Source organism: Paraburkholderia dilworthii (genome assembly GCF_000472525.1).
GTDB lineage: Bacteria > Pseudomonadota > Gammaproteobacteria > Burkholderiales > Burkholderiaceae > Paraburkholderia > Paraburkholderia dilworthii.
Window position 1 is genome coordinate 1 of record NZ_AWZT01000024.1, and the last position, 55,875, is coordinate 55,875.

Sequence of the window (55,875 nt, forward strand, 5' to 3'; positions counted from 1 at the left end):
CTTTTTTCGGCCCGCTGCGGCCCCAAGCTAGGGCAAGCGTCTTGGCCCTAGGGTGGTGTTGACCAGGTCGCACCTGGCATTTTTACTTCTTCCGCAGCCTTGTCGTCGTGGCCGAAAGTTACCCGGCGCTGGACGCAGGGCGGGGCAGAAAAAGCGCTGATTGCTCCTTAAGGTTTATCAATTTTGCATCTAGTAAAGCTCACGTTCTGCGAGTTTGCCGAGCAAATGGATTGATTGGCTGGACCTTCTCCCCGTCTTTTACTCGCTCGAGAAGCTGCACCTTGCCCCAATCAGCCGATATTGCTTCCAGCTCGCGGACGACGTTTGACTCCAACGGTTGCAGACCAGCGTCACCCTGAAAGTTCGATTTGAATGCGTGGAGGAGACGATTCTGAAGGAGGCGGGTTACGCCCTCGATTCGCCCTCGCGTGTCTGAGTCGGTGAACATCACCGACTGCGGTGAAAACGGGTCGTAGTAAATCAGGTTGGGATACTCGGTGTTCACCGCGACCTTTGGCGCGTCACTGATGAGCAGCGAGCCTAGCAGTTGTACTGAACCCTTCATGCCTTTCGGAGTTTTGAATACCCATACGCGGTTGGGTAGCCGCTCTCCTCACGCAGAGTCTGCGACGAATCGATGCACGTTCGAGTCTGCCACCTCCTAGGCGTACTGCACCTTTTGCGAAAAGTGCAGTACTGCGAAAGCCGTTTCCAAAAGGCGTAGCGCAAGTGAAGTGCATCGAGGATGACCGACGTTACCGGTGATTGAGCGCTACGGCCTTCGAGGCGATAAACGTTTCCTGAGCGCGTCAAGCCCCGTCGCAATTCCCGGTCGAATGTCTTGATAGCAGAACTGACACGCCCTCGTCCGTGAGTCGTCCGGCAACCAACGAAGTGGCAGGTGCCCGCGCTTGTCCGCAAGATTCGCCAATCAATCAACTCGACGTCAGTTCCCATTTACATTACCTCGCACGAGGCTTAACTCCGTTCGTCGATGCTGGCCTGCGATGGGCAGCACGGTTGCCATCAATACGTTTTTCTAAGCGCTGCTCGATCTCGTGAAGTTGCCTTGACGATGAAGCGGGTATCAGTTCGGCGTCGATGCCATCCTTTCAATTACCGGCGGAACTTCAATGTTTTCGATTACGGCCTTCATCTGTGGTCGCTCAAGGAGCGCGGCGCGAACGTCATGCATGAAGTCTTTCGCGAGCAGTCGAATCAACGGCTGAATCTCATTTGCTCGAGGATGTGCAGCGCGCAGTTGTGCTTGCAATGCTTCGAGCTCCGTTGCCGGACACGGAACCACAATGTCGATACGTCGCGACGCGTAGGACCGGCGGAACGCGCTACAAGCTGGCCGCACAACGGCGCCCACCACTCCAAGTGAGTCGAGGGTGGCCAATGCTACGTGCGCATACTCCGCCCAACGTGCCAACGCAATTGACGCCTTCAATGGGATATCGCGAACCACATCCACTCGCTGCTCGAGACGGTCAGCCGTGGCGTAGTAATCGAATTCCACCGGCTCTTTCATCTCCGTGGGATACCCTTTCGGGCAATCCAACGTATGAACATTACAAGCAAGTCTGTGGACCCATGTCCTCGCCTCGTCGGAGAGTTGCCCCTCGATTTCAACCACGCCACTAGAAAGGCTTTCGAACGCGGCGAGTTCGTCGTAAATCACCCGACGCACGCATGCCCGATGAACGGAGCTTTTTGCCATCGAGTGCGGAATTACCGCGCGGATGCCCGCAGGAGACGTTCCTATCATTGTCACTTCCGTGTGCAACCAATGGACTGGGCCACTCTCGGTTTGGTTCTTTGGGGGAATAAGATACAATCGCGGGCTTGGAGGTGTGGCCGAGCGGTTTAAGGCACCGGTCTTGAAAACCGGCGAAGGAGCAATCCTTCCGTGAGTTCGAATCTCACCGCCTCCGCCAATACCTCAATGAACACGGGCCTCTCGGCCCGTTTTCGTTTCTACCCGCCAAAGAACCGCCAAACCTCCACGCTGCAGAGATTGCAAACCTGCATATGCTGCGCACCTCGCATCTGGGCGGTAAAAAATCACACATGACTAACGTGTCGATCGCACGAATCCGGTGCTTGCGCCGCATAACCGATTCGTTGATAACAAAACACAATGCACGGTCGCACCGCCAGTTTGTACCCACCCTGGACGCCAAAGCGAACATCCAGTCATTACCGGGAAATTCACGTCACGCCCGGCATTGCCGATAGACGCACTTGCCAGGCTACGTCGTAAGCTTGTCGGCGTCGCGTTCCAAAATCCTTCGACATCCATCCTGTCTCGCGCCTGCGCAACGGGTCTCACTGCTTTCCGATCGACTGACGCCGAACTGTCCCCTCTCAAGCAATGGGAGGAATATCGAGTCGCCGTTAGTAGAGCAGATTTGACTGTGTGTTCGCTGGTTTGGCCAAGCGAGCCTCAGTAAGCGGCATTACTTCCAGTTGTTGTGCCCCTGCGTCGTCCCCTTCGCGCCGACTCAACCGGCGACCCGTGAAGCGACGACCTATCGCTATGCCGCCGCGCTCTATTACTGCAAAGGTAACCACTGAAATCAGGACGGTGCATGAAAACATCAGACCGGCTGTGAGCCAAAAATGGCCATCACTCGACAGTGCGAAGGTGAGAATGCCGATTCGGGTCATCAAAATCGTAAGGACCGCACTGTGCAGTAGGTAGACGCTGTAGCTGATGTTTCCAAGACGTTTTACGCCGCGACTTTTCAACAAGCCAAACAGCGAAGCGCCAGAGGCAATCAAGAAAAATGAAGCACCGAGAAACAACGTTCCGCTGGGCGAATACGGCGTATCGGTAAGCACTATGGCACCTACCAGCGAAACCACGGCGAAGCTTGACTTGAGGAACCCATCACCTCGCATGGCCGGGAACGCACGCAGGATAGAAGCGGTCAACATTCCGCACAAAAACTGCGCGAGAAACGACCTGTACGGCTCCGCAATGAACCCATTGAGCGTTTGCAAAAGAAACAATGCGGACGCCGTAATAGCGGCTGCCTGTTTGTTCCTGGCGAAAACAGCTAGTAGAGGGAGGGAAATGTAAAACAGCCATTCATATCGCAAGCTCCAGGTTGGCCCGACTGCTGCCGTGGCGCCCTCAAGGCCGAACAGTGGCTGTGGCTTTCCAAACAAGCCAAAAGAAAACCACTGCGCTAGCTCTCCACAGAGCTGGGTTATAGAAAGCGGTGAGTTGGGAACGACCCTTGACCAGGCAATGCAGAAATAGGCGACGATTAAGACGAGGTACAGCGGATAGATCCTGAAGGCTCGGTTCACATACAACTCGAGCCAATCAATCGATTCACCCTTGAGAAGAAGTCGCTTCCAGAACAGGTACCCGGTGATCATAAAAAACATGGAAACACCTGATGGACCAATGTACATGTAGAAGTGGTCGGTAAGCGGTGCGCCATGCTTTGCGCCGTACCCGTGCATCAAGAAGTGATGAAACAGTACAGCGACTGAAAGAAATCCACGCAGGCCGTCAATGCTTTCCAAGCGGTGCGCATGAACAGTAGGAGCGGAATCAAGGAAGGCAAATAACTTCCGGGGAGAAAGCGCTACAACGCATACGACGATCATTGCCACCATTGGCCAGATCGAAAGCATCGTAATCGGGATTGCCAGTTGTGCCATGATTTTTTTCTGCGCTACTCGCCGCGCTCGCTCTGGAAGCGCTGCCGACGATAAGCGGAATTTTTTGTTTTACGCCCGCAGATACGCCGCGGTCGGGTCATTTGGTAAGGAACCTTACCGGAAAATACCCGCGATAATAACTCAAGCCGTTGGACGCCCTGCGATTGGATGCTGGCGGTTAATGGCTGTCCACCACCGTTTGACCAGAGTGGTCATCTTCCCCGCGCAAATAGGAACTGCCGCCCTCAAACCACAGCGACGGGTGCCTTCGTTCCATGCCATCTGACGACTAGAATTCGCCCGACGTAGCAGAGCGTTCCCGCGACGCCCACCACAACGCCCATGCCCTTCGGCGAGCCGTCCTGCCACAATCCGACCGCGAGACTCGACAACGCGCCCAGCGCCAGTTGCACCGCGCCGAACACGGCAGCGGCCGCGCCCGCATTCATCGGATAGCGATGCATCAGATCGGTCGTGCAATTGGCGGACAGCAGACCCACCACGCCGACCACAAAGAACAAGCCGGCTACGATCGACCACAGCCCGCCCCAACCGGTCAACGAGACAAGGCACACGAATAGCGACGCAACGCAGCTCACGGTCGCCGCGAACGAAATGATCGGCAAGGACCCAAGCCGGCCGACAAGCCGCGTATTCATGAAGTTGCCAAGCATGATGCCGACGATGTTCAGCGCGAACAGAAAACCGTAATTCTGCGCCGACACATGGAAGTACTCGATGTAGACGAACGGCGTCGCGGTGATGTACGCGAACATCGACGCGAATGCCATGCCGCCGCACAGCATATGTCCCCAGGCCACTGGATCGCGCAACAATCTCCCGTATGCAGCGAAAGATTTGAGCAGCGCCGAGTGCGCACGCTTTTCGCGCGGCCAGGTTTCCGGCACCTTGAGAAACGCGGTTATCGCGCACACAGTGCCGAACAGCGTCAACGCAATAAAGACGACGCGCCAGCCGCCAAGCAGCAGCAACTGTCCGCCGATCAGCGGCGCGAGCAATGGCCCAATCGACGTGACGATGGCAAGCATCGACAGCACGCGTGCAGCGTCGGTCGGACCGTAGGCGTCGCGCGCAATGGCGCGAGCGAGCACGGATGCCGCGCCTGCCCCCAGCGCCTGCACGAAGCGGAACGTGACGAGCGCGCCGATCGTAAGCGACAGCGCGCAGACAATGCTCGCGAGCGCATACATGATGATGCCGCCCAGCAACACGGGCCGGCGGCCATAGGTATCCGACAGCGGTCCATAGAGCAGCATGCCGATCGAGAAGCCGAACATGAAACTGGTAAGCGTGGTTTGAGCGGCGCCGGTTCCGATCGCAAACGCCTGCGCGATGGTGGGCAAGCTCGGCAGGTACATGTCGATCGAAATCGGCCCGCATGCGGCAAGCGCACCGAGCAACAGAATCAGCCGACCATCTGGCCGGCGTCCGGTGACATGAGACATGGGAATCCAGGTGAAGCGCGCGCTCTCGGGGAAGCGGCGCGCGGTGATACGAAAAACAGCAGTTGACCGCATCGATTGTACGCGACGCTTAAAGCATCCGCCCCGTCGAGCGAGCAGGAACGGTCGCATGAGACCGGACCAGGCTTCGGCAAGCGCGTCGCTGATCGGTTAAGCTGCCGCGTGAACCGTTCGGACCATTCGGCGTCGCTGAAAAACGCGGATGGCGCGCCTTCCTCACATCTTCCGTGCAACGCTGCGATGACTGCCTTCCTGCTGATCTGGAGCCCCAAGAAATGGCCGTGGCCCGAGTTGCCCGACGTCGCAAAACGCGTTGCGACGGGCGTCGCGGTAGCCGACGTTTGGGGCTGCGGATTCGCACGCAGTATTCTGCCCGGCGACCGCGTGTTTTTGCATCGCGTCGCCAGTGAGCCGAAAGGCATCTTCGGCTCAGGCTATGTGACGCGCGCGCCCTATGAGGTCCCGGATCCAGCGACAAAGCGCGGCTACCGCCTATGCATCGACTTCGTGTACGACTGGCTCGCCGATGCACATGAGAGCGTGGTGATCCCCCGCGACACGTTGCGCGTGCATCCATTTTCGGTGCAGACCTGGGACGCGCAGAGTTCAGGCACCGTGATCAAACCGATTGCGGAAGGTGCGCTCGAAAAGCGCTGGGCTGAACTCACGGGCAAACGCAAGCCACCCAAGCTGGACGCGCCGGCAGGCCCGACGCGCTCTACCAAAGCGACGGCGCATGCAAACGCAACGTCCGCCAGCACAGCGCCTGGCAAGACGTCTGTAAAGAAGTCTGTGAGGAAGCGCCCGCCCGAGCACTGATAGAGCGCTCGAATGCCACGCCCATCCGCAAAACCTCTTCACACCGACTCCGGTACAATTTCCCCACTATCCCAGCGCCGCGCGAACCGCCCGTAGACGAGGCGCGCCGCTGCGCAACCCAATTTCAGTCATAGCCATGTCCAACAATCAAACCCTCTTCGACCGCGCGCAGCGCACCATTCCCGGCGGCGTGAATTCGCCGGTCCGCGCATTCCGCTCGGTCGGCGGCACGCCGCGCTTCATCGAACGTGCGCAAGGCGCTTATTTCTGGGACGCCGACGGTCAGCGCTACATCGACTACATCGGCTCCTGGGGACCGATGATCCTCGGCCATGTACATCCGGAGGTGCTCGAAGCAGTGCAACGCGTGCTGGCCAACGGCTTCTCGTTCGGCGCGCCCACCGAATCGGAAATCGAAATCGCCGAGGAAATCTGTAAGCTCGTGCCGTCGATCGAACAGGTGCGGATGGTGTCGAGCGGCACGGAAGCGACCATGAGCGCGCTGCGCCTTGCACGCGGCTTTACGAACCGCAGCCGCATCGTCAAGTTTGAAGGCTGCTATCACGGCCATGCAGACAGCCTGCTCGTCAAAGCCGGCTCGGGCTTGCTGACATTCGGCAATCCGACCTCGGCGGGCGTGCCGGTCGACATCGCGAAGCACACCACGGTTCTGGAATACAACAACGTCGCCGCGCTCGAGGAGGCGTTCAAGGCCTTCGGCAACGAAATCGCCTCGGTGATCGTCGAGCCGGTTGCGGGCAACATGAATCTCGCGCGCGCCACGCCCGACTTCTTGCAAGCGCTGCGGCGCCTATGCACCGAATATGGTTCCGTGCTGATCTTCGACGAAGTGATGTGCGGCTTTCGCGTCGCGCTGGGCGGTGCGCAAGAGGTCTACGGCATCGCGCCGGATCTGACGTGTCTTGGCAAAGTGATCGGCGGCGGCATGCCGGCAGCGGCCTTCGGCGGACGGCGCGACATCATGGCTCACCTCGCGCCGCTTGGCGGCGTCTACCAGGCGGGAACGTTGTCGGGCAACCCGATTGCGGTGGCCGCGGGCCTGAAGACGCTGCAACTCATTCAGACGCCGGGCTTCTACGACACGCTCGCCGCGCGCACGAAACGCCTCGCGCAAGGACTCGCCCAGGTCGCTCTCGAAGCGAATGTGCCGTTCTCGGCCGACTCGCTCGGCGGCATGTTCGGCCTGTACTTCACCGGATCGGTTCCGACGAGCTTCGCCGAAGTCACGAAGAGCGACGTGCCGCGCTTTAACGCGTTCTTCCACAAGATGCTCGACGCAGGCGTCTATTTCGCGCCGTCGGCGTATGAGGCCGGCTTCGTTTCGATTGCTCACGACGACGCCATCGTCGACGCCACGATCGAAGCGGCGCGCGGTGCGTTCGCGTCGCTCGCCGCCTGAGCGCGCACACCTGGAACAGCCGTCGCCCTGCCACCGCACTTAACCAGACACCGATGTTTTCGCAAACCGACTTCGTCCATATGGAACGCGCGCTTGCGTTGGCCAAGCGCGGCATGTACACGACCGACCCGAATCCGCGCGTGGGTTGCGTGCTCGTCAAAAACGGCGAAGTGATCGGTGAAGGTTTTACGCAACCGGCCGGCCAGGACCATGCGGAAATCCGCGCGATGAAAGACGCGCGCTCGCGCGGTCACGATCTGCGCGGCGCCACCGCTTACGTGACGCTCGAACCGTGCAGCCACTTCGGCCGCACGCCGCCGTGCGCTAACGCGCTGATCGAAGCACAGGTCGCGCGCGTGGTCGCCGCGATGGAAGACCCGAACCCGCAAGTGTCCGGACGCGGCCTCGCGGTGCTGCGCGACGCCGGCATCGAAGTGCGCTGCGGGCTGCTCGCGAACGAGGCGCATGAACTGAACATCGGCTTCGTGTCGCGCATGACACGCGGCCGGCCCTGGGTGCGCATGAAAGTGGCAGCCTCGCTGGATGGTCGCACCGGCTTGCCCTCCGGCATCAGCCAGTGGATTACCGGCGAGGCGGCGCGTGCGGACGGTCATGCGTGGCGTGCGCGTGCATCGGCGATTCTGACCGGCATCGGCACCGTCAAGGAAGACGATCCGCGCATGACGGTGCGCGCCGTCGACACACCGCGCCAGCCGCAACGCGTGTTGATCGACAGTCAGCTGGATGTCTCGCCGCGCGCGCAAATTCTGGCCGGTGCACCCACACTGATCTTTTGCGGCAATCTCGATCAACGACATAGCGACCGCGCGCAGGCACTGCGCGAGCGCGGCGCTGAGATCGTGCAACTGGCCAACGCGGCCGGCAAGGTGGATCTTCCCGCGATGCTGAAGGTGCTTGGCGAGCGCCAGGTGAACGAACTTCATGTGGAGGCCGGCTACAAGCTGAACGGCTCACTGCTGCGCGAAGGCTGCGTGGACGAACTGCTCGTTTATCTCGCGCCGAGCCTGCTCGGCATCGACTCGATGAGCATGTTTAACCTGACCGCGCCCGAAACACTGGAGGGACGCGTCAAGCTCGCTTTCCATAACGTCGAGCGGATCGGCGAAGATCTGCGGATTCTCGCCCGCCTGGTGCCGGCGGGCGTAACCGCAGCCGGGACCGACGTCACCGCCCAACCCGTTTAGTTTTGATCAAGGACTAGTACGATGTTCACAGGAATCGTCGCGGCAGTGGGCCGCATCGAGTCAGTCAAGCTTCTGGGCACGAACGGCGACGCGGGCGTGCGCCTGACCGTGGAAGCCGGCGGCCTCGATCTCGCCGACGTGCAGCTCGGCGACAGCATCACCGTTCAAGGCGCTTGCATGACCGTGGTCGCGAAAACCGACCATTCTTTCGAAGTCGACGTGTCGCGCGAAAGCCTGAACTGCACGGCGGGCCTCGGCGAAGTGGGCGAAGTCAATCTGGAAAAGGCGCTGCGCGCGCACGACCGGCTGGGCGGCCATATCGTCTCCGGTCATGTGGACGGCTTAGGCCAAATCACCCATTTCGCACCGGTCGGCGAATCGCACGAACTGCGCGTGCTGGCGCCGCGCGAGATCGGCCGCTATCTGGCGTACAAGGGCTCTATCACTGTCAACGGCGTGAGTCTGACCGTCAACTCGGTTAAAGATCGCGACGACGGCTGCGAGTTCTCAATCAACCTGATTCCGCACACGGTGGAAGTGACTGCGCTCAAGCATCTGCGCGAAGGCACGCCGGTAAATCTGGAAATCGATCTGATTGCGCGCTACGTTGAGCGCATGCTCAACGCGCCGAAGTAGCCAGCCACAACGCCAGCAAAACGCCAGCAATAGACTCGACAAAAACGCCTGCGACGGCCACGACATCAACCGGCGCCGGTCGGCCACGCATACGCTCACAGCGGCGCCTTGCCCCTTGCGGCCAGTTCATGCGTCTATCGTTTTGCCGAGCATAGCAACGACGGATGGCGCATCGCCAGTCGGCCAAACGGCATATGCCATCCGGCGGAGGCGACTTGGGACCGCGCGTGGCGTAAAATACGCGCTTTCCCGAAAAACTCGCCAACATGACGCTCGCCTCTACTCCAGAGATCATCGCCGAACTCAAAGCCGGCCGGATGGTGATCCTCGTCGACGAAGAAGATCGCGAAAACGAGGGCGACCTTGTGCTCGCCGCCGAATTCGTCACGCCGGAAGCGATCAATTTCATGGCACGCTACGGCCGCGGCCTGATCTGTCTGACGCTCACGCAGGAACGCTGCAAGCTGCTCAACCTGCCGCTCATGACTTACCGCAACGGCACGCAGTACGGAACCGCGTTCACAGTCAGCATCGAGGCCGCAGAGGGCGTGACCACCGGCATTTCGGCCGCCGACCGAGCCCGGACGATCGCCGCAGCGGTAGCCCCGGACGCAAAGGCTGAGCACATCGTGCAGCCGGGCCACGTATTTCCGATCATGGCGCAGCCGGGCGGCGTCCTGGTGCGCGCCGGTCACACGGAGGCAGGCTGCGACTTCACTGCGCTGGCAGGCCTCACGCCGGCCGCGGTGATCTGCGAAGTCATCAACGACGACGGCACTATGGCACGCCTGCCTGACTTGATGGAGTTCGCAAAAGAGCATCATCTGAAGGTCGGCACGATTGCGGATCTGATCCACTATCGCAGCCGCACGGAATCGATTGTCGAGCGCATTTGCGAGCGCACCATGCAAACGGCGCACGGCGCTTTTCGCGCGGTCATGTATCTGGACCAGCCGAGCGGCCAGCCGCACATTGCGCTCGTGCGCGGCACACCGAACCCGGACGAAGACACGCCCGTGCGCGTGCATGAGCCGCTTTCGGTGCTGGACCTGCTCGAAGTGGGCGAATCCACTCATTCGTGGACGCTCGACGCAGCCATGAAAGACATCGCCTCACGCGAACTGGGCGTGATCGTGCTGCTCAATTGCGGCGACTCGAAAGAGCATCTGATCGACGTATTCAAGGCCTTCGATTCGAAGGAAAAAGCAGACGCGCTCAAACGGCGGCCCGTCGACTTCAAGACGTATGGCATCGGCGCGCAGATTCTGCGCGAACTAGGCGTCGGCAAAATGCAGGTGCTGTCGAACCCGCGCAAGCTGGGCAGCATGTCGGGTTACGGTCTCGAAGTCACCGGCTTCGTACCCATGCCGGGCAGCACAGCGCAGGCTCCGCAACAAGGCTGATCCGATCATTCACGCGCCTCGCGCTCACTCAAAACACTACGGAATTCACATGGAAATCGGACAATACCAACCGAACCTCGACGGCGACGGACTGCGCATCGGCATCGTGCAGGCGCGTTTTAACGAGCCCGTCTGCAATGGTCTCGCGGACTCGTGCATCGAAGAACTCGAACGCCTCGGCGTGACGGGCGAAGACGTGCTGCTCGTCACCGTGCCCGGCGCGCTGGAAATCCCGCTGGCGCTGCAAAAGCTCGCAGAAAGCGCGCAGTTCGACGCGCTGATCGCGCTCGGCGCGGTCATTCGCGGCGAAACATACCACTTCGAACTGGTCTCGAACGAAAGCGGTGCCGGCATCACGCGCATCGGCCTCGACTTCGGCATCCCCGTTGCGAACGCCGTGCTCACCACCGAGAACGACGAGCAAGCGGTGGCTCGCATGACCGAAAAGGGCCGTGACGCGGCGCGTGTGGCTGTCGAAATGGCGAACCTCGCGGTCGCGCTCGAACAGCTCGGCGGCGACGACGAAGAAGACGAAGAAGAGGAAGAGGCATGAGAAGCGCACGCCGACGCTCCCGCGAACTGGCCACGCAGGGGCTTTATCAGTGGCTGCTGTCGGGTTCGCCCGGCGGTGAGATCGACGCGCAACTGCGCGGCGCGCAGGGCTTCGACAAAGCGGACCATGAGCATCTCGACGCTATCCTGCACGGCGTGATCCGCGATTCGGAGGCTCTGTCCGCCGATATCGCGCCGTGTCTGGACCGTCCGATCGACCAGCTTTCGCCGGTCGAACGCGCGGTGCTGCTCGTCGCGGCCTTTGAGCTGAAGAATCACGTCGATATACCTTATCGCGTGGTGATCAACGAGGCCGTGGAACTCGCGAAGACGTTTGGCGGCGCCGACGGCTACAAGTACGTAAACGGCGTACTCGACAAGTTGGCGGCAAAACTGCGCGTCGCGGAAACTGAAGCGGCTCGCAAGCGCTAGGCGCGAGCACGCGGCCGGCTCGCGCAACGCTGCCGCAGCATCGTCGCAGTACAGCAGCAACACTGGACGCACGGAACGCATCGTTTGTAAGGACGCCGCCGCGCACATGAACGAACGCGCAAGGCGCCGTCCCGCTTCTGCTTTGAACTGGATTTGACCGTATGAACTCAGTGACCGAACCTCTTATGCGGCTCGCCGCGCGCGTCGACTCCATCCAGCCTTTTTACGTGATGGAGTTGGCGAAAGAGGCTGCGCTCCTCGAGCGCGATGGGCGCGACATCATTCACATGGGGATCGGCGAGCCCGACTTCACCGCGCCCGAACCGGTCATCGAGGCAGCAGCGAACGCGCTGCGTCGCGGCGTCACGCAATACACCAGCGCGCTCGGGCTGCACGCACTGCGGGAGGCGATTTCCGCGCACTACGCAGAGGTCCACGGCGTCAATGTTGATCCCGCGCGGATCGTCGTGACTGCGGGCGCGTCGGCGGCGTTGCTGCTGGCGTGCGCGGCATTGGTGGATCGCGACGACGAAGTGCTGATGCCCGACCCGTGCTATCCGTGCAACCGCCATTTCGTGATTGCGGCCGAAGGCAAGCCCGTGATGGTGCCAAGCGGCCCTGCCGAGCAATTCCAGTTGACTGCCGCCGACGTCGAGCGGCTCTGGAACGAGCGCACGCGTGGCGTGCTGCTCGCATCGCCGTCCAACCCGACGGGTACGTCGATTGAGCCGGCGGAACTCGAACGCATTGTCAAAGCGGTGCGCTTGCGTGGCGGCTTTACGATCGTCGACGAAATTTATCAAGGCTTGAGCTATGGCGCGAAGCCCGTATCGGCGCTGTCGTACGGCGAGGACGTGATCACGGTCAACAGCTTCTCGAAGTATTTCAACATGACGGGCTGGCGCCTCGGCTGGCTGGTCGTGCCGCCCGGCATGGTAAGTGCGTTCGAGAAACTGGCGCAGAACCTCTTCATCTGCGCGTCGGCCCTTGCACAGCACGCGGCGCTCGCGTGCTTCGAACCGCAGACCATCGCCACGTACGAGGCGCGCCGTCTCGAGTTCAAACGCCGCCGCGACTTTATCGCGCCGGCGCTCGAATCGTTGGGGTTCACCGTGCCGGTCATGCCGGACGGCGCGTTCTACGTCTACGCCGACTGCCGGAGCGTCGCTCATCCCGCCGCTGGCGACAGTTCTGCCCTCACGAAAGCGATGCTGCACGAAGCGGGCGTCGTCCTCGTACCGGGCATGGATTTCGGCACGCACGCGCCGAAGCAATATATCCGGCTGTCGTATGCAACGGCGTATCCGAAGCTGGAGGAAGCGGTGGAACGCCTGGGGCGGCTTTTCGGCCGAGGGTAGTAGTAAAGGGCACCACAAGCAAAGGGCACCAAGCAAGCGCCTGGTGAGCGACTTGTGCGCTGGGAAGGCCTTGCCCGCAAGCCACACGGAGATTCTCGCCGCTAAGCCGCTGCAACCGCGCAGTCACTCACGCAACTCCCAGAAACGAAAAAAGGACACCCGCGAAGGTGTCCTTTTTTGTGCCGTTCGCTCGCGCGTCAGGCCGTCAATATTTCGCTATATGAGCGACTCAGGCGCCCAGTTCCGCGGCCGACGCCACATGCCTAGGAGCATTCGCGCTCGCATCGTCCTGCTCCGAAACCGGCGTCTTGCCCGGTGCAGCAGCGCTCAACGGATGGCTCCCTTCCAGCGTGACCTGCACTCGCTTGCCGTTGCTGTTGTTAGCAGCAGCCGACGTGGAAGAGGACGACGCGTTATTCGATGCTGTGATAACCGGAGCCTGCGGTGCATTGATCGGCACCTTACGGCCGCGCGCCACGTCGCGCAGACGCGCGCGCTCGGCCATCACCTTGGCGCCGTAGCCGCCGTCATCTTGCGACGTCGAGCCCACGTAGAGCCGCAAGCCACCCGGCAGCGAACCGCCGCGCGCGATGCAATCCTTCAGAACCAGCGCACCGACCTTGATGTTCGCAAGCGGTTCGAGCGCCGCGCTTTCGCCGCCGAAATACTGGAACTTGTCCGAATGGACCTTCGACATGACCTGCATCAGGCCCTGGGCGCCCACGCCGCTCTCGGCGTACGGGTTGAAGCCGGATTCGATCGCCATCACCGACAGCAGCAGCAGCGGATCGAGACCAACTTCGCGGCCGGTGTCGAAAGCAGCCTTTACGAGCTCACTGACGGGCTCCTGAGCGACGCGGTAGCGGCGGGCCAGGTACGACGCAACGAGAGCCTGTTCGCGCGACGATACGAGCACGCGATCGTCGCGTGCGTCGGCGGACACCCGTTGCGCCGGAATCAGCCGCGCCAACGCGGAAACGCTTTGCATGGTGCGCGGATCGAGACCGTTGAGCGCCGCGATGCCCATGCCGGCCGAGCCGGACCCGTCGAACGCGCCGTCGTAGCTGGTATTGGTGACGCCCACGCTCGCGCTATTGCCGCCGCTTGCTGCATCAGCGCTATTCGGGTTCGAGTTCGCTGACAGCGTTTCGTCCGACGACGTGCGCCCCGGCGGCCCGAAAGCGGGCAGCGGGTTGCCTTGCAGCAGGCGCGCCGGGCCGGCTTGAACGGCGGCGGAAAGAACCGGCATCAGCTTGGCCGCAAGGGTGCCGCGCCACGTTGGCATCAGCCACAGCGCGATTGCCAGCACGACGGCAATGCCGCCCACAATGCTGAACAGGTGATGACTCAATTGCGTTCCGCGACGCACTGCACCGCGCACAACCTGCGCGATACGTTCGTCGGGACGCCACGATAACCAGGCGTTCATTCAGATCTCCCATGTTGCATGATCCGCGAACTCCGCCCGAGGAACAGGCGGTAACACACGTTCGCAGAGTCAAGACATCGCGCGCTCTGTCTGGTTAGGGCAGCAGCGACGTCGGGAAAACGGCAAATACCGTTTGTGGGGAGCCTTCCTGAAAAGCGGTCCGCGGCATGCCGAAAACATGCGGGCGGTGGCTCCCACGCGAAAAACCAGCGTCAGTTGGCGCTGGCGAGGACATCGATAAGACCGACGAATACCGTGCAGGGCTTCGGTAAGCGGTGACGCGTTGCGTCTAATGGGACCGGGGGCAGTGGTAAAAGGTTCACGCCCTGCAACCAACGTGGACGGATTCTAGGGCACGGTTTTATAGATCGTCAACACTATAAACAGGAAAATGTATAACTAATTGTAATAAGGAGCGCGATTGAGAGCCGTCAAAAGGCCGCGCCGAGCGCTTTTTCGGCATTTTGGCGATACCAATTCGTCCTAAGCCGTTCGGCCGATCTACGTGCGCTGGCCAACGCAGGTAAAATCGACAATCGTTCTGGCGCCCCTGCCGTCGCGCCGTCCCTCCCTCGCCGCTCGCGGCACTGAACTGCATCAGATGAAATACAAAGACTTGCGCGACTTCATCGGCCGTCTCGAGACGATTGGAGAACTGCGCCGTGTCCCGCAAAAGGTCTCGCCAATCCTGGAAATGACCGAACTGTGCGACCGCGTATTGCGGGCCGGCGGTCCCGCGTTGCTGTTTGAAAACCAGGAGCGGCATGCGTTCCCGGTGCTCGGCAACCTGTTTGGCACACCGCGCCGCGTGGCGCTCGGCATGGGTATCGACGCCCAGGCCGGGGAAAGCGATGGCGCCGCGCTCGATTCTCTGCGCGACGTCGGCCGGTTGTTGTCGGCGTTGAAGGAACCGGAGCCGCCAAAAGGGCTGAAAGACGCGGGCAAACTGTTCTCGCTGGCAAAGGCCGTGTGGGACATGGCGCCACGAGCCGTGAGCGCGCCGCCCTGCCAGGAAATCGTGTGGGAAGGCAATGACGTCGACCTCGAAAAGCTGCCTATCCAGACCTGCTGGCCGGGCGACGCCGGCCCGCTGATCACGTGGGGCCTGACCGTCACGAGAGGGCCGAACAAGAGCCGACAAAACCTCGGCATCTATCGCCAGCAATTGATCGGACGCAACAAGCTGATCATGCGCTGGCTCGCGCATCGGGGCGGCGCGCTCGATTTCCGCGAGTTCGCGCTGAAGAATCCGGGTCAGCCGTATCCGGTGGCGGTCGTGCTCGGCGCGGACCCGGCAACCATCCTCGGCGCGGTGACGCCGGTGCCCGACACGCTCTCCGAATACCAGTTCGCCGGCTTGCTGCGCGGCGGGCGGACGGAGTTGGCCAAATGCATTACGCCGGGCGTCGACGGTTTGCAGGTGCCCGCGCGCGCCGAAATCGTGCTCGAAGGCTTCATCTATCCACAGCAAGGCACGCCCTCGCCTGCTCCGGCGGGCGCGCCGCCGCGGCCCGCCAAGGGCGCCTCGGCCGCCTATGAGCATGCGCTCGAAGGCCCTTATGGCGACCATACCGGCTACTACAACGAACAGGAGTGGTTCCCCGTGTTCACGGTCGAGCGCATCACCATGCGCCGCGACGCGATCTACCACTCTACGTACACCGGGAAGCCGCCCGACGAACCGGCCGTGCTCGGAGTTGCGCTCAACGAAGTGTTCGTGCCGCTGCTGCAGAAGCAGTTCACCGAGATCACCGACTTCTATCTGCCGCCCGAAGGCTGCAGCTACCGCATGGCCATCGTGCAGATGAAGAAGAGCTACCCAGGCCACGCGAAACGCGTGATGTTCGGCGTCTGGAGCTTCCTGCGGCAGTTCATGTATACGAAGTTCATCGTTGTCGTCGACGAAGACGTCAATATCCGCGACTGGAAAGAAGTGATCTGGGCGATTACCACGCGCGTCGACCCGACGCGCGATACGGTGCTCGTCGATCGTACGCCGATCGACTACCTGGACTTCGCGTCGCCGGTCGCGGGACTCGGTTCGAAAATGGGACTCGACGCGACCAACAAGTGGCCGGGCGAAACCGATCGCGAATGGGGCCGGCCGATCGAGATGGACGCCGCGGTCAAGCAGCGAATCGACAGTGTGTGGAACGAACTGGGCCTGTGAGCGCGCCGAGCGCATGACCCAATAACAAACAGATGGAGCAGTCGCGCGGATGCATGCCTTTTCGATGATGTCGGACGGGTTTTTCCTGTCTTTGTCGTTGTGCCTGGACATCGGCCTCGTAAACGTCGCGATGATTTCGCTGGCACTGTCGCACGGATTCAAACCGGGCTTCTGGCTCGGCCTTGGCTCATGCGTCGGCGATCTGATTTATGCGGCGCTGGCGCTCGCCGGCATGGCTGCGCTGTTGCAGTTCGAGTCGGTGCGCTGGGTGGTGTGGATCGGCGGCGCGGCCATCCTGCTGTTTCTTACCTGGAAAATGGCGCGTGAAGCGATGTTCCCCGCGTCGGCGCCGTCCGTCGCCGGCGAGGCGGACGCCAGTTCGCCGCATCTTTCGGCGTGGCGCGGCTTCCTGCGCGGAGTGTTGCTCGCGGTATCGTCGCCGTCGGCGATTCTCTGGTTCGCTGCGGTGGGCGGCGCGTTGATCGCCAAGGCCGGCGCGACGAGCCCCACGACCGCGCCAGTATTTCTCGGCGGTTTCTTTCTTGGCGGCTTGTGCTGGACCGTGTTTATCTGCGGCCTCGGCAGTCACGGCCGCAAGCGCGCAGGCACTGGCTTGCTGCGCGCGTGTCACGTGCTGTCCGCGCTGCTGTTCGCCTACTTCTCATACAGCGTGATCGTGAACGGTTATCGCGATCTGATTCTGCAAACCGCGCAGCGCTCGCCGATTATGCAAACGGCGAGCTAACAAAAAACGGCCCGCACCATGACCGGCGCGGGCCGTCTCCGAACACGTCTAGCCGGTTTCGCACCGGAAAGCGATCACGCCAGGTACTGCGCGAGTTTGTGCAGATCGACGTTGCCGCCGCTCACCACCACGCCCACGCGCTTGCCCTTCACGGGGATGACGCCGTTCAGCACGGCCGCCGCCGCGAGGCAACCGGTCGGTTCGACGACGATCTTCATGCGCTGCGCGAAAAAGCGCATGGTCTCGATCAACTGCTCGTCGGTGACGGTTTCGATCCGCGCAACCAGCTTGCGGATGATCGCAAACGTGTAGTCGCCCAGATGTGTCGAGGCCGCGCCATCGGCGATGGTGCGCGGCGCGTCGATATGCACGATCTCGCCGCGCGCAAGAGACTGCTGGCCGTCATTGCCCGCTTGCGGCTCAATGCCGATGACGGCGCACTCAGGACTCAACGCCGCCGCCGACAACGCGCTGCCGCCAATCAGCCCGCCGCCGCCGAGGCACACAAACAGCATGTCGAGCGGCCCCGTTTCGTCGATCAGTTCCTTCACCGCCGTGCCCTGCCCTGCGATCACATGCGGATGATCGTACGGCGGAATCAGCGTCATGCCGCGCTCTTCGGCGAGCCTTCGGCCGATTTCTTCGCGGTTTTCCTTGTAGCGGTCGTAGGTAATGACTTCGCCGCCGTAGCCCTTGGTGGCGGCGACTTTGGCCGCCGGTGCGTCGTGCGGCATGATGATCGTCGCGCGGATGCCGGCGAGGCGCGCCGACAGCGCGATGGCCTGCGCATGGTTGCCGGACGAGTAGGTCAGCACGCCGGCCTTGCGCTGCTCGGCGTCGAAATGCGAGACCGCGTTATAGGCGCCGCGAAACTTGAAGGCGCCCATCCGCTGAAAGTTCTCGCATTTGAAGAACACAGACGCACCGGTGCGCTCGTTGAACGTGCTCGAGGTCAATACAGAGGTGCGGTGAGCGACACCGTCGAGGCGCGCGGCGGCGTCGAGTACGTCGTCGAAAGTGGGAGCGGCGAGTGGCTGCATCGGCTGCATCGGCGTAGTTCTCCAGAGCGGTGGCAAGACTGCCATTCTCCCAGCTTCGCCAACGCTTTGGAACGTCGGCACGGCCTCACGACGCAGCAAAAAGAAAACGGCGTAACGCGGCGATCAAGCCGGCGTTACGCCGTTCACACTGCGAATCTGTGCAGGAACTACCGCAGCTACCTGCTGAGGGTCAGCGCCGATAGTACCCGTGGCCATAGCCATAGCCACCGCGGTAGTAGCCGTGGCGATAATACGGACGGCCATACCCATAATAGCCACCGACGACAACCGGCGGCGGCGCGTAGACCACAGGCGGCGCGTATACGACGGGCGGCGGCGGCGGATAGTACACCGGCGGCGGCGCGGCATAGACCGGGTAAGCCGGCGCGACCGGTACCCCGATACCGATACCGACAGAAACATGCGCCTGCGCGGCGGAGGCAAGCCCCACGCCGAGTGCGGCGGCAACGACAAACGGAACGATCTTTTTCACTTTTGTTCTCCTGGCGCGGCCCACGAAGGTCGCCGACTTCGCATGCGTTGCATGCTACGAGATCAATCTATCTAAAAAGTCCGCGCAACGCTGTTCGCATTTGTTGCAAATTGCAAAAGGCGAAAAGGATTTGCGCAGGTGGCCCGCTGACAGCGTTGCCGTCGGAGCGCGAACCTCTTGCAGAATCAGGCGATTGCGCCAGTTCGCCGCGCGTAACGCAATGCAATAGGGCCTCTGCGAGTTCAAGGAACGCAGCGTCGGTAATCTTTAATTACAAATTAGCTTCAATGCTGACAGCGCAAAGCAACAGCCCAAATAAAAATGCCCGGCGCGCAGGCCGGGCATTTTCTCATCCGAAAGACAGCGTCGATCAGCCGACTTTCACATATGCAAATTCGCGCGAAACGTTGGGCGGCACGTACGCGGCGCTGATCCGCACGCGCGGGCTCAAACGCTTCTTCTGATCCCACCAGCGACGCCGCTGCGCGTGCGTCAGAAACCGCAAGTGCTTCCGGTAAGAAAAAATGTTCATCGTAACCTCCCCGAATTCGATAGCGAAATTGCGAAGCGAGTACTCATAAAACAGCCACGGCTGAACGGCCATGCGGAAATTGTGAGCACTTTTTAAGCCTGCGGGGCGAGCGCGGCCCCATGACCGACCGCAAGCGTCATATCGCCTGCAAACTCATCTGACGACTGTCGCGTGAGTTGCGCCATGCGCCGGCCGATGCGCGATACTGCTGCTTTCCTGTCCAAGCCCCGTCCGGAGCACGTTGACATGCCCCCGTCTTCCACTCTGCCGCGCCTAGGCTTTATCGGCGCAGGCCGGCTCGCGCGATGCCTCGCGCTCGGTTTCTCCCGCGCCGGCTACCCGGTGACGGCAGTGGCGAGCCGCACGCCGGCTTCCGCCAGCCGGCTCGCCAGTCAAATTCCCGAATGCGTCGCGCTCGACGATCCTCAGAAAATCGTCGACAGCGCCGACGTTGTCTTTTTAGCCGTTCCAGACGACAGCATCGGTACGTCAGCGCACACACTGCGCTTCGGCACCGACGCAGCCCACGGCAAGGCGCTCGTGCATTGCAGCGGCGCGTCGCCGGTCGAAATGCTTGTGCCCGCGCGCGACCAGGGCGCGTCGATCGGGGGCTTTCACCCGCTGTACCTATTCAGCGGCGAGCTCGTCGACCTGGAACGTATCGCCGGCTGCTCCGTGACGATCGAGGCCGACGGCGCCTTGAAGGACACGCTGACCGCGCTGGCCGTCGCGCTGCGCTGCCATCCGTTGTCGATCCCACCGGGCAGCCGGATGCTGTACCACGGCGCCGCGCACTATGCAGCGAGCTTCGCGCTATGCAGCCTTGCCGAATGCGTCGCACTGTGGCGCACGCTCGGTTTCGCCGAGGACGAAGCGCTGCGCGCGCTTTTGCCGATGCTCGCCGGCACCATCGAAACTGCGCGCGAGAAAGGCCTGCCTAACGCGCTCGCCGGGCCGGTATCGCGGGGCGACACCGGGGTCGTGCAGAAGCAGTTGGCGCTGTTCGAGAGCCTCGGCGGCGATCACGCTGCGCTCTACGGCTTGCTGTCGCGGCGCGCCGTCGCGCTGGCGCAACGCCGCGCCGCGCCGCCTGAGGCAATCGCCGGCATCGCCGACGCAGTGGAGCAATCGTTGAGCCGCTCACTGAATCAGGCGGCAGCAGGTGCAAGCGTCAAGTAAGCCGTGATAATGTGACGTCCGGCGCCGCGCGCAATCCGCCGGCGCCTCGCTTCGGGACCAACAGACGAGAACGCACAATGATCAAGGTCAGCATCCTCTATCCGTACCGGGAAAACGGCCACTTCGACGTGGGCTATTACTGCGCCACGCACATGCCGCTCGCGGCGCAGCTGTTCGGCTCGTCGCTGAAGGGCTGGTCCGTCGACGTGGGCATCAATGCGGGCCCGCCGGGCACGCCGCCGCCGTACGTGGCGGCAGGTCACTTCCTGTTCGATAGCACGGATGACTTCTATAAGGTCTTCAAGCCGGCATCCGAGCGACTGCTCGCCGACATTCCGAACTACACCGACGGCGGCAACGGCGCCATCCTCATCAGCGAAATCAAGGTTTCCGTGTGATTACCGGCAGTTGACGCCGATCGGGGCGGCGCTGCCGGGCTGCGACTGCTTGCATCACGCCGCCCGCATCAGGCAACTCGCAATGCATACGGCCGCATCAGCGGCGGGTGCAACATAAAGAAACCGCCGGTGCGCCAGACCAGAAGCGCCGGCGCCCAAGCCGTTCAGCGGCTGCCATCAGAAGCATAAGGACACACGATGTTTGGCGATATCGCCCGTTTTCTGCTCAATACCGTCTTCACGTTGTTCGGCGCGGCGTTGCTGCTGCGCGCCTGGCTGCAAGTCGTGCGCATGCCGCCGTACAACCCGGTCACGAACGCCGTGCTGCAAGCGACGAACTGGATCGTGCTGCCGTTGCGGCGCATTCTGCCGAGCACGCGCAACGTCGACTGGGCAAGTCTGGTCGCGGCACTGATCGCCGCAATCGTCTACGTCGTGCTGATGGTGGTGCTGACTGGCGCTGATCCGCTCACGCTGGTGCCGACGCTGTTGATCGTCGCCGTGCTCACCCTGATCAAGTGGGCGCTGAATCTGATTATCTGGATGACGATCCTGATGGCGCTGCTGTCGTGGCTCAATCCACGCTCGCCGGCCATGCCGATTCTGTACCAGTTGACCGCACCGTTTTTGAATCCGCTGCGGCGTGTGGTGCCGCACCTGGGCGGCATCGACCTTTCGCCGATTCTTCTGTTTGTGATCGTGCAAGTGCTGCTGATGGTGGTCACGCGCGCCGCCGTTCAGCTCACTTACTTCGTGATCTGATTCTGTCGGTAACGCCGCACGATGCGGCCGCGCTTGACGCGGCGTAAGGAAAGGCGGCGGCGCAATTTGCGCTCGCTGCCCTTTCGCGAGTAAAATAGCGCGCTCTGCGGGCGTCGTATAATGGTAATACCCTAGCTTCCCAAGCTAGAGCCGTGGGTTCGATTCCCATCGCCCGCTCCAGACAACTTTCCGCTTATCTTTCCAGCGATCACCTGACGAACAGCCAGGCGATCGCCTAGACACCTCGCAGAATGCATCTGCCCTCACCGCACTGCGATTGAATAACGCGCGGCAAGCATTGCCAAAGACATCAAATCCACTGATTGGCTTTCCACGCCAACCGCGCGGACGCGGCATTGTGATAACGGCCAAGAATATATCGAATACCGCCGCGGCATTCTTCCACTGCACGGCCGAATGACTTGACGTCACCCGGATTCAATTCATATTGCGACGGCAGCAATTGAAAGAGCCCACGCGCACCGGACTTCGGATTGCGCAGATTCACCGCACCGCCCGACTCCTGCGCCATCAGCCATAGCAGATCGTTGAATTGAGTCAGGGGAACACCTTCAATCGACATTGCTTCGCGAAGCGCATTCGTGGAGGTAGCCGGAACATGGGTCGGCTCAATTGCGCTCCAGCCGGTCTTCGCTGCTTTTGCTTCGCGGTGCGTGTGTGCGTGCTTACTCATAACGGATATTCGCGTGAATTAATCGTTGGAAAGGAATCAGGCCAGGTGAACGATTAAAACATATAAACGCAATCATCGTTATTGAAATGTAATGTTGCCACGCGTGCGGATGCGGTGAAGCGCGCCCTGTCTGGACGCACCCTTTCGCGTTGTGCTACCTTACGCGCACTTGCAACGCCCGCTCCACTTTACTGCTGAGCCTTCCAGCAGAAATCAAGCATGAGCCGCCTCGACGAAGGCGGCTTTTTTATAGCGGCGGCTGGCGCGCGCAGCAACCAATCGCAAAGCGCCGGCACTATGCGAGCCGACGCGCGCAACGCGGTCCGCGCCGCGTCGTTACGTGCAAGCGCCAGGATGCGCCGCGCGAGCCGCGAAGCCTTCACCCATGTAGCAGCATCGACCATGATCCACGATCCAAACGACGTCGGCTTGCCCGACGAACTTCCGACGCCCTCCGGCGAAACAGACGCTCTCCCCGCCGGCGACGCCGCGCCGCATGAGGAAGGCTTGCACCGGCGCCGCATCCGCAGCTTCGTCACGCGTGCCGGCCGTGTGTCTACCGGCCAACGCCGCGCGATGGACGAACTCGGTCCGCGCTTTGTCGTGCCGTTCGCGCCGCAACAGCCGGACTGGAACAGCGTCTTCGGCCGTGAAGCGCCACGCGTGCTCGAGATCGGCTTCGGCATGGGCGCGACCACCGCCGAGATCGCCTCGCATCGTCCCGGTGACGACTTTCTAGGTGTCGAGGTGCACGAGCCGGGCGTCGGCGCATTGCTGAAGCTGATGGGCGAGCACGGGCTGACCAACATTCGCATCATTCAGCACGATGCCGTCGAAGTGCTCGAACAGATGATCGCGCCGGACAGTCTCGACGGTGTGCACATTTTCTTTCCGGACCCGTGGCACAAGGCACGTCATCACAAGCGCCGCCTGATTCAGCCGAAATTCGTCGCGCTGCTCGCATCGCGCCTGAAGCCCGGCGCCTATCTGCATTGCGCGACCGACTGGCAGAACTACGCCGAGCAGATGCTCGAAGTGCTGAGCGCGGAGCCGGCGTTGCAAAACACCGTCGACGGCTATGCGCCTCGCCCCGATTATCGCCCGGTGACGAAGTTCGAGCGACGCGGCCTGCGGCTTGGCCACGGCGTGTGGGATCTGGTGTTCCGCAAACGCGGCGTCGCATAACTGCAACCGCGCTCGCTGCCGCAAGATCGGCCGCGACGTGGCCCGCAACATCGGTCGCGAAAAACAAAAAGGTCCGCCACAACGCGAGTGGGCGGACCTTTTTAATTGCCGACGAGAAACAGCGTGGGGCTTAATCCGTCCAGCTCAGCGCACCGCTATAGCCGACCAGCAGAATCAGCAATCCGAAGCCGATGCGATACCACGCGAACGCGGTGAAATCGTGGCCGGCAATATAGCGAAGCAGCCAGCGCACGCAGAAAAAGGCGCTGACGAACGCCGCCACGAAGCCCAGAGCGAAAACGCCGAGCGCGTCGACGGACAACAGATGCCAGTCCTTGTACAACTCGTACGCGGTCGCGCCGAACATGATCGGAATCGCGAGGAAAAAGGAAAACTCCGTGGCCACGCGCCGGTCGAGACCAAACAGCATCCCGCCGATGATCGTCGAGCCAGAGCGCGACGTGCCTGGAATTAGCGCGAAACATTGGGCGAGACCGACTTTCAGCGCGTCCATCGGGGTCATGTCGTCCACGTCGTGCACACGCGCGACCTTGGCGCGGCCGCCTTCTCCACCTTGCCCGCGCTGGCGTGCTTCGGCCCACAGAATGACAACGCCGCCGGTTACCAGTGCGAACGCCACGGGCACCGGCGAAAACAGAGCCGCCTTGATGGTCTTCTCTAGCAACAGTCCGAGCACGACCGCTGGAATGGTCGCGATGACCACATTGAACGCAAAGCGCCGCGCTTCCGGACGGCTTGGCAGGCCGGTTACCACGCTGCCGATGCGACGGCGAAACTCCCAGCACACGGCGAGAATCGCGCCGAGCTGAATCACCACGTCGAAGGTCTTCGCATGTTCGTCGGTGAAGTTGAGCAGACTCCCCGCGACGATCAGATGCCCCGTGCTCGACACCGGCAAAAACTCCGTCAAGCCTTCGACGATGCCCAGAATCAGCACCTTGCAAGCCAATAACCAGTCCATCCGTGCCCCTCATCGCTATAGATTGTCGGTTGTCGGAACTGGCACGACCGGCACGACGACGCGCGGCCCTGCCGGCCGCGCGCAGCGTCATTTCTCGACGATTTGAACGCGTATACCGTTTGTAAGGATGGTGATTGTACCGGGTTCGTAATTCACTCCGGCAAATTGCAGTTGTTCCGGCTTGAACGTGTAGATCGGGTAATTGCTGAGCAGCTGCGTGGCGAGCACGGCTGCGGCGGCGTTGATCTGTTGCGTGTAGGCCTGCGCCTGGCCGTTCACGCTGACGTTGTCTACGTTCGGCGATTTCAGCACGACGGATTTGCTTGCGGCGTCGTATGCAAGTTCGCTCGACAGCGTGAAGACGCCGTCGACCGGCTGCGGCATGAAGGGGCTCGCGAGGTGGGCATCGAGCTTCACGGAGATACGGTTCGCGTCCGGCAGCAAGCCGACCACCGGATGGCTCAGCGCGACGTCGAACACTTGCGAGACGGTGCGCTGATAAGGAAATTTGCGCTGCACGGCGTCCTGCACCTGCTGCTGCGAGAACGTGTAGTGCGACGGAATGAACGGGAAGGTCGATGTGGCGCACGCCGCGAGCGAAACGATGCCAAGCGCGCTGGCGCCTGCCAGCGCGGCGAGTAGAAAACAGCGCCTTGCCGGCGCGACGAGTCGAGTCATATGGTTCTCCTGTGTCGACCAGAGTTAGCGCTTTAGCGCTTACTCTGGTCCCATGCAAAGCGGTCGACCAGAGTTAGCGCTTTAGCGCTTACTCTGGTCCCATGCAAAGCTGTCAACCGGACTTGGCGCTTTAGCGCTCACTCCGATCCATCCAAAGCTGCCGACCGACCATAGCGCTTCCGCACATACCCCGGCCCTGCAACCTCCCAACCAAAAAGCGGCGCCTCGCCTCACTCAGCCTGATTGCCCAACTCCCGGCTGAGTCTGCACCTCGAGCCGCGCAAGCCATGCAAGCGCTTCCCCCCGATTCGCCCCACACATTTCCATCTGCGGTTGCAGCCCCGAGCAGCACGCCGGCCGCTCAGGTCTACCGAAGATCGCGCAGCGCAAATCGTCGCCGAGTTGCACGCAACGCACGCCCGCAGGCTTACCGTTCGGCATGCCTGGAATCGGACTCGAAATCGACGGCGCGATACAGCACGCGCCGCAATCGGGGCGGCACGCATGATCGGCCACATCGAACGGAGACTCGCGTTTCGTAACGCGATTGCGCACATCATTCACGACACGTTTTCCTGAATTCGAAGAGAAGCGCGCGAGCGCCAGACCCGCATTGTGCCACCGTGCCGCGTGCGACCTTTTTACACAATCCGGCGCATGGCCGGTCACGTAAACTCGACCGGACTCCAAGGCCACGCGCCAGAGGCGCCCGCGCTCTTCATTCATCATTGCGGAAGCAGCCGGGCTCCGCCTCTTCCGAGGTGGCCATCCAATAATGAGCCCCTCATGACCACCGTCAATTCGCTGTTTCGCCCCGACCTGCTCGCCAAGTACAGCGCGAACGGCCCACGCTATACGTCCTATCCCACTGCCCTTCAGTTCCGCGACGACTTCCAGTCCGCCGATTATCTTCGTGCCGCAGCCGACCCCGGCGCGTCGGCCACCGACCTCTCGCTGTACTTCCACATCCCGTTCTGCGACACGGTTTGCTTCTACTGCGGCTGCAACAAGGTCGCGACCAAGAACCGCGCTCATGCGCGTCCCTATCTCGAATACCTGAAGCGCGAAATGGCCTTGCAGGCAGCATGTTTCGATACGCATCGACCGGTGTCGCAATTGCATCTGGGCGGCGGCACGCCGACGTTCATGTCGCACGACGAAATGGCGGAACTGATGGACGCGGCCCGCGAGCACTTCAGCTTGTTACCCGACGACCAGGCCGAATATTCGATCGAAGTCGATCCGCGCGAAGCATCGCCCGAGACCATCGCGCATCTGCGCAAGCTGGGCTTCAATCGCCTGAGTCTCGGTGTGCAGGATTTCGATCCGCTCGTGCAGCAGGCCATCAACCGCATTCAGCCGCTCGATATGACCGCCTCGGTCATGCAGGCCGCGCGGCATACGGGCTTCCACTCGATTGGCGTCGATCTGATCTACGGGCTACCGCATCAAACGGTGGAGAGCTTCACTCGTACGCTCGATACGATGATCGAACTTGCGCCCGATCGCCTCTCGGTGTTCGCATATGCGCACATGCCGCAGCTCTTCAAGATGCAACGTCAGATGGACGCCGCCACGTTGCCCTCACCTGCAACGCGGCTCGCAATTTTGCAACGGGTGGTCGAGCGTCTGACGGCTGCAGGCTACGTCTACATCGGCATGGATCACTTCGCGCTGCCTACCGATGAGCTCGCGCGCGCGCAGGAACAGCGGACCTTGCATCGCAACTTCCAGGGCTACAGCACGCGCGCGGAATGCGACCTGATCGGCTTTGGCGCGTCGTCGATCGGCAAGGTCGGCGACGTCTACGCGCAAAACGCGAAAGACCTGCCCACATACGGCGCGGCAATCGGCGCAGGCAAGCTCGCGATCACGCGCGGCATACGCCTGACTGCCGACGATCGTCTGCGCCGCGATGTCATCACACAGCTAATGTGCAATCTGGAATTGCGCTTCAATGAATTCGAAGCCATGTACGGCATCCGCTTCGCCGATACGTTCGAGCCCGAACTCGAACGCTTGCGCGGCTTCGAGCAGGATGGCCTCGTGTCGCTGACCAACCGCAAGCTCGAAGTTCGGACGGCTGGGCGCATGCTCGTGCGGAACATCGCAATGGTGTTCGACCGCTATCTTGGCCAGCAGACGCTCGAACGATTTTCCCGCACCGTTTGACGGCATGGCCGACGGCGGCTGCAACCGGCTTGCCCGTCGTCGAATTTTCGGCCATAATCTGCGTCTTCGCCGCGCACCAGCTTTAAATGCGCGCGCCGCAAGACCTGCCCAGGTGGTGAAATTGGTAGACGCAGGGGACTCAAAATCCCCCGCCGCAAGGCGTGCCGGTTCGATTCCGGCCCTGGGCACCAAACACTTATGTAGTCAGCCGCAAGATGTATCGCAAACCCGCGCAAGCCAAACGCTTCGCGGGTTTTTGCTTTTTGGCGGCGGCTCACGCCGGTGTCGCGTGGCCGCATCGCGGAACCCGGCCGTCTCCAGGAGCCTGTCGTCTCCAATTCGTGCCGGCCACGTCGGGAAGTCTACCGTCGCGATCTCGCGCGAAGCCGCGTCGCGAAAGCGAGTCGTCTCGGTCTCGTGCGACGCCGCGTGGAGGAAACGAATCGTCCACACACTGCCTAACGCACTGCCAAACAGACCATCGCACGCGGGCCGCGCGAACTGTCTGCGCGGCGCAATCCCACCCTAGCGCCCCACCACCCGCGCCGTCCCATGCGCCGCCGCGCGACGACGCTTGAACGCATAACCCGCCCACATCACCGCAAGCCAGAGCGGCACGAGCCACACGGAAACCGACAGGCCCGGCGTCATCGCGAGAATCACGAGGATCAGCGCCATGAACGCGAGACAGATCCAGTTGCTGACGGGAAACCAGAACGACTTGAAGACGAGCGTCTCGCCCGCCGCGACCATCGCCCGGCGCGACTTCAGATGCGTCAAGCTGATCAACGCCCAGTTCAACACGAGCGCGGCGACGACGAGCGCCATCAGCAGGCCGAGCGCTTCGGCGGGAATCAGATAGTTGACGATCACACAGGTGAACGTGGCCAGCGCCGACAGACCGATCGCCATATACGGCACGCCGCGCCGGTCGACCTTCATCAGCGCGCGCGGGGCATTGCCCTGTTCCGCGAGGCCATAGAGCATGCGGCTATTCGCATAGACGCCGCTGTTGTACACCGATAGCGCCGCAGTCAGCACCACCACATTGAGAACGTTGGCGGTCAGCGTCGAACCGATCTGCGAGAAGATCATCACGAACGGGCTGCCGCCGGCCGCGACCTGGTTCCACGGATACAGCGACAGCAGCACCGCGAGCGAGCAGATGTAAAAAATCAGAATCCGGTAGATGACCTGGTTCACTGCCTTCGGAATGCTCTTTTGCGGCTCGTCCGCCTCGGCCGCCGTGATGCCGATCAGTTCCAGTCCGCCGAACGAAAACATGATGACCGCGAGCATCGTGAAGAGCCCATGAAACCCATGCGGGAAGAATCCGCCATGACTCCACAGATTGCTGATCGATGCTTGCGGACCGCCATGACCGCTAACGAGCAGATAACCGCCGAACAGGATCATGCCAATCACTGCCACGACCTTGATGATCGCAAACCAGAATTCGGTCTCGCCGTAGGCTTTCACGTTCGCCAGGTTGATCGCGTTGATTCCCGCGAAGCAGACGAGCGCCGAAACCCACGTCGGCACGCCCGGCCACCAGTAGTGGACGTAGGTGCCGACCGCCGTCAATTCGGCCATGCTGACGAGCACGTATAGCACCCAGTAGTTCCAGCCCGACAGGAAACCGGGAAAGTCGCCCCAATACTTGTACGCGAAGTGGCTAAACGAGCCGGCCACCGGTTCCTGCGCAACCATTTCGCCTAACTGCCGCATGATCATGAACGCGATGATGCCGCCGATGGCATAGCCGAGAATCATCGAGGGGCCCGCGGCCTGCAACACGCTCGCCGAGCCAAGAAAGAGGCCGGTGCCGATCGCGCCGCCCAATGCAATGAGCTGGATATGGCGATTCTTGAGCCCGCGCTTCAGGCCGTCTTGCTGTAGTGCATTGTCCAAATTGCGCCCCAGTGTATGGATGTCGATCACCCGACCGGACTTGTGGTCCGCCCCGGCAGAACCTGAAATTTTACCTCGGCCGATATTACCCAAATACTGGTACCAACCCGCCCTTCGTTCTGCGCCGCACCGAGGTGCGAGGATAGTGATTGTCACTGCTGTGCGGCTTCGGTATGTTGCCGTAGTCGGGTTTTCCGCTTCTGGAGATTCAACATGTCGCCCAAACGCCTGCTTTGCGCCGCTGTCCTGTCTCTCTGTTTTGGGGGCCCCGCCGCATTCGCGCAGAACGTCACGCCGAATCCGGCGCCAGAGCCCGCAGCGACTGCCGCGCCGGCCGCCGTGCCCACGCCCGAACCCGCCGCGGAGCCTGCCGATACCGCCGCCCCGCCGGCCACCCAGGCGAGCCCAGCCGCAGCGCCTTCTCCAGATTCCGCTGCGGCCACCGCGCCGCCCTCTAAAGCGGCTGCCGCGCAGCCCGCCATTGCGCCGATATCTGGCCCGGTGCGCAACGTCGTACTGGTTCACGGCGCGTTCGTCGACGGCTCCAGCTGGAACGGCGTCGTCGCGAAACTTCAACAGAAGGGCTACCGCGTGAGTTCGGTGCAAAACCCGCTGACCTCGCTCGCCGACGACGTCGCCGCGACACGCCGCGTGCTTGCTCGCCAGCAAGGTCCGACGATGCTCGTCGGGCACTCGTGGGGCGGCGTCGTGATCACCGAAGCCGGCGCGAATGCGCCGAACGTCGCCGGCCTCGTGTATGTGGCGGCGATTGCGCCGGATTTACACGAGTCGACGATGGACCTGATGAAGCGCGCTGCGCCGATGCCGGCGGGTCAAGGCATCGTCAAGGATGCGAGCGGTTTTCTGTGGCTCGACCGCGGCAAGTACCACGCCGATTTCGCCGCCGACGTCCCCGAGAATCTGACGCGCGTGCTGTCCGCGGCGCAAGTGCCGATCGCCGCCAAAGCTTTCGGCGAAACGGTGAGTCAGGTGGCGTGGAAAGAGAAGCCGTCGTGGTATGTGCTGACGACGAAAGACCGCGCGGTGTCGCCGGATATCGAGAGATTCATGGCCGAGCGGATGGGCGCCAAGATCGTGCCCATTGCATCGAGCCATCTGGCGCCGGTGTCGCATGCGGGCGCGATTGCGGACGTGATCGACCGCGCCGCGCGAGAGTTGAGCCGGCAGCAGTAGCCGGGCTGCTGCTGCGCGCCGCTAATTGCTCGCGGCGCGTTCGCTATGCCAATCAACTGTAGCTGCACGCAGTCGTTAATGCGTTGGGATCGCTGCCTGGATACCCGGCCCCCGACGCTTTTGGCAACGCGCTGCGATACGCTCGTCATAAACGCACCGCATAGCGATCGCCTACAGTTATCGAGCGTGACCGACACGAGGCCAATCCGTTGACTCAAGGCATCGCGTAAGGCGCGCGCGCCACCGTCAGCGTTCACCATGAGACAACGGTAAGGCTAACGCAGCATGAACGACATCGCGGATAAACAGTTCAGCATGCGCACCGCATGTTCAGCCGACGCCGCGCTAAAGCGCAGCGTAACCGCATCGACACGCGTGACCGTCGGCCATTGGCAGAACAGGTCGGCGAGCGCGCTCGTCTGGACGCGCAATTCGCACTCGACAGGTTTTACCGCGGCGCGCGTCGCTTGCGGCGGATGACCGTTTGCAAGATGCTGCTGCACCACCTCACGCGCAGCGCTTTCGATGGCCGCGCGAGCGCTTGCCGGCGATTGCGTGACGCCGCTCGCGTGTCCGGTCGCGCTCTTCGTCACGACAAAGCGCGCGCCCGGAAAGCGCGGCGCGGTTTCCTCGGCGAATACGTCATCGCCGGACAAAAGCGCGACCTGTGCCCCGTAGTCTTCCGCCAGCGTGCCATACAACCCTGCCTCCCCCACCTCGGCGCCATTCAATGAAACGCGCGCGAACGCGAAGCTGTTGATGGTATGCGCGAGAATGCCACGCGTTTGCGACATTGCGTGATAGCCGATCATGAAGACGAGCGCCGCGCCGTATTCGAGACCGGCCATCATGCCGAGCGTGCGCGGTTTGCCGAGCACGACCTGGGCGCGTGGGTCGAGCAGATCGGGCAGCAGATTGCGAAAGCCGCCGTGCGAATCGTTGACCCACACTTGCGTCGCGCCGCCAGCGAACGCGCCTGCAATAGCCGCGTTGGCTTCGAGCGTCATCCAGCGGCGCGCGGCTTCATATTCGCCGTTGCCCGAGCGCGTTTGCTCTGGGTGAAACACGCCCGCAATGCCTTCGATGTCGGCGGAAATAAGGACTTTCATCAGCACGTTTTCTTCAGTAAATGCGCGAGGTCGGGAACGCTCTCGTGCAGTGATAGCCGTCGATGCCCTTCGCGGCCGCTCACGGATTCCGCGCTCCACAAGGCATCGAGAATCGCCTGCTCGACGCTGTCGGCGCACGCGCGAAAAAGCGCGTCCATGTGTTGATCGGCAAGCAGAGGCGGCAACGAAATGAATGCGGCAGAATGCGGGACTGTGTAGGCCGTCGAAAACGCGAGCGCAATGTCGCCGCTGCCGTGGCCATAGACTGAACCCGTGCGGGCAAGACCCGCGGCCGCGCGCAACGACAGGCGCTTGAGTTGGCGCGCGTCGAGCGGTGCGTCTGTGGCGACGATCATGATGATCGAGCCTTGCTCGGGCTTCGTGATATTTGCCGCCGGTTCTGCGCTCGCTGTCGCCGCGCGCTGAGCAAGCATGCGCCCAAGCGGAGTGCCGTCGACCATCAGCATCGGCAAACGGCCAAAGTTCGCAAGCACAAGCGCCCCAACCGTGTAAGCGCGGCCCGCGATTTCCACGACGCGCGAAGCACTGCCGATGCCGCCCTTCAGATCGAAGCACGACATGCCGCGCCCTGCTCCGACCGACCCGCTCGCGACGCTTGTATTTGCAGCCCCGTAGGCTTCGTTGAAATGCTGCTCGCTGATGGCCAACGCCTGAACATCGTTCAGGTATCCGTCATTGCATTCGAACACGAGCGGATTGACGGTCGGCCACTCGCGTCCAATGCGCGGATTAGCGTTAATGGGCGCGCGAATCTGCGCCTGCGCCACAGCAGGCACACTAAACGTATTGGTCAACGCAATCGGCGTTTCGAGGGTGCCGAGCTCTTCTATCTGCACGAGCCCGACGCTCTTGCCGAAGCCGTTGATCACCGACGACGCCGCCGGCACCTTGTCCAGAAACGGGTCGCCCGCATGCGGGCGAATCACGGTCACGCCGGTTTGTATCGCGCCTTCAGCGAGCGTGCAGTGCCCGACGGTGACGCCCTGTACATCCGCAATCGTACCCAGCGGGCCGCTCGGCAACTCGCCGATATGCGGCGCGTTTTGTGAACCTGGCAAGCTTTGCGACTGCGGCAACTGTGCGGAACTCATGGGCGGTCGAGCTTCGGATCAAGCGCATCGCGCAAACCGTCGCCGAGCAGGTTGAACGCGAGCACCGTCAGGAAAATGGCGAGGCTCGGGAACAGCGCGATGTGCGGAGCGGTGACCATATCCGCGCGCGCTTCGTTGAGCATCGCGCCCCACTCGGGCGTCGGCGGTTGCGCGCCGAGTCCGAGAAACGACAGACTCGCGGCGGTGATGATCGACGTGCCGATACGCATCGTGAAGTACACGACCACCGACGAGATCGTGCCCGGCAAAATATGACGCACGATGATCGTCCAATCCGACGCGCCGATACTGCGCGCCGCTTCGATATACGTGAGTTGCTTGAGCATCAGCGTATTGCCGCGCACGAGCCGCGCGAACGCAGGAATGCTGAAAATCGCCACCGCGCAGATCACATTGATCATGCCGTTGCCGAGAATCGCCACCACGCCGATTGCGAGCAGAATGCCGGGAAACGCGAACAGCACGTCGGCCACGCGCATTGTGATGCGATCCCACCATCCTTCGTAATAGCCTGCGAGCAGCCCGAAGAACGTGCCGATCACCGCGCCGATCGCAACCGACAGAAAGCCGGCTTCGAGTGAAATACGCGAGCCCACGAGAATGCGGCTGAAAATATCGCGGCCCAATGAATCGACGCCGAACCAGTGGGCGGCAGACGGCCCTGCGTTCAGCGCGTCGTAGTCGAAGAAATTTTCCGGATCGTAGGGCACGATATGCGGCGCGGCAATCGCGACCGCAACCAGCAGCAGCACGAAAATGCCGGCGGCGAGCGCCACGTGCTGCTTGCGAAACTTGCGCCAGAACTCACTCCACGGCGTGCGGATCGCGCGCTCGGCGCCGGATGATCTGGCCGCATCCGGCTCGGTGGCTGTCGTGCTCATGCGGACCTCACTTGAAACGGATAGTCGGATTGATCACGGCGTACATCACGTCCACGACCAGATTGATGACGATGAATTCGAGCGAGAACAACAGCACCTCGGCCTGAATCACCGGATAGTCTCGCATCGACACCGCATCCACCAGCAGGCGCCCGAGGCCCGGCCAGTTGAACACCACCTCGACCACGATCGAGCCGCCGAGCAGGAAGCCGAATTGAAGACCCATCATCGTGACGACGGGGATCATGGCGTTGCGCAGACAGTGTTTGACGATCACGAGCCGCTCGGGCACGCCCTTCGCACGCGCGGTGCGCACGAAGTCTTCGTTCATCACTTCGACGAACGATGCCCGCGTGAAGCGCGCCATTACCGCAGCGACGGCCGCGCCGAGCGTGAGCGACGGAAGGATGTAGCTCTGCCACGAGCCGTCGCCGACAATCGGCAGCCAACCGAGCTTCACCGAGAAAATTTCCATCAGCAGCATGCCGAGCGCGAACGCGGGAAACGAAATGCCCGACACCGCGAGCGTCATGCCGAGCCGGTCCGGCCAGCGGTTGCGCCACACCGCCGACACGATGCCGATGCCCATGCCGAGCACGACCGCCCACACCATGCTCGCTAGCGTGAGCAGCAGCGTCGGCATGAAGCGCTCGCCGATCTCCTCGCTAACGGGCCGCTTGCTGCGGGTGGACGTGCCGAAATCGCCGTGCGCGATCTTCACGAAGAAGTGCGCGAACTGCTGCGGCATCGGCCTGTCGAGTCCGAGGTCGGCGCGCACCAGTGCGACGGTCGCTTCGTCGGCATCGGGACCGGCGGCAAGCCGCGCCGGGTCGCCCGGCAGCAGATGCACGAACAGAAAGACCAGCACCGCGACGATGAAGAGCGTCGGCAGCAGGCCAAAGAGGCGTTTGACGATGAAGTTCAGCATTCAAGCTCAATCCGGCAATGATGCGGGCAACGAGGTTTCATGTACGGCAGCAACGCGAGCGCCATGTCCCACATGTTCGTGGAGCAACACGCAGGACATGGCGCGCGGCTCATTACTTGATCGCGATTTCGTCGAAATTGAACGAACCGTCCGGCGCGACATAAGCACCCGACAGGCGCTTGCTGCGCGCATACACGACCTTTTCCTTGACGAGGAAAATCCACGGCGCGTCGGCCCAGATGCGTTTCTGCGCGTCGGTGTAGAGCGCGGCCTTCTTCGTACGATCGGTGGTTTCGAGCGCCTGCTTCAGATCTCCGTCGACGGTATCGTTCTTGTAGTACGCGGTGTTGACCATCTTCGGCGGGAACGAGACCGACGCGAGAAGCGGCGTGATCGCCCAGTCGGCTTCGCCCGTCGACGACGACCAACCCGCGTAATACATACGCACCGGCGCAGTAGCCGCGTCCTGCGCGCTCTCCACCTTCGCGACGCGCTGACCCGCCTCCAGCGCCTCGACCTGCGCCTTGATGCCGACTTGCGCCAGTTGCTGCTGCACGAACTGAATGACCTTCTGCGCGGTCGAGTAGTTATACGCGGACCACAGCGTGGTTTCGAAGCCGTTCGGATAGCCCGCTTCCTTCAGCAACGCGCGGGCCTTCGCCGGATCGTACGGCCAGGGACCGAGCTTCACTGCGTAGTCGACGCCTTGCGGCACCACGCCGTCCGCGGGCGTGGCGTAACCCGAGAATACGACCTTCGTGAGCGCTTCCTTGTTGACCGCGTAGTTCAAAGCCTCACGCACCTTCGGATTGTCGAAGGGCTTCTGGTTCATGTTCAGGCTGATATAACGCTGAATGATCGACGGCGATGCGATGAGGTCGACCTTCGGGCTCGACTGCAATTGCGCGGCCTGCTCGAACGGCACCTGGAACGCGAAGTCCGCCTCGCCGGTGCGCATCAATGCGGCGCGCGTGTTGTTGTCGACCACCGGCTTCCAGTCGATCGCGTCGATCTTCGGGTAGCCCTTCTTCCAGTAGCCGGCAAACTTCTTCACTGTCAGATCGCCCGCCGGGTCCCACTTCACGAATTCGAACGGACCGGTGCCGACCGGATGGAATGCAATATCCTTGCCGTATTTCTTCAGCGCGTCCGGCGAAATCATCACCGCCGACGGATGCGCGAGCACGTTGACGAATGCCGAGAACGGCGCCTTCAGCGTGATCTTCACCGTGTACGGATCGACCACTTCGGTCTTCTCGATGCGGTTGAACATGTTGTAGCGCTTCAGCTTGTTCGCCGGATCCGTCACGCGGTCGAAGTTCGCTTTGACTGCGGCGGCGTTGAAGTCGGTGCCGTCCTGGAACTTCACGCCGTGACGCAGCTTGAACGTGTAGACGCGCGCGTCCGGGCTCGCTTCGTAGCTATCGGCCAGCACGTTGACGAGCTTCATGTCCTTGTCGAAGCCGAAAAGCCCTTGATAGAACGACTTCGCGACAGCTTGCGAGAGCGTGTCGTTGGCATCGTACGGATCCAGCGTGGTGAAGGTGGAGGCGACGGCCATCACCGCGGTTGTTTCCGCGTGCGCCACATTGCCCGCGAGCATCGCGAACATTACCGCGCCGCCGCTGATCAGCGCGCGCACACGAAACGTAGAAGACGGGACCAGCAGGTTCATGAGTTGGCTCCAGGCTGCGAAATAAAATGGTTTAAGTTGCTGCGAGACGATTTGCTTTGCGTTGTTGCGTAGGGTTTGCGTCAGCTTTGCGCCGAGTTTGTATCGCTTGTTGCTTGCGTTACGCGCCTGGCTTGCTGCTCTCGTCGCGGTTCAATACGCGCCGCCAACGCGATGCTGTGCGACGAAGTGGCCCGGTCCCACGGCGACGAGCGGCGCCACCGCCGGTTCATCGTTCAATGAGCGGATGGGGCTCGGAATTTCATCGGCGGCGAGCATGCGCTTCGCGTGACGCCGGGCGGGATCGGCAACGGGCACCGCACCCATCAGCTTTCTCGTGTACGGATGCTGCGGCGCTTCGAACACCGCGCGGCGCGGACCGATCTCGACGATCTGGCCGAGGTACATCACCGCGACTCGGTGACTGACGCGCTCGACCACGGCCATGTCGTGCGAAATGAACAGATAGGCAACGCCGAGCTCACGCTGCAAATCGAGCATCAGATTGACGATCTGCGCCTGCACGGAGACATCGAGCGCGGAAACGGATTCATCGGCGATCACGACTTTCGGGTTCAACGCAAGCGCCCGCGCAATCGCGATGCGCTGCCGCTGGCCGCCGGAAAATTCATGCGGATAACGGCGCGCGGCTTCGGGTGGCAAGCCCACTTTTTCGAGCAGCCATGCGACGCGCGCCTGCGCCTCGGCCCCTTGCGCGACGCCATGCACGAGCAGCGGCTCCATGATCGAGAAGCCGACCGTCAGCCGCGGATTGAGCGACGCAAACGGGTCCTGAAAAATAAACTGGATGTCGCGACGCAGTGCCTGCAACGCAGGGCCCGTCAGCGAACTGATTTCCTTGCCGTTAAATTCGATCGACCCGCTCTGGCTTTCGACCAGCCGCAACAGCGAGCGGCCTGTGGTCGACTTGCCGCAGCCCGACTCGCCAACCAGCGCGAGCGTTTCGCCGGGCCGCAGATCGAAACTGACTTTTTCGACCGCATGCACACGGCCCGTCAGGCGGCCGAAGAGCCCCGTCCTGACCGGAAAGCGCGTGACCAGATCGCGCACGCGCAGAATGGGCGGTGTGCTTTCGTCAATATGCGGTTGCGCTTCCCTCGCGACGGCAGCTGCGGGGCGCACGGCTTCATCGGCGCCGCTCGTGCCAGCCTGCTCGACCGTCAGGATCGGAAATTTCGCCGGCTGATCGGTGCCTTGCATCGCGCCCAAACGCGGCACGGCGGCGAGCAGCGCTTTCGTATAAGGATGCGACGGCGCCGCGAAGAGAGCATCCGACGCGCCCTCTTCCACTTTTTCGCCGCGATACATCACGAGCACACGGTCCGCGACTTCCGCAACCACACCCATGTCGTGCGTGATGAAAATCACGCCCATGTTCATCTCGTCCTGCAAGCCGCGAATCAGTTGCAGGATCTGCGCCTGAATGGTCACGTCGAGCGCTGTCGTGGGTTCGTCGGCGATCAGCAAGGCGGGCTTGCACGAGAGCGCCATCGCGATCATCACGCGCTGGCGCATGCCGCCCGACAATTGATGCGGAAAACGCGCCGCCACGCGCCGCGCCTCGGGAATCCGCACGAGTTCGAGCAGTCGCAGCGTTTCGGCGAAGGCCGCCGAGCGGCTCTTGCCCTGATGCAGCGAGATCGCCTCGCTGATCTGATCGCCAACCGTGAACACCGGATTGAGCGAGGTCATCGGCTCCTGAAAAATCATCGCGATGTCGGCGCCGCGAATCGAACGCATTGTGCCGGACGACGCTTTCGCGAGGTCGAGCACGCTGCCGTCGCGGCGCCGGAATGCGATGCTGCCGCCGGCAAGGCGCCCACCGCCGTGCTCGATCAGCCGCATCAACGCGAGCGATGTCACCGATTTGCCGGAACCCGATTCGCCGACTATCGCGAGCGTTTCGCCGCGCTCGACCGTCAACGACAGATTGCGCACCGCGTTGAACGTCGTCTCGCCGCTGCGAAACGCGACCGACAGGTTGTCGACAGCGAGCACGCGTTGCGGCGGCAAGTTTCCAATAATCGGGCTGGCGGTGTGCGATGAAGTCGGCACGATGGTTCCTTTGAATTCGAACGCGCTAGCGGGTGTTCAACAATGTTCAGGGTAACGAGCTAACGGTAGATCGCGGTCACCGGCGCTTCGCCAAGACGCGCGAAACCGCGGTACATGCCCTCGGTATTGAACGGCAGCGCGATGTTGCCGCGTGCGTCGACGGCGATCAGACCGCCGCGACCGTCGATCTTCGGCAGACGGTTCATCACCACATCATCCGCGGCTTCCTGCAACGTCACTTTGCGGTAGGCCATTTGGGCGGCGACGTCGTAAGCCGCGACCATGCGCATGAACATTTCGCCCGAGCCCGTGGTCGAGACCGCGCAGGTCGCGTCGTCTGCATAGCAGCCCGCGCCGATTAGCGGCGTATCGCCCACGCGTCCGATCTGTTTGTTGGTGACGCCGCCCGTCGATGTGGCCGCCGCCACGTGGCCGTCCTGATCGAGCGCGACCGCGCCGACAGTGCCGAATTTGCGGTTCGGATCAATCGGCTCGTGCGGCGTGGGATCGTTCCTGTCGGTAGCCGGCGATGAAGCCGCGAGCGTCGCGCCGTCGTGATCGAGCATCGCGCGTTGCTGATCTCGCGCGAGCAGCCATTGACGATGACGCGCTTCGGTATCGAAGTATTCCGGCTCGACGAATTCGAGTCCTTGCGCGGCCGCGAAGCTTTCCGCGCCTTCGCCGGTGAACAGCACATGCTCGCTGCACTCGAGCACGCGGCGCGCCGCCATAATCGGATTGCGCACGCGCTTCACGCAGCAGATCGCGCCGGCTTCGAGCGTGCTGCCGTCCATGATCGCCGCGTCGAGTTCATGCGTGCCGGCCGCCGTGTAGACCGCGCCTCGGCCGGCGTTGAAAAGTGGACAGTCTTCGAGCAGTCGCACGGCTACGCTGACCGCGTCGAGTGCGCTACCGCCGTCTGCGAGTACACGCTGGCCGGCAGCAAGCGCTGCGTGCAAGGCCGCGTGATACTCAGCCTCAGCGCCGGCCGACAGCGACGCGCGCAGGATCGTGCCCGCGCCACCATGAATGGCAATGACTGCGTTGGTGTTCATCGTTTGAGCTTGGGTTTTGCGTGGGTGGTGCGGGGTTTTGCAATTGCGCTTGCAACGGTGGTCACGGCTGCGGCCTCAAGCGGGGCTTCAAGCGCTGCGCCCGCCTTCGCGCGCCCTACCGTACGCTCAGTACGCGCCGTGCGCGCCGGTTCGCGCGCGGCAACGCCCGCCGCACTCGAGGATGCGGACAGCGGATCAGTGAGCCACGGCAACACGAACTCGGTGACTTCGGCGGCCGCCTTCACCGAACGCTTCGCGCGGTAAGCGACTGCGTCGCATAGCGCTTCGATTACGGCCAGCACGGCAGCATCCGCATTCGCCGCGAGCCGGCGTTCGGAGCGCACGTATAACGAAAGGTCGGCGAACTGTGCGAGCGGCGAGCGCGGGCCGTCGGTCAGCGCTAGCACGCGTGCGCCCCGAGTGGCCGCACGGCGCGCGAGTTCGATGGTGTCGTCGACATAACGCGGGAAGGCTATGCCGATGACCAGGTCGCCCTTGCCGCAATTGAACAGACGCCGCGCCGCATGCGACGGTCCGCCGATGAACGCGAGCGATTGGACGTTGTCGTGATACGCCATCAGGCCGTGCTCCATCAGCCCGGCGAGGAACGCGCTCGTCCCCGCGCCCAGCACGAAGACGCGCCGCGCGGCAAGGATCGCTTCGACCGCGGTCTCGGCAGCGGCGGTATCGATCGCCGTGCGTGTCAGGTGCAGATTGTTGGCCGCCTGTTCGAGCGACGCGTCCACGACGTCGTCGCCCGCAGCGAGCGACTCCTGCGCGCTGCGCAGTCGCTCGACCGGAGCGAGCGTCGCCTCGAAGCCGCGCACGAGCGCCTCGCGAAACTGCGGATAGCCGTCGAACCCGAGCGCGCGGGCAAAGCGGTTCGCCGTCGCCACAGATGCGCCCACCACGCTCGCCAGTTCGTCGATCCGCATGGTGGCCGCGCGAAACAGATTCGCCAGCACGTACTCGCCCATCCGCCGATGAATGGGCGTAAGCGTAGGCATGGCCGCCTCGATGCGCGCGGCGATGGCCTGCTCGGCCGGACTGGATGCAACGGACGGTTGATGAATCATGCGGGCGAAACAACGCGGTAGGCGCAATAAGCGCGGTAGTTCTCAGCGAAGGCCAGTTGCCTCGGGACGTAAGCGGAATGCATGAAAGTATATTTACATGGAAATCGTCCGAGAAAAAATTCATTTTCATTTTCCAGGGTTTGCCCTGGCGCTCGTGATGCGCTGAGGTTGATCTTCAGCAAGCCGTGGCGCGTTCTTCGGGAATGCGTGCGAGCCGCGCCGCGGGCGACATCGCGATGATCGACGCCTGCACGAGAAAGGCCGCTGCGGCGGCGACGAGACAGGCGTCCATGTTCCAGCGCGCGCTGATTACCGCGCCGAGCAGTGCGCCCGCAGGTCGCGCGCCGTAGGTGGCCGTGCTGTTCAGCGCGGAGACGCGGCCCATCATCCGTTGCGGCGTAATGGCCTGACGCAGCGTAGTCGAGCCGACCACCCACAGGATCGGTCCGGCGCCTAGCAGGAAGAAACTGAGCAGCGCAAGCCAGAACGACGGCGCAACGAGCGTCCCCACCATCACCAGCGAGGCCAGCAAGCCGCACGATGGCCCGATCAGCAGCACGCGCCCGAACGCGAGGCGTCGCGCGATGGCGGGCGCGGCCAGTGCGCCGCACACCATGCCGACGCCATACGCGCCAAGTGTGATACCTACCGCCGATGCGCTCAGCGCCAACCGATGCACCGCGTACGGCACATACACCGCTTGCAGCACGAAGAAACCGAGGTTGAAAAACACGGCCGTCGCGAGCATGGGAAGCAGCAGCGCGTCGCGCACCACGAAGCGCGTGCCCTCGCGCAACTCCAGCATGAAGTGACGTGCGGGCGCTGCCGCGCGAGGCGGTTCGTGCAGTCCCGCGAGCAAGCCCACGGTGAGCGCCGACAGCGCGGCCGCGCAGCCGTATGCCCAGCCCGCGCCGATCCAGCCGACAAGCAGGCCGCCAAGCGCCGGTCCCGCCGAATACGCGACGCTGCGTGCAAGTTCCAGGCGGCCGTTCGCGCTGGCGTACGCTTCGCGCGAGACGATCGACGGCACGAGCGAAGGCGCCGCAACGTTATAGGCAACCGTACCGGTCGCGGCAATGAAGCCGAGCGCGGCGAGTAACGGCAGATCCAACGCATGCGTCATCAGAAGCAGCAGCACACACAGCATGGCGACGACACGCACGCTTTCGGCGAGCGCCATCAACGTGCGGCGCGAGCGGCGGTCGGCCCACACGCCAAGGGGAATCGACAGCAACAGGAAGGGCAACGTCTGTGCTGTCTGTAGAAGACCCGTGCCGCGTGCGTCGGCGCCGAGCGCGAAGACAGCAACCAGCGGCGCGGCCGCGAGGCTGATCTGTTCGGCGGATTGTGCGACGAGATTGGACCACGCGAGCCGCTGGAAAGCGGCCGGCAAACGGACACTGGATGAAGACGACGTGGCTTGCATCGATGGCTCCGGCAACGGAATAGGAGCCATCATCGTGGCCGCGATCTCGCCGCGGGACGCCTCGCTTCTTGCGGTGTTATTCTTCGCTCGCCATGAATCTCGAAAGCATTCTCTTTACCCAGGGCTTCGGCTCGCGCCGGCAGTGTCGCGCGCTGATCGGCGACGCGCGGGTGAGCATCGGCGGCACGGTGTGCACCGACCCCGACGCCGACTTACCTACCGACGACCCATCGTTCTCGTTCAGCGTCGACGGCGTGGTGTGGCCGTATCGCGAACGCGCCTATCTGCTGCTCAACAAGCCGGCCGGCTACGAGTGCTCGCGCGATCCGCAGCATCACTTGAGCGTGTTCAGTCTGCTGCCGCCGCAGTTCGCCGGGCGCGGCGTGCAATGCGTGGGCCGGCTCGACCAGGACACGACCGGCCTCCTGCTTCTCTCCGACGACGGCAAGTTCGTCCATCTGTTCACGTCGCCGAAACGCAAGGTGCCGAAGGTGTACATCGCGACGACCCGTCATCCGCTCGACGACGCGCAACTGAGTGCGCTGCGCAATGGCGTGCTGCTGCACGGCGAGTCGAAGCCGGTCGCGGCGGTCGAAGCTCATGCGCGCGGCGAGCACGCGTTGGCGCTCACGGTGATGGAAGGCAAGTATCACCAGGTCAAGCGGATGATCGCGGCGGCCGGCAACCGTTGTGAAGCGCTGCATCGCGAACGGATCGGCGGACTCATATTGCCCTCGACGCTCGCACCGGGCGCATGGCAATGGCTCGATGAAACCGAACTCGGACTTTTACGGAGCGGGTAAACCGGTACGGTCCGCGTAACCCTCTGAATAGAACGGAACATAAATGTTCGCGGGCATACACTCGAGCGACGTGGCATGCGTTTGACGCTGCGTCGCAGCATGCTCTTCGTCATTGCTCCCTCTATACTCGTCTAAACAATGACTACAAAGAGTTCAAGGAGGGGCGATGATTGTCCACAACGGAATCATGAACTCGCACGTAATGGTGACGTTTGTGTGCCTGGGCTTGCTGATGATCGGCGGGCTGCTGGTCGCTATGCGGCTGCGGCACAGATACCATCCGAATCTGATCGGTGCGCTGATCGGCGCAATGCTGTGTTTCGTGCTGCTGGAGGCACTGCCGGCGCTGACCTGACGGACGAGACGCGCCGTACTGCGTGGCCTGCGCGGCTGCGCTTTGTAAAGCATGCCGGCGCGATATACAGCACAGCGCGTTCTGCTACCGCGTCGTAGTTGTTTTCGCGGCACGGCGGCGACGTGCCGCTCATACCTTGCGTCCAGTCATGCTTCATGCCTTCCGTCATGCCTTCCATCGCGCCTTCTCTCATGCGCTCGGCACGCCCGCCGCTTCGCGCAAAAAATCCTCGACGCTCGGATAACGCAAGCGCACGCCCAGTTCTTCTTTCAGGCGGCGATTGATGAGCCGTCTCGACTCACGCATGAACGACAGCAAGGTGGGCTCGATCTGCTCTTCGGCTTGCGCTCGCGTGATGCGCGGCGCGCGTGCCAAACCGAACGTATCGGCGACGAGATCGAAGTACTCGCCCATTTTCAGCGACGAGTCGTCGGACGCGTGAATGACGCGCGCCGGCCGGCCATGAGTCGCGAGGCGCACGAGAATGGCGGCGAGGTCGTCCGCATGAATGTGGTTCGTGTAGACGTCGTCGGCATCGGCGAGCGCAGGCGTGCCTTTTTCAAGCCGCGCAAGCGGCAGGCGGTTGGCCGCATAGATGCCCGGAATCCGCGCAACGCTCGCGACAACAGCGCCGCGAGCGGTCGCGCGTCGCAATTGCTGCTCGGCCGACACGCGACGTTTCGCGCGCGCATTGGCCGGCGCGGTGACATGCGTCTCGTCGATCCACGCACCGCCACAATCGCCGTAGACGCCCGTCGTGCTCGCATAAACGAAGCGCAGCGGCGCGCGCGAAGCGGCGGCGCGGCGAAGGCCGTCGGGTACAATATTGGCTGGTTCCGCTTGTGTCCGTGCTTGTGCCCATGAAGCGCGCGTGCGGCGCAAGCGCCCGACCGGCGCGATAGCGGCGCGTGCCCCACTTGCCCCACGCGAGCGAGGCATCGCATGATCGCGGCGCTTAGCCAGGGTAGCAAGCAACGCGCGGGTGCGGCGGTCGTCGTCGCCGGTTTTCTGCGGCGGCGCAAGATGCAGCACCGTGGGCGCGAGGCCCGCGAGCCGTTTCAGGCTGCGGCGTTCGTCGAGATCGCCGACCAGCGGCGAGACGCCTGCGGCACGCAATTCGGCGCTGCGCCCGGCGTGGCTGGTCAATGCGAAGACGTGGGCGCGCGGCAGAAGCAGGGGCAGGCAGCGCATGCCGACATCGCCGCAACCTACGATCAACACGCGCGGTCGGCGGAAGTTTCGTGTCGCTTTCATGGTGCACGCATTGTAGCCGTCAAGCGCTGCGGGCACCGGGCGACCCCGACTATCCGACTATCCGACTATCCCTGTATCCGTTAACGATTACCGACTTTTCGACTTCGAACACTCTATGGCATTTAACGTCACGCTCCGGCAAAGCGGCCGGCAGTTTCAGGTAGAACAGGACGAGCCGGTCCTGAACGCCGCCTTGCGTCAAGGCATCGGTCTGCCGTATGGCTGCAAGAACGGCGCGTGCGGTTCATGCAAAGGCGCCGTGGTCAACGGCCAGGTCGAGCAGCGCGCGCACTCGTCGTCGGCTTTGTCGAACGAGGAAAAAACCCGCGGCATGGCGCTCTTCTGCTGCGCAACGGCGTGTTCGGATCTGGAAATCGATATCCGCGAAGTGGCGGGCGTCGGCGACATGCAGGTGAAGAAGCTGCCCTGCCGTGTGAATGCGATCGAGCGCAAGGCCGACGACGTCGTAGTGCTCAAGCTGCAACTGCCCGCGAATGAACGTCTGCAATATCTGGCCGGTCAGTACCTCGAATTCATTCTGAAGGACGGCAAGCGCCGCAGCTATTCGATGGCCAACGCGCCGCATGCCGAAGGCCCGATCGAACTGCATATTCGCCATATGCCTGGCGGCGCCTTCACCGACCACGTGTTCATCACGATGAAAGAGCGCGACATCCTGCGCTTCGAAGCGCCGCTCGGCACGTTCTTCCTGCGCGAAGAGTCGGACAAGCCGATCGTGCTGCTTGCTTCGGGCACGGGCTTCGCGCCGCTGAAGGCGATCGTCGAGCACGCAGTGTTCAAGAACCTGAACCGCCCGATGACGCTGTACTGGGGCGCGCGTCGAAAGAAGGATCTGTATCTGCTCGAACTGGCCGAACAGTGGGCGCGTGAGATTCCGAACTTCAAGTTCGTGCCGGTGCTCTCGGAACCGGACGCGAGCGATGCATGGACGGGCCGCGTCGGCTTCGTGCATCGCGCGGTGATCGAGGACCTGCCCGATCTGTCCGCGTATCAGGTGTATGCCTGCGGCGCGCCGGTGATGGTCGAATCGGCGCAGCGCGATTTCACGCAGCATCACGGCCTGCCCGAAGACGAGTTCTACGCGGACTCGTTCACGAGCGCGGCGGATCTGGCCAACGCGGTCTAAGCGAAAGATGCGTTGCCCGCGCGGCCCGATCTACACAACAAGCGGGCCGCGGCTGAACAACATGTCAGCATCACGACAGGCACGCAAAGACACACATGGGCGCCCCTTGCCGTGAATTCATGCAAATTCATTGTTTACACCGGCGCTTTCCTTGTCGTATTCTTTCGCGCATGAACCGCATCCAGTCCGAACTCCGACGTCGCCGCTCGCCGCTTCCCTAGGGACGCCGCCGGCTTCGTCACGGATTCGCGCTACAACAACGCGCAAGCTGTTCGAATCATGAAAGCCACGGCATACCGTGGCTTTTTGTTTTTCCGGCCCGTTTGCTCAACGGCTGACGTGCGCCAACGCCTCATCACCTTTTACCCGCTGTCTGGAGCCTGCCGTCATGAATTTCACTGAGTATCCGATCGAGTCGCTGATGTACATCACGAACCGGCCCGAAATCGTTTTCACGCACGGCAAGGGCTCGTGGCTCTACGACAACAACGGCAAGCGATATCTGGATTTCATTCAAGGCTGGGCGGTCAATTGCCTCGGTCATTGCAACGAAGGCATGATCGAAGCGCTGAACCAGCAGGCAAAGCTGCTCTTTAATCCGTCGCCGGCTTTCTATAACGAGCCGATGGCGAAACTCGCGGCGCTGCTCACTCAACATAGCGGCTTCGACAAGGTGTTCTTCGCGAACAGCGGCGCGGAAGCGAACGAAGGCGCGATCAAGCTCGCGCGCAAGTGGGGCAAGAAGTTCAAGGACGGCGCGTTCGAAATCATCACGTTCGATCACAGCTTCCACGGCCGCACGCTCGCCACGATGTCGGCAAGCGGCAAGCCGGGCTGGGACACGATCTACGCACCGCAAGTGCCGGGCTTCCCGAAGGCGGACCTGAACGACATTGCATCGGTGGAAAAGCTCATCAACGCAAAGACGGTTGCGGTAATGCTCGAACCGATCCAGGGCGAAGGCGGTGTGATTCCCGCGACGCGCGAGTTCATGCAACAACTGCGCGAACTGACCCGCAAGCACAACGTGCTGCTGATCGTCGACGAGGTGCAAAGCGGCTGCGGCCGTGCGGGCACGCTGTTCGCCTATGAGCTGTCGGGCATCGAGCCGGACATCATGACGCTCGGCAAGGGTATCGGCGGCGGCGTGCCGCTCGCGGCGCTGCTCTCCAAAGCTGAAGTCGCCGTGTTCGAAGCGGGCGATCAGGGCGGCACGTACAACGGCAATCCGTTGATGACCGCAGTCGGCTACTCGGTGATCTCGCAACTTACCGCGCCCGGTTTCCTGGAAGGCGTGCGCGCGCGCGGCGAATATCTGCGCGCGAAGCTGCTCGAATTGTCGGACGAGCGCGGCTTCAAGGGCGAGCGCGGCGAAGGTCTGCTGCGCGCGCTGCTGCTCGGCAAGGACATCGGCAACCAGATCGTCGAAAAGGCGCGCGACATGCAGCCCGACGGTCTGCTGCTGAACGCGGCGCGTCCGAACCTGCTGCGCTTCATGCCGGCGCTGAACGTCACGAACGAAGAGATCGACCAGATGATGGCGATGCTGCGTTCGATCCTCGACACGCTGTAATCGAACGGGACGCGTATGACGACTGCGAGCGCGACGCTTTCTATCCGCCGCTTCGACGCGAGCGATACAGACGCGGTGGTAGCGCTGTGGCAACAAGCCTTTCCCGAGTACCGGGATGTGACGAAGCCGCAGCGCAACCCGCATCTGTCGATTGCGAACAAGCTCGCGACGCAGCCCGAGTTGTTTTTTGTCGCGGTGCTCGGCGAGCAAATCGTCGGGACGGTGATGGGCGGCTACGATGGCCACCGCGGCTGGCTATATTCGCTTGCCGTGGATGAGTCGTTGCGGCGGCATGGCATTGGCTCGCGTCTGGTCGCGCACGTTGAAGAGGCGCTGACGGCGCTCGGCTGCCCGAAGCTGAACCTGCAGGTGTTATCCGCGAAGAGCGACGTGCGCGCGTTTTACGAGGCGCTTGGTTATCGCGCGGATGCGGTGGTGAGTTTCGGCAAACGTCTTGGCGAGTTGGCGGATTCTTCGCCGGTCTAGTTTTCCGCCAAGTCTTGCCTCGTAAAAGATAAAGGCCGCATGCGTTTCATTCACGCATGCGGCCTTTTTCATCGGCGGTTCAGTCTGGCGAGCTTATTCGCCTGGCTGGTTTGCCTGAGCTGATCGACGACGGTCATTCGCCCAGATAAGCCGCCCTAACCTTCGGATCATCCAGCATCTGCTTGGCGTCGCCCGACATCGTGACGAGACCCGAGTCCATCACGTAGCCGCGGTTCGCCGCTTGCAGCGCAAGACGCGCGTTCTGCTCGACCAGCAGCACGGTCATGCCTTCGCCGGAAATCGCGCGCACCACTTCGAAGATCTTCTCGACCATGATCGGCGACAGGCCCATCGACGGCTCATCGAGCAGCAACAGCTTGGGACGCGAAATGATCGCACGCGCCATCGCCAGCATCTGCTGTTCGCCGCCTGAGAGCGTGCCCGCGTACTGCGTGGCGCGTTCCTTCAGACGCGGGAAAAAGCCGAACATGCGGTCGACGTCGGCCTTGATGCCGTCGTTGTCGCTGCGCAAATAAGCGCCCATCTGCATGTTCTCGATGATCGACATGCGCGCGAAAATACCGCGGCCTTCCGGCACCATCGCGAGGCCGCGCTTCAGAAGCTCATGCGGCGCCACGCCCTTGATCGACTGGCCCATGTACTCGATGTCGCCCGCGGCATACGGCTTGAGCCCCGTAATCGCCTTCATCGTCGTGGTCTTGCCCGCGCCGTTCGCGCCGATCAGCGTCACCAGCTCGCCCTGCGCAACTTCGAGGTCGATGCCCTTGACTGCCTGGATGCCGCCGTAATTGACCTGAAGGCCCTTGATTTTCAACATTGCTTGCGTCGTGGACATCAGTGGACTCCCGCACCCAGATAAGCTTCGATCACCTTCGGATCCTTCTGCACGTCTTGCGGCAGACCTTGCGCAATCACCTTGCCGTAGTCGAGCACCGTCATCTGGTTGCACAGACCCATCACGAGTTTCACGTCGTGCTCGATCAGCAGGATGGTCTTGCCGTCCGCGCGGATCTTGTCGAGTAGTCGCGTGAGCTCGACCTTCTCCGTTGCGTTCATGCCGGCAGCGGGTTCGTCGAGCGCGAGCAGCTTCGGATCGGTTGCGAGCGCGCGCGCAATTTCAAGGCGGCGCTGGTGGCCATACGACAGGTTGCGCGACGTGTAGTCCGCGTACTGCGCAATGCCGACATACTCCAGCAATTCGATCGCACGCTCCTTGATCTCACGCTCTTCCTTGCGTTCGGCCGGCGTCTGAAACACCGCGCCGAGCAGACCGTGCTTCGTGCGCACGTGCCGGCCGACCATCACGTTTTCCAGCGCGGTCATGCCGCCGAAAAGACGAATGTTCTGGAACGTGCGCGCGATACCGGCCTTCGCCACCTGATAGACCGCGGTCGGCGTGTAGTTCGTGCCGTCGAGCTTGAAGTCGCCCGAATCGGGCGTGTACAGGCCCGTGATCACGTTGAAGAAAGTCGTCTTGCCGGCGCCGTTCGGGCCGATCAGACCGTAAATCTGGCCAGCCTTGATTTCGAGGCCGACGTCGGATAATGCCTGCAAACCGCCGAAGCGCTTGTTGACGCCTTTCACCGACAGTCGAATGTTATCGCTCATGTTTTTTCTCCCAGCCGGTGCTTACGCGCGCACCGGCTTCTTGCCGGAACGCTTCGACAGTTTCGCGATCTTGTCTTCGTGCTTCGGCGAAGGCCACAGGCCTTCCGAGCGGTACAGCATGATCAGCACCATCGCGAGTGCGTAGACCAGCTGACGGATCACTTCCGTGTCGACGATTTCATGACCGAAGAGCATGTGCTGCAGCGGACCCATCGTCGAGCGCAGGAATTCGGGCAGCACGGCGAGCAGCACCGCGCCGAGAATCACGCCCGGAATGTGGCCCATGCCGCCCAGCACCACGCACGCCAGCACCACGATCGACTCCGGCAGCGTGAACGATTCCGGCGACACGAAGCCCTGGAACGCGCCGAACATCGCGCCCGACAGGCCGCCGAACGACGCGCCCATCGCGAACGCAAGCAGCTTCACGTTACGCGTGTTGATGCCCATTGCCTTGGCGGCGATTTCGTCTTCGCGAATGGCGGCCCATGCACGGCCGATACGCGAGTGCTGCAAACGCGTACACACCCAGATCACGAGCAGCGCTGCGAGCACGAACAGGTAGTAATACGAGTACACCGATGGGAACTGGAAGCCGAACAGCGAATGTGTCTGTGCGAGGCTGAAGTCGCCGAGGTGCGCCGGATCGATGCCGGTAATGCCCTTCGGGCCATTGGTGATGTTCACCGGACGGTCGAGGTTGTTCAGGAAGATCCGCACGATTTCCCCGAAGCCCAACGTCACGATGGCGAGGTAGTCGCCACGCAGACGCAGCGTCGGTGCCCCGAGTATCACGCCGAAGAAGGCAGCCACCGCCATCGCGCACGGCAGGATCAGAAGGAACGGAACGTGCAGCCCGTTCGGCGCGAGATGCGCGATCCACTCGAACTGCGACGACAGATGCGGCGAAGACAACAGCGCCGCCGTGTACGCGCCCACCGCGTAGAACGCGATGTAGCCCAGGTCGAGCAGGCCGGCGAAGCCGACCACCACATTGAGGCCGAGCGCGAGCATTACGTACAGCATCGCGAAGTCGAGCACACGAACCCAGTAGTTGCCACCGGCGGTGCCGATGATCATCGGCGCGGCGATCACGAAGACCGCCGTGATGATGCCGACGGTCAGCGTCTTCGCCAGGTTCTTCTCGGGAATGAGCGTCGTGGACGGCTCGATCGGTTGAATTGAGGTCATTTGGTTTACTCCTTGGCCTGGATCAAGCGCGATCCGCAACGCGTTCGCCGAGCAGACCCGACGGACGGAACACCAGCACGATGATCAGCACGATGAACGCAAACACGTCCTGATAGTTACTGCCGAACACACCACCGGTCAGGTTGCCGATATAGCCGGCGCCCAACTGTTCGATCAGCCCCAGAATCACGCCGCCGACCATCGCGCCGCCGAGATTGCCGATACCGCCGAGCACCGCTGCGGTAAAGGCCTTCAGGCCGGGGATGAAGCCCATATAGAAGTGCGCATTGCCGTATTCGGACGCGATCATCACGCCGGCGAGCGCGGCAAGCGCCGAGCCGATCATGAAGGTGGCCGAGATCACGAAGTTCGGGTTCACGCCCATCAGCGAGGCAACGCCGGGATTCTCGGCGATGGCGCGCATCGCGCGACCGAGCTTGGTCTTGTGCACGAGCAGCAGCAGACCTGCCATCACGAGGAACGCGACGACGATGATCACGATTTCAGTCATCGAGATCACGGCGCCAGGCGTCGTGTCCGTGGCCTTGATCACGTTCAGCGGATCGGTGGGCAGAAGCTGGGGGAACGGCAGCGGGTTGCGCGACCAGATCATCATGGCGAGCGTTTGCAGCAGGATCGACACGCCGATCGCGGTGATCAGCGGAGCGAGACGCGGCGCCTTGCGCAGCGGCCGGTAGGCCACGCGTTCGATCGTGTAGCCGACCACCGCGCATACCACGGCGGCGATTGCCAGCGCGATGCAAAGCGTCGGCACATTGCCTAAGCCAGGGAAGTGATTCTGTAGCACACCTATGGCGGAGAGCGCGACCATCGCGCCCACCATCAACACATCGCCGTGAGCGAAGTTGATGATGCCGAGAATGCCGTAAACCATCGTATAGCCCAGTGCGATGATGGCATAAACGCTGCCCAGCACCAGTCCGTTTAGGATCTGCTGGATGAAGATATCCATTTAATGCTCCTTAGCCCGTGCGACTGGATTCGCGCTCTTCATCAGCCGGTGGGCGGTGATGCGTCACGCAATCTCAACGGCACTGCGGGTACTGATGTAAAAGACCGGTAAGGGTTTATCCGCCGCCGGTTCGCCCAGACGACTGGGTCACAGTCGCAGGCTCGCCTTCAGCGGATGCAAAAACGGCACCGTTGGGTGGTTCGGTGCCGTCAGGCTGAACGTTCCGTCATTACATCTTCACGACGTCGAGAACCGCTTTTTTGCCGTCCTTGAAGTCGTAAAGCGTAATGGCGCCCTCTTTCAAATCACCCTTGTCGTCGAACGCGATGCGGCCGATTACCCCGTTGTAATCGGTGGACGGCATCGCAGCCAGCACCTTGGGCGCTTCGATCGAATTAGCGCGCTTCATTGCATCGACAATCACGTACACAGCGTCATACGTGAACGGTGCGTAAATCTGCACCGGCGTGTGGAAGCGGTCCAAGTACTTCTTCTCGAAGTCCGCTCCCCTGTCCATTTTCGAAAGCGCGAGTCCCGCTTCCGAACAGACCAGGTTTTGCACGGCGGTTCCCGCCAGCTCACCCACCTTGTCGGTACACACGCCGTCGCCGCCAAGGATTTTTGCCCTGATACCGAGCGCCGCCGCCTGCTTGGCAAACGGCCCGCCCGTCGCGTCCATGCCGCCGAACATGATGGCGTCCGGATGAACACTTTTGATCTTCGTGAGGATGGCCCGGAAATCCGTGGCCCGGTCGTTCGTCGCTTCACGCGCGACGATCTTCGCTCCGTTCGCCTCCACGGTCTTCGCGAATTCGTCCGCGAGCCCCTTACCGTAGGCGGTCGCATCGTCCACTACGGCGATGCGTTTGGCGCCCAGCGCCTTCGTGGCGTAATTGGCGAGCGCCGGACCTTGCTGCGCGTCGGTGGCGACGACGCGGTAGGTCGTCTTGAAACCCTGCTGCGTGTACGCCGGATTCGTCGACGACGGCGAGATCTGCACGATGCTCGCATCGCTATAAATCTTCGAAGCCGGAATCGACACTCCCGAATTCAGGTGACCGACGACGGCCACCACGTGATCGTCCACCAGCTTCTGCGCGACCGCCGTACCCGCTTTCGGATCGGCGGCATCGTCCTGGGCGTCCAGCTGCAAGTCGATCTTGTGGCCGTCGATTGTCAGGCCCTGCGCATTGATTTCCTCGACCGCGAGACGCGCGCCGTTTTCGTTGTCCTTGCCCAGATGCGCGATGCCGCCCGTCAGCGGGGCTGCATGGCCGATCTTCACGACGATTGCTTCGCTTGCCGGCGCGGACGCCGCTACTGCCGCCGATGCACCTGCTCCCGCCTCGCCATCCTGTTTTTTGCCGCACGCGGTCAGCATCGCGACCGCGGCCGCGATGGACACGGCGTAAGCAAACTTGACTCGCATTAAATAGGTCTCCCGCGCCTTGCAAAATCTATTGTTCGGGACCCTAAGGCCTTGAGAACGCGCGCATTGTAACTCCAATTTTGCGACGGGCAATATTGTTGAATCGGCAGGGTTTTCCTGCATTGCAACCGTATTTTGAGACCTCCTCCAAGCGAAAGGCGCAACCAGGTTGCGACTGTTTTTCGTGCATCAGTTGCACCGGCGTGGAATGCAATCGCATCAAGTGTTGCAGGCAAGGCCCCGGAAGCCCGGCCCCACTTGCTGTTTCGCTTAAGTCATATCTAGTCCGAGCGCGCGCGACGTCAGCACCATTTTAGTGCGCCAACATTATTCGGAGACGGATGTGCGCGTAAAAAATGGGGACACGTCGCTTCCAACTTAATTAAAGGACCGATCAGATTTCATAAAATTGACGCTTGCAGGAGAGGAAAAGGCACCGCAGCGCGTGATGTGGCACTTTTTATTCGAGCCTTCTCCGGGATCGCGGACAAAAAAAACGCGCCCGCAGGCGCGCCGTTCTCGTCGATCAGGTGTCGCTCAAGCCGGCAGGCCCAAGCCCCGCGGCAGCGGAAACGCGATGTTTTCTTCGATGCCCTCGAGCGCGCGCACATTGCGCACGCCCAGTTCGCGCAAGCGGGCGATCACAGCCTGCGCCAGCACCTCCGGAGCCGACGCGCCGGCAGTCACGCCGATCCGGCGCTTGCCCTTGACCCATGACGGATCGATCTGGTCCGGCGAGTCCACCATATACGAAGGCACGCCAAGTTTTTCCGCCAACTCGCGCAACCGGTTGGAGTTCGAACTGTTCGGGCTGCCGACCACGATCACCACGTCGCACTGCGGCGCCATGAACTTCACGGCGTCCTGGCGGTTTTGCGTGGCGTAACAGATGTCCTGCTTCTTCGGCTCGCGGATAGACGGATATTTGGCCTTCAAAGCGCCGATGATTTCCGCCGCGTCGTCGACCGACAGCGTGGTCTGCGTGACGAACGCGATCCGCTCCGGGTCGGCCAGTTGCAGCGCCTGCACGTCTTCGATGTCTTCGACGAGGTGCATGCCCTCGCCCGCCTGGCCCATCGTACCTTCCACTTCCGGATGGCCCTTGTGACCGATCATCACGATGTCGAAGCCGTCCTGGCGCATCTTCGCGACCTCGATGTGCACCTTGGTCACGAGCGGACACGTGGCGTCGTAGACGCGCAGCCCGCGCGACTCCGCCTCGCTGCGCACCGCTTTCGAGACACCGTGCGCGCTAAAGATGACCGTGTTGCCGGCGGGCACCTCTTCCAGCCGCTCGATGAAAATCGCGCCTTTCTTGCGCAGATCTTCAACGACGTAGACGTTATGGACGATTTCGTGGCGCACGTAGATCGGCGAACCGTGCAGCTTGATGGCACGTTCCACGATCTCGATAGCCCGATCGACGCCGGCACAGAACCCGCGCGGCTGCGCCAGCAGGATCTCGGTTTCGGCAAGGGTCGTATCCGCGATGCTCATGTTTACAGAATCCCGATGATTTTCACTTCGAACGCCAGCGCCTGGCCGGCAAGCGGGTGGTTGAAATCGAACAGGGCCGACGTTTCGTTGACTTCTTTCAGAACGCCGGCGTAGCGGCCGCCACCCGGCGCGTTGAATTCGACCAGGTCGCCTGGCGAAAAATCCTCGCCGATCATGCTGTTTTCCCGCAGCGTGGCCAGAGACACGCGCTGGATCAACTCCGGATTGCGCGGCCCGAACGCGACGCCGGGGGCTAGCTGAAAGGTCGAGTGGTGGCCGACCTTCAAACCCATCAGAATGTCTTCCAGCGGCGGCGCGAGCTGGCCCGCGCCGAGCAGCAGCGTGGCGGGCTTGTCGTTAAACGTATTGATGACTTCGGCGCCATCGGCAAGGGAAAGCCGGTAGTGAAGCGTCACGTGTGAACCGGACTTCACTTCGGAAATGTCGATGATGCTCATGCAATGCTCGCTCAGTCGAAGCGCGCTCTCACGCGTGCGCCGCAGCGCAGCCGACGCGTGTGGCAAACCGTCGGCGTGCCGTGCGCAAAGCGTCTATTGTAAGCCACATGGCGGGCCTCGGCTTGCGTCCATCGCGCGCACGGGCCCGGAACCCCAAGCGGAGGAATTGTCTGTATATGTCTGATTATGCGTCCACAATCGACCAACCAACGTTGGATATCGCTCGTTCGCCGCCGCCTGCCCCTCCTTCCGCGACGGCCCGATTGCGCCGAAGGCGTAAATGGCCCAAATCCGATATGCCGCGCGAGCGGCTGATCGACCTGGGCCCCGGCGTGCTGTCGGACACCGAGATGATCGTGCTCGTGCTGGGCTCCGGCCTGCCAGGTCATGATGTGTTCAGTGTGGCGCGCGAGCTGCTCGACCGCTTCGGCTCGCTGCGGGCAATGCTCGACGCCACCTACACGGATTTCGACGGACTGCGGGGCATGGGGCCCGCAAAGAAAGCGCAACTGCTCGCGATCATGGAAATGGCACGCCGCGCGCTTGTCGACAAAATGCGCCGCCGCTCGCTGATGAATTCACCGGAAGCCGTCGAAAACTACCTGCGCCTCCTGATCGGCGGACGTCCGCAGGAGGTGTTCGTGTCGCTGTTTCTGGACGCGCGGCACCGGCTGATCCGCAGCGAGGAAAGCGCGCGGGGCACGCTCACGCGCATGGCGGTGTATCCGCGCGAAATCGTGCGGCGCGCGCTGACGCTCAATGCGGCAAGCCTGATCGTCGCCCATAACCATCCGTCGGGCGCCGTGCGGCCGAGCGCGAGCGACTGCAGCCTGACGCGCACACTGCGCGAAGCACTGGCGTTAATCGACGTTCAACTCGTCGATCATCTGGTAATCGGCTCGGACAGCGTATACTCGTTCGCCCGCGACGGCTGGCCATGACGCCGATCGGCCGCGCCAATGCGCCTGCGCAGCGGGCCTTGGCACGGCACGAAAAAAGCATGAACGACGAAGGAAAACGCGCTGCGCCGTGTCGTGCCACCGCAAATAAGGTTTGATTTTGCGGCTTTTTTTCTGCTAGAATTCCGGTTTGCCTATTTCCAACCCCCTGTTCCGAAGCCACCAAGGCGTTCCGGAAAGGATACGTGCCTGATTTCAGCGCGACTCTTTT

The 55,875-nt window shown here is 62.3% G+C and carries 53 protein-coding genes and 3 tRNA genes; 26 read left to right on the forward strand and 30 right to left on the reverse strand.

The window, feature by feature from the left end:
• Nucleotides 1–199: 199 nt before the first annotated feature.
• Nucleotides 200–565, reverse strand: a complete 366-nt coding sequence (locus tag F759_RS38090) for a hypothetical protein (RefSeq protein ID WP_209440502.1) — start codon at nt 563–565, stop codon at nt 200–202.
• A gap of 522 nt (nt 566–1,087) precedes the next feature.
• A complete protein-coding gene (locus F759_RS0120295) occupies nt 1,088–1,684 on the reverse strand; it encodes a hypothetical protein (RefSeq protein ID WP_152530677.1) in 597 nt (198 codons plus the stop codon).
• A 166-nt stretch (nt 1,685–1,850) separates the two neighbouring features.
• Here F759_RS0120295 and F759_RS0120300 point away from each other — a divergent pair.
• Nucleotides 1,851–1,940 (forward strand) — tRNA-Ser (locus tag F759_RS0120300).
• Nucleotides 1,941–2,102: 162 nt separating this feature from the next.
• Nucleotides 2,103–2,456 (forward strand): tail fiber assembly protein, encoded by a 354-nt coding sequence (locus F759_RS45170; RefSeq protein WP_084534300.1) that lies wholly within the window; start codon nt 2,103–2,105, stop codon nt 2,454–2,456.
• Here the strand turns inward: F759_RS45170 and F759_RS0120305 are convergent.
• Both F759_RS0120305 and F759_RS0120310 read right to left on the reverse strand, forming a co-directional pair.
• Nucleotides 2,401–3,681, reverse strand: a complete 1,281-nt coding sequence (locus tag F759_RS0120305; RefSeq protein WP_027801491.1) for an acyltransferase family protein — start codon at nt 3,679–3,681, stop codon at nt 2,401–2,403. The two genes, F759_RS45170 and F759_RS0120305, sit on opposite strands and share 56 nt — an antisense overlap.
• A gap of 245 nt (nt 3,682–3,926) precedes the next feature.
• Nucleotides 3,927–5,147 (reverse strand): Bcr/CflA family multidrug efflux MFS transporter, encoded by a 1,221-nt coding sequence (locus F759_RS0120310; protein ID WP_027801492.1) that lies wholly within the window; start codon nt 5,145–5,147, stop codon nt 3,927–3,929.
• A gap of 258 nt (nt 5,148–5,405) precedes the next feature.
• Here F759_RS0120310 and F759_RS0120315 point away from each other — a divergent pair, with 258 nt between their 5' ends.
• The 8 genes from F759_RS0120315 (at nt 5,406) to F759_RS0120350 (ending at nt 12,990) form a co-directional block, all read left to right on the forward strand.
• On the forward strand, nt 5,406–5,984 hold the full coding sequence (locus tag F759_RS0120315; RefSeq protein WP_027801493.1) for a hypothetical protein: 579 nt from the start codon (nt 5,406–5,408) through the stop codon (nt 5,982–5,984).
• A gap of 136 nt (nt 5,985–6,120) precedes the next feature.
• On the forward strand, nt 6,121–7,404 hold the full coding sequence (gene hemL, locus F759_RS0120320) for a glutamate-1-semialdehyde 2,1-aminomutase (RefSeq protein ID WP_027801494.1): 1,284 nt from the start codon (nt 6,121–6,123) through the stop codon (nt 7,402–7,404).
• 53 nt (nt 7,405–7,457) lie between these two features.
• Nucleotides 7,458–8,609 carry a bifunctional diaminohydroxyphosphoribosylaminopyrimidine deaminase/5-amino-6-(5-phosphoribosylamino)uracil reductase RibD gene (gene ribD, locus F759_RS0120325; protein ID WP_027801495.1) on the forward strand — a complete coding sequence of 384 codons (1,152 nt, stop codon included), beginning with the start codon at nt 7,458–7,460 and terminating at the stop codon, nt 8,607–8,609.
• 21 nt (nt 8,610–8,630) lie between these two features.
• Nucleotides 8,631–9,245 carry a riboflavin synthase gene (locus F759_RS0120330; RefSeq protein ID WP_027801496.1) on the forward strand — a complete coding sequence of 205 codons (615 nt, stop codon included), beginning with the start codon at nt 8,631–8,633 and terminating at the stop codon, nt 9,243–9,245.
• 266 nt (nt 9,246–9,511) lie between these two features.
• Complete coding sequence (gene ribBA, locus F759_RS0120335) at nt 9,512–10,648, forward strand: bifunctional 3,4-dihydroxy-2-butanone-4-phosphate synthase/GTP cyclohydrolase II (RefSeq protein ID WP_027801497.1); 1,137 nt, start codon at nt 9,512–9,514, stop codon at nt 10,646–10,648.
• Between the two features lie 49 nt (nt 10,649–10,697).
• Entirely contained in the window at nt 10,698–11,201 is a 504-nt protein-coding gene (gene ribH / locus F759_RS0120340) for a 6,7-dimethyl-8-ribityllumazine synthase (protein WP_027801498.1), read from the forward strand.
• Entirely contained in the window at nt 11,198–11,632 is a 435-nt protein-coding gene (gene nusB, locus F759_RS0120345) for a transcription antitermination factor NusB (RefSeq protein ID WP_027801499.1), read from the forward strand. The genes ribH and nusB overlap by 4 nt, the downstream gene beginning before the upstream one ends.
• Before the next feature lie 161 nt (nt 11,633–11,793).
• Nucleotides 11,794–12,990, forward strand: coding sequence for a pyridoxal phosphate-dependent aminotransferase (locus tag F759_RS0120350; protein WP_027801500.1), 1,197 nt, complete (start codon nt 11,794–11,796; stop codon nt 12,988–12,990).
• A gap of 229 nt (nt 12,991–13,219) precedes the next feature.
• Here the strand turns inward: F759_RS0120350 and F759_RS0120355 are convergent, their stop codons facing one another.
• Entirely contained in the window at nt 13,220–14,419 is a 1,200-nt protein-coding gene (locus F759_RS0120355; protein ID WP_027801501.1) for a lytic transglycosylase domain-containing protein, read from the reverse strand.
• Between the two features lie 601 nt (nt 14,420–15,020).
• On the opposite strand from F759_RS0120355, the gene F759_RS0120360 reads away from it, so the two are divergent.
• Together F759_RS0120360 and F759_RS0120365 are read left to right on the forward strand one after the other, a co-directional pair.
• Nucleotides 15,021–16,589 (forward strand): UbiD family decarboxylase, encoded by a 1,569-nt coding sequence (locus tag F759_RS0120360; protein WP_027801502.1) that lies wholly within the window; start codon nt 15,021–15,023, stop codon nt 16,587–16,589.
• A 49-nt stretch (nt 16,590–16,638) separates the two neighbouring features.
• Nucleotides 16,639–17,334 carry a LysE family translocator gene (locus F759_RS0120365; RefSeq protein ID WP_027801503.1) on the forward strand — a complete coding sequence of 232 codons (696 nt, stop codon included), beginning with the start codon at nt 16,639–16,641 and terminating at the stop codon, nt 17,332–17,334.
• 74 nt (nt 17,335–17,408) lie between these two features.
• On the opposite strand, the gene F759_RS0120370 is transcribed toward F759_RS0120365, so the two are convergent.
• From F759_RS0120370 to F759_RS43370, 3 genes are all read right to left on the reverse strand, one after another.
• Nucleotides 17,409–18,374 carry a threo-3-hydroxy-L-aspartate ammonia-lyase gene (locus F759_RS0120370; RefSeq protein WP_027801504.1) on the reverse strand — a complete coding sequence of 322 codons (966 nt, stop codon included), beginning with the start codon at nt 18,372–18,374 and terminating at the stop codon, nt 17,409–17,411.
• Between the two features lie 190 nt (nt 18,375–18,564).
• Nucleotides 18,565–18,867: a hypothetical protein gene (locus tag F759_RS0120375; protein WP_027801505.1), complete on the reverse strand. Its 303-nt coding sequence runs from the start codon at nt 18,865–18,867 to the stop codon at nt 18,565–18,567.
• A gap of 370 nt (nt 18,868–19,237) precedes the next feature.
• The gene (locus tag F759_RS43370; protein WP_164701921.1) at nt 19,238–19,399 is read right to left on the reverse strand and encodes a hypothetical protein; all 162 of its coding nucleotides are present in this window, start codon (nt 19,397–19,399) and stop codon (nt 19,238–19,240) included.
• A 246-nt stretch (nt 19,400–19,645) separates the two neighbouring features.
• Between F759_RS43370 and F759_RS0120385 the strand changes: the two genes are divergently transcribed.
• The 4 genes from F759_RS0120385 to F759_RS0120400 all read left to right on the forward strand — a co-directional run bounded on the left by F759_RS0120385 (nt 19,646) and on the right by F759_RS0120400 (nt 21,918).
• A complete protein-coding gene (locus F759_RS0120385) occupies nt 19,646–20,578 on the forward strand; it encodes a Rossmann-like and DUF2520 domain-containing protein (RefSeq protein WP_027801506.1) in 933 nt (310 codons plus the stop codon).
• Between the two features lie 77 nt (nt 20,579–20,655).
• Complete coding sequence (locus F759_RS0120390; protein WP_027801507.1) at nt 20,656–20,976, forward strand: EthD family reductase; 321 nt, start codon at nt 20,656–20,658, stop codon at nt 20,974–20,976.
• A gap of 198 nt (nt 20,977–21,174) precedes the next feature.
• The gene (locus F759_RS0120395) at nt 21,175–21,738 is read left to right on the forward strand and encodes a YggT family protein (protein WP_027801508.1); all 564 of its coding nucleotides are present in this window, start codon (nt 21,175–21,177) and stop codon (nt 21,736–21,738) included.
• Between the two features lie 106 nt (nt 21,739–21,844).
• Nucleotides 21,845–21,918 (forward strand) — tRNA-Gly (locus F759_RS0120400).
• 130 nt (nt 21,919–22,048) lie between these two features.
• Here F759_RS0120400 and F759_RS0120405 read toward each other — a convergent pair.
• Nucleotides 22,049–22,432: an aggregation-promoting factor C-terminal-like domain-containing protein gene (locus tag F759_RS0120405; protein WP_027801509.1), complete on the reverse strand. Its 384-nt coding sequence runs from the start codon at nt 22,430–22,432 to the stop codon at nt 22,049–22,051.
• A gap of 402 nt (nt 22,433–22,834) precedes the next feature.
• Here F759_RS0120405 and trmB point away from each other — a divergent pair, with 402 nt between their 5' ends.
• Nucleotides 22,835–23,617 carry a tRNA (guanosine(46)-N7)-methyltransferase TrmB gene (trmB, locus tag F759_RS0120410; protein WP_027801510.1) on the forward strand — a complete coding sequence of 261 codons (783 nt, stop codon included), beginning with the start codon at nt 22,835–22,837 and terminating at the stop codon, nt 23,615–23,617.
• A gap of 130 nt (nt 23,618–23,747) precedes the next feature.
• Here the strand turns inward: trmB and F759_RS0120415 are convergent, their stop codons facing one another.
• The 3 genes from F759_RS0120415 to F759_RS0120425 form a co-directional block, all read right to left on the reverse strand.
• Nucleotides 23,748–24,599, reverse strand: a complete 852-nt coding sequence (locus tag F759_RS0120415) for an undecaprenyl-diphosphate phosphatase (protein WP_027801511.1) — start codon at nt 24,597–24,599, stop codon at nt 23,748–23,750.
• A gap of 87 nt (nt 24,600–24,686) precedes the next feature.
• On the reverse strand, nt 24,687–25,277 hold the full coding sequence (locus F759_RS0120420) for a DUF1439 domain-containing protein (protein WP_027801512.1): 591 nt from the start codon (nt 25,275–25,277) through the stop codon (nt 24,687–24,689).
• 234 nt (nt 25,278–25,511) lie between these two features.
• The gene (locus F759_RS0120425; protein WP_027801513.1) at nt 25,512–25,841 is read right to left on the reverse strand and encodes a YkgJ family cysteine cluster protein; all 330 of its coding nucleotides are present in this window, start codon (nt 25,839–25,841) and stop codon (nt 25,512–25,514) included.
• A gap of 222 nt (nt 25,842–26,063) precedes the next feature.
• On the opposite strand from F759_RS0120425, the gene hemN reads away from it, so the two are divergent.
• A complete protein-coding gene (gene hemN, locus F759_RS0120430) occupies nt 26,064–27,449 on the forward strand; it encodes an oxygen-independent coproporphyrinogen III oxidase (protein WP_027801514.1) in 1,386 nt (461 codons plus the stop codon).
• Between the two features lie 106 nt (nt 27,450–27,555).
• Nucleotides 27,556–27,640, forward strand: a tRNA-Leu gene (locus F759_RS0120435).
• Nucleotides 27,641–27,974: 334 nt separating this feature from the next.
• Here F759_RS0120435 and F759_RS0120440 read toward each other — a convergent pair.
• The gene (locus F759_RS0120440) at nt 27,975–29,360 is read right to left on the reverse strand and encodes an amino acid permease (RefSeq protein WP_027801515.1); all 1,386 of its coding nucleotides are present in this window, start codon (nt 29,358–29,360) and stop codon (nt 27,975–27,977) included.
• 213 nt (nt 29,361–29,573) lie between these two features.
• Here F759_RS0120440 and F759_RS0120445 point away from each other — a divergent pair, with 213 nt between their 5' ends.
• A complete protein-coding gene (locus tag F759_RS0120445) occupies nt 29,574–30,554 on the forward strand; it encodes an alpha/beta fold hydrolase (protein WP_027801516.1) in 981 nt (326 codons plus the stop codon).
• Between the two features lie 275 nt (nt 30,555–30,829).
• Here the strand turns inward: F759_RS0120445 and F759_RS0120450 are convergent, their stop codons facing one another.
• From F759_RS0120450 to F759_RS0120490, 9 genes are all read right to left on the reverse strand, one after another.
• Nucleotides 30,830–31,663 (reverse strand): M55 family metallopeptidase, encoded by an 834-nt coding sequence (locus tag F759_RS0120450; protein ID WP_027801517.1) that lies wholly within the window; start codon nt 31,661–31,663, stop codon nt 30,830–30,832.
• Entirely contained in the window at nt 31,663–32,775 is a 1,113-nt protein-coding gene (locus F759_RS0120455) for a DmpA family aminopeptidase (protein ID WP_027801518.1), read from the reverse strand. Before F759_RS0120455 ends, F759_RS0120450 begins: the two co-directional genes overlap by 1 nt.
• Nucleotides 32,772–33,677, reverse strand: a complete 906-nt coding sequence (gene gsiD, locus F759_RS0120460) for a glutathione ABC transporter permease GsiD (RefSeq protein ID WP_027801519.1) — start codon at nt 33,675–33,677, stop codon at nt 32,772–32,774. Before gsiD ends, F759_RS0120455 begins: the two co-directional genes overlap by 4 nt.
• A gap of 7 nt (nt 33,678–33,684) precedes the next feature.
• Nucleotides 33,685–34,605 carry a glutathione ABC transporter permease GsiC gene (gsiC, locus tag F759_RS0120465; protein ID WP_027801520.1) on the reverse strand — a complete coding sequence of 307 codons (921 nt, stop codon included), beginning with the start codon at nt 34,603–34,605 and terminating at the stop codon, nt 33,685–33,687.
• Between the two features lie 112 nt (nt 34,606–34,717).
• A complete protein-coding gene (gene gsiB / locus F759_RS0120470; RefSeq protein ID WP_036024838.1) occupies nt 34,718–36,280 on the reverse strand; it encodes a glutathione ABC transporter substrate-binding protein GsiB in 1,563 nt (520 codons plus the stop codon).
• A gap of 150 nt (nt 36,281–36,430) precedes the next feature.
• The gene (locus tag F759_RS0120475) at nt 36,431–38,353 is read right to left on the reverse strand and encodes a dipeptide ABC transporter ATP-binding protein (RefSeq protein ID WP_027801522.1); all 1,923 of its coding nucleotides are present in this window, start codon (nt 38,351–38,353) and stop codon (nt 36,431–36,433) included.
• A 59-nt stretch (nt 38,354–38,412) separates the two neighbouring features.
• Nucleotides 38,413–39,408 carry an isoaspartyl peptidase/L-asparaginase family protein gene (locus F759_RS0120480; protein ID WP_027801523.1) on the reverse strand — a complete coding sequence of 332 codons (996 nt, stop codon included), beginning with the start codon at nt 39,406–39,408 and terminating at the stop codon, nt 38,413–38,415.
• Nucleotides 39,405–40,484, reverse strand: coding sequence for a MurR/RpiR family transcriptional regulator (locus tag F759_RS0120485; RefSeq protein WP_027801524.1), 1,080 nt, complete (start codon nt 40,482–40,484; stop codon nt 39,405–39,407). Before F759_RS0120485 ends, F759_RS0120480 begins: the two co-directional genes overlap by 4 nt.
• 175 nt (nt 40,485–40,659) lie before the next feature.
• Nucleotides 40,660–41,910, reverse strand: coding sequence for an MFS transporter (locus tag F759_RS0120490; RefSeq protein ID WP_027801525.1), 1,251 nt, complete (start codon nt 41,908–41,910; stop codon nt 40,660–40,662).
• 92 nt (nt 41,911–42,002) lie between these two features.
• Between F759_RS0120490 and F759_RS0120495 the strand changes: the two genes are divergently transcribed.
• Both F759_RS0120495 and F759_RS0120500 read left to right on the forward strand, forming a co-directional pair.
• The gene (locus F759_RS0120495; protein WP_027801526.1) at nt 42,003–42,713 is read left to right on the forward strand and encodes a pseudouridine synthase; all 711 of its coding nucleotides are present in this window, start codon (nt 42,003–42,005) and stop codon (nt 42,711–42,713) included.
• A 166-nt stretch (nt 42,714–42,879) separates the two neighbouring features.
• Nucleotides 42,880–43,068 (forward strand): hypothetical protein, encoded by a 189-nt coding sequence (locus tag F759_RS0120500; RefSeq protein ID WP_027801527.1) that lies wholly within the window; start codon nt 42,880–42,882, stop codon nt 43,066–43,068.
• Nucleotides 43,069–43,257: 189 nt separating this feature from the next.
• Here the strand turns inward: F759_RS0120500 and F759_RS0120505 are convergent, their stop codons facing one another.
• Nucleotides 43,258–44,322 (reverse strand): NAD-dependent epimerase/dehydratase family protein, encoded by a 1,065-nt coding sequence (locus tag F759_RS0120505; RefSeq protein WP_027801528.1) that lies wholly within the window; start codon nt 44,320–44,322, stop codon nt 43,258–43,260.
• A 115-nt stretch (nt 44,323–44,437) separates the two neighbouring features.
• On the opposite strand from F759_RS0120505, the gene F759_RS0120510 reads away from it, so the two are divergent.
• The 3 genes from F759_RS0120510 to F759_RS0120520 all read left to right on the forward strand — a co-directional run bounded on the left by F759_RS0120510 (nt 44,438) and on the right by F759_RS0120520 (nt 47,528).
• Nucleotides 44,438–45,469 (forward strand): CDP-6-deoxy-delta-3,4-glucoseen reductase, encoded by a 1,032-nt coding sequence (locus tag F759_RS0120510; protein ID WP_027801529.1) that lies wholly within the window; start codon nt 44,438–44,440, stop codon nt 45,467–45,469.
• A 388-nt stretch (nt 45,470–45,857) separates the two neighbouring features.
• Complete coding sequence (locus F759_RS0120515; protein ID WP_027801530.1) at nt 45,858–47,042, forward strand: acetylornithine transaminase; 1,185 nt, start codon at nt 45,858–45,860, stop codon at nt 47,040–47,042.
• A 15-nt stretch (nt 47,043–47,057) separates the two neighbouring features.
• Entirely contained in the window at nt 47,058–47,528 is a 471-nt protein-coding gene (locus F759_RS0120520; RefSeq protein ID WP_027801531.1) for a GNAT family acetyltransferase, read from the forward strand.
• Between the two features lie 133 nt (nt 47,529–47,661).
• Here F759_RS0120520 and F759_RS0120525 read toward each other — a convergent pair whose 3' ends face one another.
• The 7 genes from F759_RS0120525 to F759_RS0120555 all read right to left on the reverse strand — a co-directional run bounded on the left by F759_RS0120525 (nt 47,662) and on the right by F759_RS0120555 (nt 54,705).
• A complete protein-coding gene (locus F759_RS0120525; RefSeq protein WP_027801532.1) occupies nt 47,662–48,366 on the reverse strand; it encodes an ABC transporter ATP-binding protein in 705 nt (234 codons plus the stop codon).
• A 17-nt stretch (nt 48,367–48,383) separates the two neighbouring features.
• The gene (locus tag F759_RS0120530) at nt 48,384–49,157 is read right to left on the reverse strand and encodes an ABC transporter ATP-binding protein (protein WP_027801533.1); all 774 of its coding nucleotides are present in this window, start codon (nt 49,155–49,157) and stop codon (nt 48,384–48,386) included.
• A 21-nt stretch (nt 49,158–49,178) separates the two neighbouring features.
• A complete protein-coding gene (locus tag F759_RS0120535; protein WP_027801534.1) occupies nt 49,179–50,348 on the reverse strand; it encodes an ABC transporter permease subunit in 1,170 nt (389 codons plus the stop codon).
• A gap of 22 nt (nt 50,349–50,370) precedes the next feature.
• Nucleotides 50,371–51,321 carry a branched-chain amino acid ABC transporter permease gene (locus F759_RS0120540; RefSeq protein ID WP_013340266.1) on the reverse strand — a complete coding sequence of 317 codons (951 nt, stop codon included), beginning with the start codon at nt 51,319–51,321 and terminating at the stop codon, nt 50,371–50,373.
• A 229-nt stretch (nt 51,322–51,550) separates the two neighbouring features.
• The gene (locus tag F759_RS0120545; protein ID WP_027801535.1) at nt 51,551–52,750 is read right to left on the reverse strand and encodes a branched-chain amino acid ABC transporter substrate-binding protein; all 1,200 of its coding nucleotides are present in this window, start codon (nt 52,748–52,750) and stop codon (nt 51,551–51,553) included.
• Between the two features lie 537 nt (nt 52,751–53,287).
• Nucleotides 53,288–54,247, reverse strand: a complete 960-nt coding sequence (ispH, locus tag F759_RS0120550; protein WP_027801536.1) for a 4-hydroxy-3-methylbut-2-enyl diphosphate reductase — start codon at nt 54,245–54,247, stop codon at nt 53,288–53,290.
• A 2-nt stretch (nt 54,248–54,249) separates the two neighbouring features.
• Nucleotides 54,250–54,705, reverse strand: a complete 456-nt coding sequence (locus F759_RS0120555; RefSeq protein WP_027801537.1) for an FKBP-type peptidyl-prolyl cis-trans isomerase — start codon at nt 54,703–54,705, stop codon at nt 54,250–54,252.
• A gap of 176 nt (nt 54,706–54,881) precedes the next feature.
• On the opposite strand from F759_RS0120555, the gene radC reads away from it, so the two are divergent.
• The gene (gene radC / locus F759_RS0120565; RefSeq protein ID WP_027801538.1) at nt 54,882–55,646 is read left to right on the forward strand and encodes a RadC family protein; all 765 of its coding nucleotides are present in this window, start codon (nt 54,882–54,884) and stop codon (nt 55,644–55,646) included.
• The last annotated feature ends 229 nt before the right edge of the window (nt 55,647–55,875 follow it).

Excerpts from the sequence above, each read along its gene's own strand:
- F759_RS38090 (WP_209440502.1), bottom strand. The coding sequence starts at position 565 with ATGAAGGGTTCAGTACAACTGCTAGGCTCGCTGCTCATCAGTGACGCG.
- F759_RS0120305 (WP_027801491.1), bottom strand. The coding sequence starts at position 3,681 with ATGGCACAACTGGCAATCCCGATTACGATGCTTTCGATCTGGCCAATG.
- F759_RS0120310 (WP_027801492.1), bottom strand. The coding sequence starts at position 5,147 with ATGTCTCATGTCACCGGACGCCGGCCAGATGGTCGGCTGATTCTGTTG.
- F759_RS0120315 (WP_027801493.1), top strand. The coding sequence starts at position 5,406 with ATGACTGCCTTCCTGCTGATCTGGAGCCCCAAGAAATGGCCGTGGCCC.
- hemL (WP_027801494.1), top strand. The coding sequence starts at position 6,121 with ATGTCCAACAATCAAACCCTCTTCGACCGCGCGCAGCGCACCATTCCC.
- ribD (WP_027801495.1), top strand. The coding sequence starts at position 7,458 with ATGTTTTCGCAAACCGACTTCGTCCATATGGAACGCGCGCTTGCGTTG.
- F759_RS0120330 (WP_027801496.1), top strand. The coding sequence starts at position 8,631 with ATGTTCACAGGAATCGTCGCGGCAGTGGGCCGCATCGAGTCAGTCAAG.
- ribBA (WP_027801497.1), top strand. The coding sequence starts at position 9,512 with ATGACGCTCGCCTCTACTCCAGAGATCATCGCCGAACTCAAAGCCGGC.
- ribH (WP_027801498.1), top strand. The coding sequence starts at position 10,698 with ATGGAAATCGGACAATACCAACCGAACCTCGACGGCGACGGACTGCGC.
- nusB (WP_027801499.1), top strand. The coding sequence starts at position 11,198 with ATGAGAAGCGCACGCCGACGCTCCCGCGAACTGGCCACGCAGGGGCTT.
- F759_RS0120350 (WP_027801500.1), top strand. The coding sequence starts at position 11,794 with ATGAACTCAGTGACCGAACCTCTTATGCGGCTCGCCGCGCGCGTCGAC.
- F759_RS0120355 (WP_027801501.1), bottom strand. The coding sequence starts at position 14,419 with ATGAACGCCTGGTTATCGTGGCGTCCCGACGAACGTATCGCGCAGGTT.
- F759_RS0120360 (WP_027801502.1), top strand. The coding sequence starts at position 15,021 with ATGAAATACAAAGACTTGCGCGACTTCATCGGCCGTCTCGAGACGATT.
- F759_RS0120365 (WP_027801503.1), top strand. The coding sequence starts at position 16,639 with ATGCATGCCTTTTCGATGATGTCGGACGGGTTTTTCCTGTCTTTGTCG.
- F759_RS0120370 (WP_027801504.1), bottom strand. The coding sequence starts at position 18,374 with ATGCAGCCACTCGCCGCTCCCACTTTCGACGACGTACTCGACGCCGCC.
- F759_RS43370 (WP_164701921.1), bottom strand. The coding sequence starts at position 19,399 with ATGAACATTTTTTCTTACCGGAAGCACTTGCGGTTTCTGACGCACGCG.
- F759_RS0120385 (WP_027801506.1), top strand. The coding sequence starts at position 19,646 with ATGCCCCCGTCTTCCACTCTGCCGCGCCTAGGCTTTATCGGCGCAGGC.
- F759_RS0120390 (WP_027801507.1), top strand. The coding sequence starts at position 20,656 with ATGATCAAGGTCAGCATCCTCTATCCGTACCGGGAAAACGGCCACTTC.
- F759_RS0120395 (WP_027801508.1), top strand. The coding sequence starts at position 21,175 with ATGTTTGGCGATATCGCCCGTTTTCTGCTCAATACCGTCTTCACGTTG.
- F759_RS0120405 (WP_027801509.1), bottom strand. The coding sequence starts at position 22,432 with ATGAGTAAGCACGCACACACGCACCGCGAAGCAAAAGCAGCGAAGACC.
- trmB (WP_027801510.1), top strand. The coding sequence starts at position 22,835 with ATGATCCACGATCCAAACGACGTCGGCTTGCCCGACGAACTTCCGACG.
- F759_RS0120415 (WP_027801511.1), bottom strand. The coding sequence starts at position 24,599 with ATGGACTGGTTATTGGCTTGCAAGGTGCTGATTCTGGGCATCGTCGAA.
- F759_RS0120420 (WP_027801512.1), bottom strand. The coding sequence starts at position 25,277 with ATGACTCGACTCGTCGCGCCGGCAAGGCGCTGTTTTCTACTCGCCGCG.
- hemN (WP_027801514.1), top strand. The coding sequence starts at position 26,064 with ATGACCACCGTCAATTCGCTGTTTCGCCCCGACCTGCTCGCCAAGTAC.
- F759_RS0120445 (WP_027801516.1), top strand. The coding sequence starts at position 29,574 with ATGTCGCCCAAACGCCTGCTTTGCGCCGCTGTCCTGTCTCTCTGTTTT.
- F759_RS0120450 (WP_027801517.1), bottom strand. The coding sequence starts at position 31,663 with ATGAAAGTCCTTATTTCCGCCGACATCGAAGGCATTGCGGGCGTGTTT.
- F759_RS0120455 (WP_027801518.1), bottom strand. The coding sequence starts at position 32,775 with ATGAGTTCCGCACAGTTGCCGCAGTCGCAAAGCTTGCCAGGTTCACAA.
- gsiD (WP_027801519.1), bottom strand. The coding sequence starts at position 33,677 with ATGAGCACGACAGCCACCGAGCCGGATGCGGCCAGATCATCCGGCGCC.
- gsiC (WP_027801520.1), bottom strand. The coding sequence starts at position 34,605 with ATGCTGAACTTCATCGTCAAACGCCTCTTTGGCCTGCTGCCGACGCTC.
- gsiB (WP_036024838.1), bottom strand. The coding sequence starts at position 36,280 with ATGAACCTGCTGGTCCCGTCTTCTACGTTTCGTGTGCGCGCGCTGATC.
- F759_RS0120480 (WP_027801523.1), bottom strand. The coding sequence starts at position 39,408 with ATGAACACCAACGCAGTCATTGCCATTCATGGTGGCGCGGGCACGATC.
- F759_RS0120485 (WP_027801524.1), bottom strand. The coding sequence starts at position 40,484 with ATGATTCATCAACCGTCCGTTGCATCCAGTCCGGCCGAGCAGGCCATC.
- F759_RS0120490 (WP_027801525.1), bottom strand. The coding sequence starts at position 41,910 with ATGCAAGCCACGTCGTCTTCATCCAGTGTCCGTTTGCCGGCCGCTTTC.
- F759_RS0120495 (WP_027801526.1), top strand. The coding sequence starts at position 42,003 with ATGAATCTCGAAAGCATTCTCTTTACCCAGGGCTTCGGCTCGCGCCGG.
- F759_RS0120500 (WP_027801527.1), top strand. The coding sequence starts at position 42,880 with ATGATTGTCCACAACGGAATCATGAACTCGCACGTAATGGTGACGTTT.
- F759_RS0120505 (WP_027801528.1), bottom strand. The coding sequence starts at position 44,322 with ATGAAAGCGACACGAAACTTCCGCCGACCGCGCGTGTTGATCGTAGGT.
- F759_RS0120510 (WP_027801529.1), top strand. The coding sequence starts at position 44,438 with ATGGCATTTAACGTCACGCTCCGGCAAAGCGGCCGGCAGTTTCAGGTA.
- F759_RS0120515 (WP_027801530.1), top strand. The coding sequence starts at position 45,858 with ATGAATTTCACTGAGTATCCGATCGAGTCGCTGATGTACATCACGAAC.
- F759_RS0120520 (WP_027801531.1), top strand. The coding sequence starts at position 47,058 with ATGACGACTGCGAGCGCGACGCTTTCTATCCGCCGCTTCGACGCGAGC.
- F759_RS0120525 (WP_027801532.1), bottom strand. The coding sequence starts at position 48,366 with ATGTTGAAAATCAAGGGCCTTCAGGTCAATTACGGCGGCATCCAGGCA.
- F759_RS0120530 (WP_027801533.1), bottom strand. The coding sequence starts at position 49,157 with ATGAGCGATAACATTCGACTGTCGGTGAAAGGCGTCAACAAGCGCTTC.
- F759_RS0120535 (WP_027801534.1), bottom strand. The coding sequence starts at position 50,348 with ATGACCTCAATTCAACCGATCGAGCCGTCCACGACGCTCATTCCCGAG.
- F759_RS0120540 (WP_013340266.1), bottom strand. The coding sequence starts at position 51,321 with ATGGATATCTTCATCCAGCAGATCCTAAACGGACTGGTGCTGGGCAGC.
- F759_RS0120545 (WP_027801535.1), bottom strand. The coding sequence starts at position 52,750 with ATGCGAGTCAAGTTTGCTTACGCCGTGTCCATCGCGGCCGCGGTCGCG.
- ispH (WP_027801536.1), bottom strand. The coding sequence starts at position 54,247 with ATGAGCATCGCGGATACGACCCTTGCCGAAACCGAGATCCTGCTGGCG.
- F759_RS0120555 (WP_027801537.1), bottom strand. The coding sequence starts at position 54,705 with ATGAGCATCATCGACATTTCCGAAGTGAAGTCCGGTTCACACGTGACG.
- radC (WP_027801538.1), top strand. The coding sequence starts at position 54,882 with ATGTCTGATTATGCGTCCACAATCGACCAACCAACGTTGGATATCGCT.